The sequence below is a fragment of the Pedobacter glucosidilyticus DSM 23534 genome (assembly GCF_000425145.1).
Lineage (GTDB): Bacteria > Bacteroidota > Bacteroidia > Sphingobacteriales > Sphingobacteriaceae > Pseudopedobacter > Pseudopedobacter glucosidilyticus.
On the sequence record NZ_AULF01000006.1, the window covers coordinates 173,014 to 230,684 of the forward strand.

At 33.5% G+C, this 57,671-nt stretch carries 53 protein-coding genes; 17 read left to right on the forward strand and 36 right to left on the reverse strand.

Features of this window, described 5'->3' with window-relative positions; translation table 11 throughout:
* Positions 1 to 298 precede the first annotated feature (298 nt).
* A complete protein-coding gene (ffh, locus tag H510_RS0102225) occupies positions 299 to 1,645 on the forward strand; it encodes a signal recognition particle protein (RefSeq protein ID WP_026902820.1) in 1,347 nt (448 codons plus the stop codon).
* Positions 1,646 to 1,744: 99 nt separating this feature from the next.
* Entirely contained in the window at positions 1,745 to 1,930 is a 186-nt protein-coding gene (locus H510_RS0102230) for a hypothetical protein (protein ID WP_026902821.1), read from the forward strand.
* 696 nt (positions 1,931 to 2,626) lie between these two features.
* Here H510_RS0102230 and H510_RS0102240 read toward each other — a convergent pair.
* The 6 genes from H510_RS0102240 to pdhA all read right to left on the reverse strand — a co-directional run bounded on the left by H510_RS0102240 (position 2,627) and on the right by pdhA (position 9,176).
* Entirely contained in the window at positions 2,627 to 3,130 is a 504-nt protein-coding gene (locus tag H510_RS0102240; protein WP_026902823.1) for a hypothetical protein, read from the reverse strand.
* A gap of 445 nt (positions 3,131 to 3,575) precedes the next feature.
* Positions 3,576 to 4,586 (reverse strand): inorganic phosphate transporter, encoded by a 1,011-nt coding sequence (locus H510_RS0102245; RefSeq protein WP_026902824.1) that lies wholly within the window; start codon positions 4,584 to 4,586, stop codon positions 3,576 to 3,578.
* A gap of 28 nt (positions 4,587 to 4,614) precedes the next feature.
* The gene (locus H510_RS0102250; RefSeq protein ID WP_026902825.1) at positions 4,615 to 5,253 is read right to left on the reverse strand and encodes a DUF47 domain-containing protein; all 639 of its coding nucleotides are present in this window, start codon (positions 5,251 to 5,253) and stop codon (positions 4,615 to 4,617) included.
* 85 nt (positions 5,254 to 5,338) lie between these two features.
* Positions 5,339 to 6,385 carry a sensor histidine kinase gene (locus H510_RS0102255; RefSeq protein ID WP_026902826.1) on the reverse strand — a complete coding sequence of 349 codons (1,047 nt, stop codon included), beginning with the start codon at positions 6,383 to 6,385 and terminating at the stop codon, positions 5,339 to 5,341.
* 110 nt (positions 6,386 to 6,495) lie between these two features.
* The gene (locus H510_RS0102260) at positions 6,496 to 8,103 is read right to left on the reverse strand and encodes a pyruvate dehydrogenase complex dihydrolipoamide acetyltransferase (protein WP_026902827.1); all 1,608 of its coding nucleotides are present in this window, start codon (positions 8,101 to 8,103) and stop codon (positions 6,496 to 6,498) included.
* Positions 8,104 to 8,180: 77 nt separating this feature from the next.
* Positions 8,181 to 9,176 carry a pyruvate dehydrogenase (acetyl-transferring) E1 component subunit alpha gene (pdhA, locus tag H510_RS0102265; RefSeq protein ID WP_026902828.1) on the reverse strand — a complete coding sequence of 332 codons (996 nt, stop codon included), beginning with the start codon at positions 9,174 to 9,176 and terminating at the stop codon, positions 8,181 to 8,183.
* A gap of 232 nt (positions 9,177 to 9,408) precedes the next feature.
* Here pdhA and H510_RS0102270 point away from each other — a divergent pair, with 232 nt between their 5' ends.
* Complete coding sequence (locus H510_RS0102270) at positions 9,409 to 9,972, forward strand: C40 family peptidase (protein WP_026902829.1); 564 nt, start codon at positions 9,409 to 9,411, stop codon at positions 9,970 to 9,972.
* 53 nt (positions 9,973 to 10,025) lie between these two features.
* A complete protein-coding gene (locus H510_RS0102275; RefSeq protein ID WP_026902830.1) occupies positions 10,026 to 11,078 on the forward strand; it encodes an endonuclease/exonuclease/phosphatase family protein in 1,053 nt (350 codons plus the stop codon).
* Here the strand turns inward: H510_RS0102275 and H510_RS0102280 are convergent, their stop codons facing one another.
* From H510_RS0102280 to H510_RS0102305, 5 genes are all read right to left on the reverse strand, one after another.
* Positions 11,079 to 11,267, reverse strand: a complete 189-nt coding sequence (locus H510_RS0102280) for a hypothetical protein (RefSeq protein ID WP_026902831.1) — start codon at positions 11,265 to 11,267, stop codon at positions 11,079 to 11,081.
* 39 nt (positions 11,268 to 11,306) lie between these two features.
* Entirely contained in the window at positions 11,307 to 15,059 is a 3,753-nt protein-coding gene (locus H510_RS0102285) for a DUF3857 domain-containing protein (protein ID WP_026902832.1), read from the reverse strand.
* Between the two features lie 61 nt (positions 15,060 to 15,120).
* Complete coding sequence (locus tag H510_RS0102290) at positions 15,121 to 16,671, reverse strand: Rne/Rng family ribonuclease (protein WP_026902833.1); 1,551 nt, start codon at positions 16,669 to 16,671, stop codon at positions 15,121 to 15,123.
* Positions 16,672 to 16,915: 244 nt separating this feature from the next.
* Positions 16,916 to 17,767 (reverse strand): tetratricopeptide repeat protein, encoded by an 852-nt coding sequence (locus tag H510_RS0102300; RefSeq protein ID WP_051291009.1) that lies wholly within the window; start codon positions 17,765 to 17,767, stop codon positions 16,916 to 16,918.
* A gap of 5 nt (positions 17,768 to 17,772) precedes the next feature.
* Positions 17,773 to 18,072, reverse strand: coding sequence for an HU family DNA-binding protein (locus H510_RS0102305; protein ID WP_026902835.1), 300 nt, complete (start codon positions 18,070 to 18,072; stop codon positions 17,773 to 17,775).
* Positions 18,073 to 18,246: 174 nt separating this feature from the next.
* On the opposite strand from H510_RS0102305, the gene mutY reads away from it, so the two are divergent.
* Positions 18,247 to 19,296 (forward strand): A/G-specific adenine glycosylase, encoded by a 1,050-nt coding sequence (gene mutY, locus H510_RS0102310; RefSeq protein WP_026902836.1) that lies wholly within the window; start codon positions 18,247 to 18,249, stop codon positions 19,294 to 19,296.
* 19 nt (positions 19,297 to 19,315) lie between these two features.
* On the forward strand, positions 19,316 to 19,756 hold the full coding sequence (locus tag H510_RS0102315; protein WP_026902837.1) for a single-stranded DNA-binding protein: 441 nt from the start codon (positions 19,316 to 19,318) through the stop codon (positions 19,754 to 19,756).
* Between the two features lie 94 nt (positions 19,757 to 19,850).
* Here H510_RS0102315 and H510_RS0102320 read toward each other — a convergent pair whose 3' ends face one another.
* The 14 genes from H510_RS0102320 to H510_RS18090 all read right to left on the reverse strand — a co-directional run bounded on the left by H510_RS0102320 (position 19,851) and on the right by H510_RS18090 (position 36,120).
* Positions 19,851 to 21,242 (reverse strand): Sau3AI family type II restriction endonuclease, encoded by a 1,392-nt coding sequence (locus tag H510_RS0102320; protein ID WP_026902838.1) that lies wholly within the window; start codon positions 21,240 to 21,242, stop codon positions 19,851 to 19,853.
* Positions 21,235 to 22,404: a PDDEXK family nuclease gene (locus H510_RS19810; protein ID WP_026902839.1), complete on the reverse strand. Its 1,170-nt coding sequence runs from the start codon at positions 22,402 to 22,404 to the stop codon at positions 21,235 to 21,237. Before H510_RS19810 ends, H510_RS0102320 begins: the two co-directional genes overlap by 8 nt.
* A complete protein-coding gene (dcm, locus tag H510_RS0102330) occupies positions 22,380 to 23,687 on the reverse strand; it encodes a DNA (cytosine-5-)-methyltransferase (RefSeq protein ID WP_026902840.1) in 1,308 nt (435 codons plus the stop codon). Before dcm ends, H510_RS19810 begins: the two co-directional genes overlap by 25 nt.
* Positions 23,677 to 24,003, reverse strand: coding sequence for a helix-turn-helix domain-containing protein (locus H510_RS0102335; RefSeq protein WP_026902841.1), 327 nt, complete (start codon positions 24,001 to 24,003; stop codon positions 23,677 to 23,679). Before H510_RS0102335 ends, dcm begins: the two co-directional genes overlap by 11 nt.
* Before the next feature lie 255 nt (positions 24,004 to 24,258).
* A complete protein-coding gene (locus H510_RS0102340) occupies positions 24,259 to 26,451 on the reverse strand; it encodes a S9 family peptidase (protein ID WP_051291010.1) in 2,193 nt (730 codons plus the stop codon).
* A gap of 12 nt (positions 26,452 to 26,463) precedes the next feature.
* Positions 26,464 to 27,411: a M20/M25/M40 family metallo-hydrolase gene (locus H510_RS0102345; protein WP_026902843.1), complete on the reverse strand. Its 948-nt coding sequence runs from the start codon at positions 27,409 to 27,411 to the stop codon at positions 26,464 to 26,466.
* Complete coding sequence (locus H510_RS0102350; RefSeq protein WP_026902844.1) at positions 27,411 to 29,240, reverse strand: M61 family metallopeptidase; 1,830 nt, start codon at positions 29,238 to 29,240, stop codon at positions 27,411 to 27,413. The genes H510_RS0102345 and H510_RS0102350 overlap by 1 nt, the downstream gene beginning before the upstream one ends.
* 286 nt (positions 29,241 to 29,526) lie before the next feature.
* A complete protein-coding gene (gene pgl, locus H510_RS0102355) occupies positions 29,527 to 30,246 on the reverse strand; it encodes a 6-phosphogluconolactonase (protein WP_026902845.1) in 720 nt (239 codons plus the stop codon).
* Positions 30,246 to 31,772, reverse strand: coding sequence for a glucose-6-phosphate dehydrogenase (gene zwf, locus H510_RS0102360; RefSeq protein WP_026902846.1), 1,527 nt, complete (start codon positions 31,770 to 31,772; stop codon positions 30,246 to 30,248). The genes pgl and zwf overlap by 1 nt, the downstream gene beginning before the upstream one ends.
* Positions 31,773 to 31,820: 48 nt before the next feature.
* Positions 31,821 to 32,552: an ROK family protein gene (locus H510_RS0102365; protein WP_026902847.1), complete on the reverse strand. Its 732-nt coding sequence runs from the start codon at positions 32,550 to 32,552 to the stop codon at positions 31,821 to 31,823.
* A gap of 137 nt (positions 32,553 to 32,689) precedes the next feature.
* Positions 32,690 to 33,472 (reverse strand): indole-3-glycerol phosphate synthase TrpC, encoded by a 783-nt coding sequence (trpC, locus tag H510_RS0102370; RefSeq protein WP_026902848.1) that lies wholly within the window; start codon positions 33,470 to 33,472, stop codon positions 32,690 to 32,692.
* Between the two features lie 5 nt (positions 33,473 to 33,477).
* On the reverse strand, positions 33,478 to 34,044 hold the full coding sequence (locus H510_RS0102375) for an anthranilate synthase component II (RefSeq protein ID WP_026902849.1): 567 nt from the start codon (positions 34,042 to 34,044) through the stop codon (positions 33,478 to 33,480).
* Positions 34,045 to 34,047: 3 nt separating this feature from the next.
* Entirely contained in the window at positions 34,048 to 35,460 is a 1,413-nt protein-coding gene (locus H510_RS0102380; RefSeq protein WP_026902850.1) for an anthranilate synthase component I family protein, read from the reverse strand.
* Between the two features lie 231 nt (positions 35,461 to 35,691).
* Positions 35,692 to 36,120: a hypothetical protein gene (locus H510_RS18090; RefSeq protein WP_036691626.1), complete on the reverse strand. Its 429-nt coding sequence runs from the start codon at positions 36,118 to 36,120 to the stop codon at positions 35,692 to 35,694.
* A 103-nt stretch (positions 36,121 to 36,223) separates the two neighbouring features.
* On the opposite strand from H510_RS18090, the gene H510_RS0102395 reads away from it, so the two are divergent.
* The 3 genes from H510_RS0102395 to H510_RS0102405 are packed head-to-tail and all read left to right on the forward strand — an operon-like array spanning position 36,224 to position 38,262.
* A complete protein-coding gene (locus tag H510_RS0102395) occupies positions 36,224 to 36,769 on the forward strand; it encodes an NUDIX domain-containing protein (protein ID WP_026902851.1) in 546 nt (181 codons plus the stop codon).
* The gene (locus H510_RS0102400; protein ID WP_081659167.1) at positions 36,769 to 37,470 is read left to right on the forward strand and encodes a family 16 glycosylhydrolase; all 702 of its coding nucleotides are present in this window, start codon (positions 36,769 to 36,771) and stop codon (positions 37,468 to 37,470) included. The genes H510_RS0102395 and H510_RS0102400 overlap by 1 nt, the downstream gene beginning before the upstream one ends.
* A gap of 54 nt (positions 37,471 to 37,524) precedes the next feature.
* The gene (locus tag H510_RS0102405; protein ID WP_026902853.1) at positions 37,525 to 38,262 is read left to right on the forward strand and encodes a lysophospholipid acyltransferase family protein; all 738 of its coding nucleotides are present in this window, start codon (positions 37,525 to 37,527) and stop codon (positions 38,260 to 38,262) included.
* A gap of 321 nt (positions 38,263 to 38,583) precedes the next feature.
* Here H510_RS0102405 and H510_RS0102410 read toward each other — a convergent pair whose 3' ends face one another.
* The 7 genes from H510_RS0102410 to H510_RS0102440 all read right to left on the reverse strand — a co-directional run bounded on the left by H510_RS0102410 (position 38,584) and on the right by H510_RS0102440 (position 45,089).
* On the reverse strand, positions 38,584 to 39,177 hold the full coding sequence (locus H510_RS0102410) for a 5-formyltetrahydrofolate cyclo-ligase (protein ID WP_036691628.1): 594 nt from the start codon (positions 39,175 to 39,177) through the stop codon (positions 38,584 to 38,586).
* Between the two features lie 96 nt (positions 39,178 to 39,273).
* Positions 39,274 to 39,837, reverse strand: coding sequence for an elongation factor P (gene efp / locus H510_RS0102415; protein ID WP_026902855.1), 564 nt, complete (start codon positions 39,835 to 39,837; stop codon positions 39,274 to 39,276).
* An 83-nt stretch (positions 39,838 to 39,920) separates the two neighbouring features.
* The gene (locus H510_RS0102420) at positions 39,921 to 40,544 is read right to left on the reverse strand and encodes an ABC transporter ATP-binding protein (protein WP_026902856.1); all 624 of its coding nucleotides are present in this window, start codon (positions 40,542 to 40,544) and stop codon (positions 39,921 to 39,923) included.
* A gap of 9 nt (positions 40,545 to 40,553) precedes the next feature.
* Positions 40,554 to 41,336 (reverse strand): acyl-ACP--UDP-N-acetylglucosamine O-acyltransferase, encoded by a 783-nt coding sequence (gene lpxA / locus H510_RS0102425; protein WP_026902857.1) that lies wholly within the window; start codon positions 41,334 to 41,336, stop codon positions 40,554 to 40,556.
* Positions 41,333 to 42,745, reverse strand: coding sequence for a bifunctional UDP-3-O-[3-hydroxymyristoyl] N-acetylglucosamine deacetylase/3-hydroxyacyl-ACP dehydratase (locus H510_RS0102430; protein ID WP_026902858.1), 1,413 nt, complete (start codon positions 42,743 to 42,745; stop codon positions 41,333 to 41,335). Before H510_RS0102430 ends, lpxA begins: the two co-directional genes overlap by 4 nt.
* A gap of 9 nt (positions 42,746 to 42,754) precedes the next feature.
* A complete protein-coding gene (gene lpxD / locus H510_RS0102435; RefSeq protein ID WP_026902859.1) occupies positions 42,755 to 43,804 on the reverse strand; it encodes a UDP-3-O-(3-hydroxymyristoyl)glucosamine N-acyltransferase in 1,050 nt (349 codons plus the stop codon).
* Positions 43,805 to 43,868: 64 nt separating this feature from the next.
* A complete protein-coding gene (locus tag H510_RS0102440) occupies positions 43,869 to 45,089 on the reverse strand; it encodes an HD domain-containing protein (protein ID WP_026902860.1) in 1,221 nt (406 codons plus the stop codon).
* Positions 45,090 to 45,197: 108 nt separating this feature from the next.
* Here H510_RS0102440 and porX point away from each other — a divergent pair, with 108 nt between their 5' ends.
* The 4 genes from porX to H510_RS0102460 are packed head-to-tail and all read left to right on the forward strand — an operon-like array spanning position 45,198 to position 49,409.
* Positions 45,198 to 46,751 carry a T9SS response regulator signal transducer PorX gene (gene porX, locus H510_RS0102445; RefSeq protein ID WP_026902861.1) on the forward strand — a complete coding sequence of 518 codons (1,554 nt, stop codon included), beginning with the start codon at positions 45,198 to 45,200 and terminating at the stop codon, positions 46,749 to 46,751.
* Positions 46,752 to 46,772: 21 nt separating this feature from the next.
* On the forward strand, positions 46,773 to 47,192 hold the full coding sequence (gene tsaE / locus H510_RS0102450; RefSeq protein ID WP_026902862.1) for a tRNA (adenosine(37)-N6)-threonylcarbamoyltransferase complex ATPase subunit type 1 TsaE: 420 nt from the start codon (positions 46,773 to 46,775) through the stop codon (positions 47,190 to 47,192).
* Position 47,193: 1 nt separating this feature from the next.
* The gene (locus tag H510_RS0102455) at positions 47,194 to 48,420 is read left to right on the forward strand and encodes an alanine dehydrogenase (protein ID WP_026902863.1); all 1,227 of its coding nucleotides are present in this window, start codon (positions 47,194 to 47,196) and stop codon (positions 48,418 to 48,420) included.
* Positions 48,421 to 48,461: 41 nt separating this feature from the next.
* Positions 48,462 to 49,409: a YihY/virulence factor BrkB family protein gene (locus H510_RS0102460; RefSeq protein WP_026902864.1), complete on the forward strand. Its 948-nt coding sequence runs from the start codon at positions 48,462 to 48,464 to the stop codon at positions 49,407 to 49,409.
* Here H510_RS0102460 and H510_RS18095 read toward each other — a convergent pair.
* Both H510_RS18095 and H510_RS18100 read right to left on the reverse strand, forming a co-directional pair.
* Positions 49,406 to 49,930 carry a histidine phosphatase family protein gene (locus tag H510_RS18095; RefSeq protein ID WP_051291011.1) on the reverse strand — a complete coding sequence of 175 codons (525 nt, stop codon included), beginning with the start codon at positions 49,928 to 49,930 and terminating at the stop codon, positions 49,406 to 49,408. The genes H510_RS0102460 and H510_RS18095 overlap by 4 nt on opposite strands.
* A gap of 1 nt (position 49,931) precedes the next feature.
* Positions 49,932 to 51,263: a D-alanyl-D-alanine carboxypeptidase gene (locus tag H510_RS18100; RefSeq protein WP_051291012.1), complete on the reverse strand. Its 1,332-nt coding sequence runs from the start codon at positions 51,261 to 51,263 to the stop codon at positions 49,932 to 49,934.
* A 93-nt stretch (positions 51,264 to 51,356) separates the two neighbouring features.
* Here H510_RS18100 and H510_RS0102475 point away from each other — a divergent pair, with 93 nt between their 5' ends.
* On the forward strand, positions 51,357 to 52,595 hold the full coding sequence (locus H510_RS0102475; protein WP_026902865.1) for an aspartyl protease family protein: 1,239 nt from the start codon (positions 51,357 to 51,359) through the stop codon (positions 52,593 to 52,595).
* Here H510_RS0102475 and H510_RS0102480 read toward each other — a convergent pair.
* Positions 52,592 to 53,713 (reverse strand): PAS domain-containing sensor histidine kinase, encoded by a 1,122-nt coding sequence (locus tag H510_RS0102480; RefSeq protein WP_081659169.1) that lies wholly within the window; start codon positions 53,711 to 53,713, stop codon positions 52,592 to 52,594. The two genes, H510_RS0102475 and H510_RS0102480, sit on opposite strands and share 4 nt — an antisense overlap.
* A gap of 197 nt (positions 53,714 to 53,910) precedes the next feature.
* On the opposite strand from H510_RS0102480, the gene H510_RS0102485 reads away from it, so the two are divergent.
* The 3 genes from H510_RS0102485 (at position 53,911) to H510_RS0102495 (ending at position 56,778) form a co-directional block, all read left to right on the forward strand.
* Entirely contained in the window at positions 53,911 to 54,345 is a 435-nt protein-coding gene (locus tag H510_RS0102485) for a nuclear transport factor 2 family protein (RefSeq protein ID WP_026902867.1), read from the forward strand.
* Positions 54,346 to 54,445: 100 nt separating this feature from the next.
* Entirely contained in the window at positions 54,446 to 54,550 is a 105-nt protein-coding gene (locus H510_RS20725; RefSeq protein WP_155977779.1) for a class I SAM-dependent methyltransferase, read from the forward strand.
* A 239-nt stretch (positions 54,551 to 54,789) separates the two neighbouring features.
* Positions 54,790 to 56,778 (forward strand): PAS domain S-box protein, encoded by a 1,989-nt coding sequence (locus H510_RS0102495; RefSeq protein WP_026902868.1) that lies wholly within the window; start codon positions 54,790 to 54,792, stop codon positions 56,776 to 56,778.
* A gap of 11 nt (positions 56,779 to 56,789) precedes the next feature.
* On the opposite strand, the gene dapF is transcribed toward H510_RS0102495, so the two are convergent.
* Positions 56,790 to 57,578 carry a diaminopimelate epimerase gene (gene dapF, locus H510_RS0102500; RefSeq protein ID WP_026902869.1) on the reverse strand — a complete coding sequence of 263 codons (789 nt, stop codon included), beginning with the start codon at positions 57,576 to 57,578 and terminating at the stop codon, positions 56,790 to 56,792.
* Positions 57,579 to 57,671: the final 93 nt, after the last annotated feature.

A 57,671-nucleotide genomic window follows, 5' to 3' on the forward strand; every position in this document is an offset into this window, starting at 1 on the left:
TTTTTTGAAACGGATTTTGTCGATTTATAATCGTAAAAATAATAAAAAAAGGTCTTTGCCAAGCACCTTTTGCAATATTTTTAACAAATTTTAACATTAATTTTAGTTAAGTTTAACTTAGCTTCTTTGTCTTATCCAACTATTGATGAACACTTATAAGACGATGAAACAATCAAGTTTGTTACAAATATTTTAAAAATAATTTTCTTTTTTATGCAACATAAAAGATTGTAAAATCAAACAGCTTTTTATCCTCAAAATGATAACTTTGTAATCCAAAAATTAAAAAAGGTTAGCAATGTTTGACAATCTACAGGAGAAGCTGGAAGGCGCTTTCAAAGTCTTAAAAGGACAAGGAAGCATTACCGAAATTAACGTGGCAGAAACCATGAAAGAGATAAGAAAAGCTCTTTTAGATGCCGATGTTAACTATAAAACTGCAAAATCATTTACGGATGAGGTTAAACAAAAAGCCTTAGGGCAAAATGTATTAACGGCTATTTCGCCTGGCCAGTTACTAACCAAAATCATGAATGATGAACTGACTAACCTCATGGGTGGTCAGGTTACAGAGCTTGATTTAAAAACAAATCCAACGGTAATCTTAATTGCCGGACTAAACGGTGCGGGTAAAACTACCTTTACCGGAAAGCTTGCGAATTTCCTTAAAACACAAAAAAATAAAAAACCATTATTGGTTGCCGGCGATGTTTACAGGCCAGCCGCTATAGACCAATTAGAAGTGTTAGCAGGACAGGTTAATGCTGAGGTTTATACCAATCGTGAATCTAAAGACCCAGTAGCTATTGCCTTAGAAGGTATTGCACATGGTAAGAAAAACGGCAATAATGTAATCATCATAGATACGGCTGGTCGTTTAACTTTAGACGATGCCTTGATGGATGAAATTGCTGAAGTTAAAAAAGCAACCAACCCGCAAGAAATACTTTTTGTAGTTGATGCCATGACCGGGCAAGATGCCGTAAACACCGCTAAGGTATTTAATGAGCGTTTAGATTTTACCGGCGTTGTATTAACTAAATTAGATGGTGATACCCGTGGTGGAGCGGCACTTTCTATCAAATCTGTCGTAAACAAACCTATTAAATTTGTTGGTACAGGCGAGAAGATGGATGCCTTGGATGTTTTCTATCCAGATAGGATGGCGTCTCGTATCCTAGGTATGGGAGATGTGGTATCTTTAGTAGAAAGAGCACAACAGCAGTTTGATGAGAAAGAGGCGGCAGCACTACAAAAGAAAATCAGAAAAAATAAATTTGATTTTAATGATTTCTTAGGCCAAATACAACAAATCAAAAAAATGGGTAACATTAAAGATTTGATGGGCATGATACCAGGCGTTGGCAAAATGATGAAAAATGTGGATATAGATGATAATGCTTTTAAAGGTATAGAATCTATTATTACTTCTATGACACCTTACGAACGTGAAAACCCAGATGCGATTAACCAAAGCAGAAGAATAAGAATTGCAAAAGGTTCTGGTAATGATATTACTGAGGTAAATAAATTAATTAAGCAGTTTGAGGATATGCGTAAGGTTATGAAACAATTCTCAGATCCATCGGCTATGTCTAAAATGCAAAAAATGATGAAGAATATGCCTGGTGGCATGGGTAGGTAAATACTGATTAAAGTAAAAAGTACTGAGTAGCAGGTAAAAAGATAACTTTAAGCCACTCCCTTAGCTATCCTAAATCTTTAAGGTAAATATCGATTTGACATGAAAAATAAAATTGGCTTTAACTTCTTTTTTGCAATGATTGCTTTTACATTAGGATTAGCATTATATCGTGAGTTTGATTTTAATACTTTTACATTTAGAAAAACAGCATTAGGTATACTTTACTTACTGGTATTTATAGTATCTATTTATCTGACATTTAAGAAGAAAAAAAAAACCGAATGAAGGCTATATTGTGCACAATAGCTTGTTTTTTCACTTTCATTTAGGATTTGGCTTTACTATCATTCTGATTGGCTACTTTAAAATCTATCGCTAGATTATATTTGCTATCAACTGTTGCCTGTACATTATAAGCAACCTCTGTAATATTGTTTCGGGTATTCAACTGCCGACTGTCTGGGTCTGAGGTTGAAATCTGTACTGTCTTTTCAGAACAAGACAAGGAATCTCCTCCCAGACTTGTTCGAGTCTTCTTCGGGAAAACACCCCTATTTCCCGAACAAGTCTCGAAGAGGTCTCGAACAAGTGTGCAAAAAGACTGGCAAAAGCCAGCAAATGGCGGCAACTGACGGCAAAAGCCGGCAAAATAGGCTCTGGCTATTGACATGAATTTCGCAAAACACCACCTTTAGCGCAAATAAAAAATAGATAGCATTACAAAAGAAAATTTGGCACCATGGTTAAATCTCTAAAATGAAAGGATATATACTCTATTATGCATTATTATATTCAAAACTAAATGACGCCCAAATGGCGCAAAGTATGTAGCCTAAGCCTATGTATTGGATACTTGTGCCTTGTAATTTCTTTCATTTAGCGCAATATGTCAAAGTTTCTGCTTTATAAGGCACAAGAAGCCTTTGTCCGCTTACCTTACGCCTCATTGAGCCATTGAGGGGCAATGTGCATTTATAAATTTTAAAAACTAACACGCAAATATTTTAAGTTTTTTTCATTTGGTTTAATAATAGAAAATTTTCTATTCTTTAGTTCATGTTCGAGGATGTGTAAAATAATTTCTTTAGAAATACTACTAATTTCACTGCCTTTTACGTCAGTATAGTTGAACCCAACTTTATCTCCATCAACAAAAATTATATAATCTTGAACATTTATCTTGTCTTTAAATTTACTATATGTTTCAAATTGAGTGATGAGTACTTCTTTCACTTCACTGTTGCCGTCTAGTTTGTATACCAATGTAGCTTCTCCGTTTGTAAGTTTATGAGGACTTATAATAGGAAATTCATCGTAATTTAATACTTTTATGGAAAGGGCTTCTCTCATCAATTCACGATATAAGCTAACAAGCTTTTTCTTTTGATAATAAATAGTCGAAGTATTAAAAGCGCATTGACCCCAACTTAAGCTTATGTTAAAAGTTAGTAAAATAGTAATTATAAGAAATTTAGATAGTTTCATTACATTATGCTTTTCAAAATATTAATGATGATGATTTGTATTTTCAATAAGTTCGATTAACCTAAAGTAAACAAATAATTTAAAATACAAAACTTTATTAATACAAGTCCACGTATAGCCCACCTATACCCCACCTTTTATCCACGTTTTATCCACGTCTCCTTCGGTACTTCTCCGAGGCTTCTTCGTAACACCTTCGGAAAAACAGGGCCATTTCCCGAAGAAGTCTCGAACATGGTAGGGAGGCGGAAAGCAGAAGGCTGAAAGCAGAAGGGAGAAAGCCTAAAGCAGAAGGCGGAAGGCTTAATCAATCAATCTTGTGAGCGGAAGGCTCTAATCATCATGATATGAATAACAGTATCAAAGAAGCACAACAGCTAAGGTCATAAAAAAAGGAAGTAAGTTTAAGCCTACTTCCTTTTCTAATATTTAGAAAATATACTTATTAAAACACATAATGGATAATGGCATATACCAAGCCTGCTAAAGTTGCAGAAACTGGAATGGTTAAAACCCAAGCCCATATTAAACTGTAAGTAACTCCCCATTTTACGGCAGAGAAACTTTTGGTAATACCGACACCAATAATAGAACCTGTAATAGTATGGGTAGTAGATACCGGGATACCAAAATGCTCGGTAATACCTAAAGTTAAAGCACCAGCAGTTTCGGCACTTACACCTTCTAAAGCATTAACTTTGGTGATTTTTGTTCCCATAGTTTTCACAATTTTCCATCCACCACTCATGGTACCTAAAGCTATAGCTGCATAACATACAATAGGAATCCATTCTGGCATGGTGTCTCCGTTTTGCAAAACGCTGCTGGCAACTAAAGATACATAAATGATACCCATAACCTTTTGAGCATCATTACCACCATGAGCAAAACTTAACGCTGCTGAAGATGCTAATTGGAGCCTTTTAAACCATCTTTCTGCGGTTGCAGGTCGGGCATAACGGGCTATATTGATGATAATTAAAGTAATGATGATGGATATAGTAGCACCTATAAGGGGTGCTAACACAATGAAAGAAACTGTTTTTAATATAGGAGAGATGTTAATGGCTTGTAATATACCATCGCCTAAAATTAAAGAGTGTGCTATACCAGCCCCAGCAAAACCACCTATAAGGGTATGAGATGAACTAGATGGAATACCGTAAAACCAAGTTAACAAATTCCACCCAATTGCGGCAGTAAGGCCAGCTAAAATTACCTCTAGCGTGATATAGTCTTCTACAACTGTTTTAGCTATGGTATTGGCTACTTTATGATCTGTAAAGTAAAAATATGCAGCAAAATTAAAGGTTGCTGCCCAAAGCACAGCCTGAAAAGGCGTTAATACTTTGGTTGAAACTATAGTAGCAATAGAGTTTGCTGCATCATGAAAACCATTGATGTAGTCAAAAACGACAGCCATTATAATAACAATAACAAGAAGTGTAGTTACCATTAAGGGATTTGTTTAAGAATAAATAAACTTATGCGTTTTTAACCAATATAGATTCTAGTACATTAGCTACATCCTCGCACATATCTGTTGCGGTTTCTAATGCTGATAAAACCTCTTTGTATTTAATGATGGTTTTAGCATCATCTTCGTAATCAAAAAGATCTCCTACTGCTTTATCAAAAACGTAATCTGCTTGATTTTCTATGCTGTTGATTCTTACGCAAGAATCAGTAATAACACGAATGTTTTTTAAATTCTTAAGCTCTTTAACAGCCTTTTCAACATCTATACAACCTTGTTTTACCAAATCAGCCAGCTTTTTGATAGGCTCTGTCATTTCAGTAACGTTGTACAGCAACATTCTGTTAGCAGAACCGTGTATGTAATCAGCAATATCGTCTAAAGCAGAAGCTAAGGCATGGATATCTTCTCTATCAAAAGGGGTAATAAAGGTTTTGCTGAGCTCTAAATAAATTTGATGGGTAATTTCATCACCCTTATGCTCTAAATTTTCTATACTTTTATAATAAGGCTCTCTGGATGCTTCTGGAGAGTTTACAAGGCCTTCCAGTTGATTAGCCATTTCTATAAGGTTTGCACTTGCTTTTTCGAAAAGAGGGAAAAACTTTCTGTCTTTAGGAATGAAATAAGAAAAAATATTGTTCATTTCTTGTATTGTAGCTTTAGTCTACAAAGCTAACATCCCAATGTTAAGTAATTGTTAATTTTTTGGTTTCCCCTTAACACCAGATTTATGGAAAAACAAGTAAAGAATCTTTTCCTTTTTCTAAAGTAAAACCAAAAGTAGAACCTAAACCGGTGGTACTTCTTACATGTATTGTTTGATGGTGTGCTTCAACAATGTGTTTAACAATTGCCAAACCTAAACCCGAACCTCCAATTTGTCTTGACCGACTTGAATCTGTTCTGTAAAATCGTTCAAATAAACGTGGCAGGTATTTTTCTTCTATACCTATACCATCATCAGTAATTTCTATGAGTATTTGCTCATGCATCTCAAATATGGTGATAGAAGTACTTCCATACTCTTTGCCATATTTAAAAGAATTATCGATGAGATTTACCAATACTTGCCTAATCTTTTCCCTATCCGCGTTTACATAGGTTGGCTGTTGATATTTTTCTTTAAAAATCAGGCTGATATGATATTTCTGTGCTTTTAGCTCTAAAGATTCCATCACTTCCTTGATGAGGGTAGTAATATCAAATTTTTGATAATTGATAGGAATATCTCCACTCTCTAGTTTAGATATTTCATTTAAATCTTTGATTAAAAAACTAAGTCTTTCTACATTTTTGGATACTTTATTCAAAAATTGCTTAGACAATTCAGGGTCTTCCAAAGCACCATCCTGTAAAGCATCAACATAGCCCTCTATAGCAAATAAAGGGGTTTTAAACTCATGGGATATATTAGATAAAAATTCTCGCCTAAATTTCTCCTGTTTTTTTAAATCATCTATTTCTGTTTTCTTATCCCTTGCCCACTCTTTTACTTCTTGTTCTACATCATTGATAGGGTCCGGACTTACATATTCGCCTAAGGCATCTTTAAGGTCTTTTCCTAATTTTAAGTTATGTATAAGTTTATAGATGATTTTAATCTTGGAGTAAATGTATTTTTCTAAGAGCACATAAAATACCAGGTAACTTACACAGGTAGATATCCCCATACTGATAGCAAAGTAATACCAACTGTGCTGAAAGTAATAATTTACAATACCTATAGATACACCAACAGCTAGTGCATTTAAAAATACCAAAGTGCGCAATTTCATAACTACAAGATACTTAATTTAAAGAGGTTATATGTTAAATTATGGTAAAGATAAAAAGAAAGCCCTATCCAGTTGAGACTGAATAGGGCTTTAAGATGATTGTTAAAATATTATGCCAATAACCTAATAGGCGCTTCTAATAAACCTTTTAAAGTTTGTAAGAAAGCGGCTCCGGTAGCTCCGTCAATTACCCTATGGTCGCAACCTAGGGTTAATTTCATCACATTTCCTGGAACAACAGCGCCATTTTTAACTACAGGAACTTGTTGTATAGCTCCAACAGATAAAATAGCTCCGTCTGGAGAGTTAATGATAGATGTAAATTCATCTATACCAAACATTCCTAAGTTAGAAACGGTGAAAGTAGAACCTTCCCAGTCTGATGGTTGTAATTTTTTGGCTTTTGCTTTTTGTGCATAGTCTTTAACCTCTGCTGATATTTGAGATAAGCTTTTACCATCAGCAAAACGCACTACTGGTACCAATAAACCATCTTCTACAGCCATAGCTACACCAATATTGGTATGCTCGTTAAAACGGATTTTGTCTCCTCTGAAAGAAGAATTTACAGCAGGGTGTTGTTTTAGCGCTACTGCTACCGCCTTAATAACGATATCATTAAAAGATACTTTTACTGGCGCTACGGTATTGATTTGCGTACGAGCAGCCATAGCACCGTCCATATCAATACTGATGGTTAAGTAGAAGTGAGGTGCTGTAAATAAAGATTCGCCTAAACGTTTCGCAATTACTTTACGCATTTGCGACATTGGTTTTTCAGTAAATTTCTCTTCGCCAACAAAAGTAGGGATAACCACTTGTGGTGCAGAAGCTTCTTTTGAAGCTCCTTCTGATTTTGCAGCTGGTTTATAATCTTCTACATCTTTTTTAACGATACGTCCGCCTTCTGCGCTTCCTTTAATTTCTGATAAGCTAATACCCTTTTCTTGAGCTAATTTTTTTGCTAGAGGAGAAGCTTTAACTCTGCTATCATCTGATGATGATGCTTCTTCTTTAACAGGAGCAGAAGTTGTAGCCTCAGCAGCAGCTTGAGCTGGCTCAGCAGATTTTTCTTTTTTGGCAGCCCCGCCTTTACCTGCTTTTAGTAAAGGTTGTATATCTGTACCTTCTTTGCCAACAATAGCAATAATATCATTAACCTGGGCAGCTTTACCTTCTTCTACACCAATATATAAAAGAGTACCTTCTTCATAACCCACTACTTCCATAGTAGCTTTATCAGTCTCTACATCAGCTAAAGAATCATCAGCTTTAACTTTGTCTCCAACTTTAAAGTTCCATTTATTGATAACGCCCTCTGTCATGGTATCACTCAATAGTGGCATACGGATAACAGCGGCTGGTATATCAGAAACATCAACATCTTCGTCTTCAGCTGTTACAGGGGCAGCGGCTTCTTCTTTTTGCTCTTCGGCTTTCGCAGTTCCTGAACCTTCTAATACTGATTTATAATCTTCACCAGCTTCACCAATGATTGCAATAAGAGCATCAACAGGAACGGCATTGCCTTCCTCAACACCAATATATAAAAGGGTACCTTCTTGGAAAGATTCAAAATCCATAGTTGCTTTATCAGTTTCAATTTCTGCAACTACATCACCTGCTTTTATTTTATCACCAACTTTCTTATGCCATTTAGCTAATACCCCTTCAGTCATGGTATCGCTCATTTTAGGCATTTTTATTGCTTCAGCCATTATATTTTAAGTATTAATACGGTTATTTAAAATAGAAACCGGATATAGGATAATCACCTACATCCGGTTATAAAATCTTAGTCTTTAATAAATGGATAGTTTTCCTGTGCGTAAACATCAGTAAACAATTCTGATGGGTCTGGCCAAGGAGACTCTTCAGCAAATTTTACTGCTTCATCTATTTGATTTTTAATTTTAGCGGCAACTTCATCAAACCAAGCTTGATCTGCCCATTTTTCTTTTTCAATTTTAGCCTTTACCACTTCAATAGGGTCTTTAGCTTTATATTCTTCAACCTCTTCTTTTGTTCTATATTTTTGAGGGTCAGACATCGAGTGACCTTTATATCTGTATGTTCTTATTTCTAAGAAAGTTGGTCCTTCACCTCTTCTTGCTCTTTGAACGGCTTCATCCATTGCGTTGTGTACCGCAACAGGGTCCATACCATCCACTGGAGCACATGGCATTTCATATCCAAGCCCAAGTTTATAGATGTCTGTAGTATTAGATGTTCTAGCTACAGAAGTCCCCATTGCATAACCGTTGTTCTCAACAACAAATATCACAGGTAATTTCCATAGCATAGCCATGTTAAATGTTTCGTTTAATGAGCCTTGGCGTACAGCACCATCGCCCATATAGCAAACATTTACATTATCAGTTCCCAAATATTTCTCTGCAAACGCAAGTCCGGCACCTAATGGAATTTGACCTCCAACAATACCATGACCTCCATAGAATTTATTTTCTTTATCGAAGAAGTGCATAGAACCACCTTTTCCTTTAGAACAGCCGGTTGCTTTACCATACATCTCTGCCATAGCTGCGTTTGGAGACATTCCTTTTGCAATTGGATGAGCATGATCTCTGTAAGCGGTTATTAAGCTATCATCTTTTTTGGTAGCAGACATGGTACCGGCTATTACAGCCTCTTGCCCAATGTATAAGTGGCAAAAACCTCTTATCTTTTGCTGCCCGTATAATTGCCCTGCTTTTTCTTCGAACCTTCTTAGTAGAAGCATTAATTCATACCAATAAAGGTATGTTTCTTTGGTTATCGCAACTGAACTCATTCGTTATTTATCTAATTAAATATGGGAAAGCAAATCTATTAATATATCAACAAATAAAAAACCTATAAGGTGGTAATTTTTACTATTTTACATATCTATTGTTAAAATTTGTTAAAAGTTTAGTATTATTGTTGCAAAGGCAGTAGATAAGGCTTACTTTTGTCACGCTGCAAAATAATATTTTGTAAAGGTCGTTAGAGACAAACGTTCAACCCTAAAAAAATATATTTGAATGAAGAAAATCATGATTTTAATACTTTTAGCCGCTTTTTCGCTAAATAGTAATGCCCAAAATTCTAAATCTACCTCTTCAAATAGCGCCTCCAAACAAGAAATTTCAGATCCAGATAACTTAGCAAGTCAGTTTTTCTCGCAAGTAATGGGTGTAGCTATATCTGCTACCTCAAACACTAAAATGTACCAATTTATTTATGATTGGTTGGGTACGCCTTACCGTTTAGGTGGAGATACTAAGAAGGGTGTAGATTGTTCTGGTTTTGCTTTCCAATTGTATGAGAAAACTTTTAATACCATTATTGGAAGTAATTCAAGAAATATTTTTAGTATGGTAAACCCTGTGAGTAAGGTAGAATTAAAAGAGGGCGATTTGGTGTTTTTTAAAATTAAAAGTAAATCTATTAGCCATGTTGGTGTGTATATTGGTGATAATAAATTTGCTCACGCATCTTCTAGTAAAGGTGTAATGATTAGTAATTTAAACGAGCCTTATTGGCAAAGGTACTTTTATAAAGGCGGAAGATTACTAGAATCAATAAAAGATAAAATGCAAAACTAAATATGATAATCCTGCCTAAACAGCAGGATTTTTTGTTTCTACACTTTTTAATCATGAAAACCCTTAACCTGATATTAGGATATTTATTTATTATTTTTTCTTTCATTCCTTTTATCAGACACGACTATTGGATATTTAGAGTATTTGAGTATCCTAGATTTCAAAAACTGCTGATAAGTTTATCCTTATTGTTTGTATTCATCATTTTATTTAATGATGATACACTTTCTGACTATACTTTTATTGGTTTATCTGCAATCAATAATCTGTACCTTTTTTATTTGATATGCCCCTTTACTTTAATCAGTAGAAAACAAATACAAAGTAATCCGAGGCGTAAAGAATCGCATATCAGCATACTTATTTTTAATGTTTTACAAGATAATACTGACTACAGCATTATTAGTCAGATACATAAATTAAACCCTGATGTTTTATGCTTTGTAGAAACTAACCAAAGGTGGACAGCCAAGCTAAAAGCTGAAACCAAGGAAGTGTATCCTTACGAAATATTGAGTCCGTTAGAAAACACTTATGGAATGATTTTCTTTTCTAAATTCCCATTAGAAGATGCTCAAGTTCATTTTATTGTTAAAAATGATATCCCATCTATAAGTGCAAAAATTATTTTAACTGACGGAAAGAAAATTCAGTTGTATTGTGTACATCCAGAACCGCCGGTACCACAAGAAAACCCGAGGTCTACGGCTAGGGATAAAGAATTACTCATTATTGGGAAGTGGGCTAAGGAGCAAAAATTACCTGTAATTGTGATGGGAGATTTAAATGATGTGGCCTGGAGTTATACCACAGAATTGTTTTGTAAAGTAGCTGAGCTTTTAGACCCAAGAAAAGGGAGGGGATTTTTTAATACTTTTAATGCTAAAAGCCATATTTTACGCTTTCCATTAGACCATATTTTCTGCTCTAAAGAATTTTTGGTAAATCAAATAAAGCGTTTGCCTTATGCTGGCTCAGATCATTTTCCTATGTATATAGATTTAGCACTTAAACCCGAATACAGTCAAATGAACGAGCCTGAAAAAGCTAACGCTGCCGAAAAAGAAATGGCAAAAGAGAAAATGAGTAAAGAAGTTAGTTCTTAGTTATTTAGAAGTATCAGCCGTTGTTCTTACAAGGCTTATACCTGTAAAGAAAAACATAACTCCTAATATACCAACTACAATTAAGCTTCTGGTATCTGCCGATTGCTGTATAACATTTACTGCTGTATAAATTAAGCCAATAATTCCTAGAATGGTTAATATAGTTCCGAAAGTTCTTTTAATATTCATGATGCTATTTTTACAGCATCATAAACAAAATATCTGCCACTATTTAATCGCTAATTGTTTACTATCGGCTAAAACAATCTTCTTGTAAGTATTCATGAAATTTTCTACTTCACCTGCTGTTATCATATCCTTGTTAACGGAAAATTTACGCTCAAATATCAATTTATTATTAACAAGTTTTGAAGTTAATGAATAGCTTAAATAAGCATTTTGATAGGAAACTGATGGTATATTTTCTATAATAGTTTTACCAACAGGTAGCTCTAGTGTAATAACTTCTGACTCGTTATCTAAATTATAAATATTTGTAAAGTCTATCGGAAATTTACGTTCACCTATAATATTAATATCAGAAGCTAATGTTTGATTAGACCAAGGAAGTGTAATTATTTGCATACCACCTATACTTTTAATATCATCCTTAATTGTGTATTCTATTGATGTAAATACACTATCTCTGTTTAAGGTGTTTTTCTCAATATTTTTGAATTTTAATACGCTTAACTCTGATGTAGGTTTAGCATTTCTTAACGCTTCTAGCATTTTCTTAGATTTATCTTTTTCGCTTAATTCAGCATAAGTTTCTCTTACAGCCGCTGCTTTAGATGAAACCTTACAATTATCTTCTTTAATAAGTAAGTCTGCATGATTAAGTTTTATATCTACTTTTCGAGTGATATTATTTTTCTGCCTACATTCTGGATTAAGATGTTTTATACCAGTTTCCTTATCAGAGTCGTCAATATCCAGAATTACAGATTGCAAACTTGAGTTATATAAACTTCCAAAAGGTAAATAAGAAGATGTTAATTCTAAATAATAAGGTTTATTATTTAGAATTATCTTAGCAATACAATGATTAAAATCTATAGAAGGAAGCATTAGGCTTTTAGTACCGTTATCTCTAGTGTTAACCAATACTAAATTTGCATTTAAACCTGCTTCTTTACACATCGTGACAAACAAAGTAGAAACATCTTTACAATCTCCTATTAACGTATTGAGGACGGTTGCTGGCTCTTGTGGTACTAAACCACTCTGGCGAAACGGCACTGAGCTATAAGTAATATTCTCTGTTATAAAATCATAAATTAGTTTTGCTTTATCATAGTCGTTTAACAGATTTTTTTGATTTGATAACAAGTTCTTAACTGTTTCTTTTACCTCATAATTAGGTCTTGCTTTGGCAGAAGCCATATCATAATACCAATTAGAAACAAAACGCCAATCTGGAATTGTAGTTAAATAAAGAATATTTGCTACATCTTCTATAGAAGGCATTTTATCTTCATATTTTAAGCCTTCTTGATCTTTATCTTCAAATACCAAAAGTTCGTAATCATCAATTTTAGTTCTTTTTGGTTCAATACTTTTTTGTGAGAACTTATATTGAAGAGGAATATCCTGAGCTACTAACAAACTGTATTTAGTTTTTTTGTAGGGATAATAATGTGAGAAGTAGTAAGTATCCCAAAATTTGTTTGCAAGTTGCCCTTGCGAATAGTTTTCTACACGATAATTAACATAAATAGCATCGCCTACTTCCAAATTTGTAAAAACAATATCTTGATCATTTATTTCGCCCGGTACTTTTTGACCACTAGCTTTAATAACAACGGCTTCTTCTATTAAATACCTTTGACGGCTATTGGCTGATACAGTATATTCTTTCCAATTCTCAACACCTTTAGAGTTAAGTATTTTAGCCATCATATAATATCTTTCTTCCGAGCCTCCGCTTGCATGTATAATGGTTTGTACTTCATCTATTAAAATAACACATTCGTCATCTGGATAATCACTTTGCTTAGGAGAATCTGCTAATATTTTAGAAATTTCTACTTTCTCGAAGTAATCAAACAAAGGCTTTTTCCCTTGCATTTCTCTCAGTTCTTTTATAGCGTCATAGTTGTTAGGATTCAATTCAAGTACTTTTTTGTATGCTGTTATAGCTTCATCTTTTTTACCTAAACTTTTATTTATCTTAGCTATATCTAAATGATAAACATCAGTATAAGGAGAAAGGTCTAAAACTTTACTTTCAAATTCTTTAGCTTTTGTATAGTTTTGAACTTGATAATATTGTCTTACAATGTCTAAATAAATGTCTTTAGAAATAGGGTTATTTAAACTTTCTTCGATTAAAACTTCGATACCTTTATCAAATGCACCTGTAGTTATGTATAAATTTGCCAAAAGTTTACTTGCATTGTAATTGTTAGCAGTTTTAAGATACTTTTTTATGACTGCAAATGCATTGCTATTATTTTTCTTTATCTCTTTTTCTACTAGAAATTTAAGCTCTACAAACTGATATTCATTAGGATAAAGTTGATAGCTTTTCTCTACTAAAGAAACTAGCTTTTCTATTTCATTTTTTAAAGAGTGATACCCAATTTTAAAAGCTAAATATGTTTGATGATTAGGCCCGTAAAAATCTTCTAATTTTTTCAAATACTCATCCATTTTAACAAAGTTTTTTTTACTTGCGTAAAACTCATAAGCTAAAGTTAATGCTACAGGATGCTCGGGGTCATTTGCTTTTATACTTTCTTGTGTACTTTCTAAACCCGTTCTATTATCTGTTCTATTAAATAGTTCGGTAAAAAGGATGTTAACATAAGTACTTGTAGGATAATCCCTCTTTAACTGCTCTAGGCTTTTTCTGGCTTCATAGGTTTTATCTTCTCTTAAGAAAGATAAAACTTGTAATATTTGATAAGAGACTCCTTTATTAAGATTTGAAGTAAAAAAATCATTTGACTTTGATTTTACCTCTTTGATATTGTATGGTACTGCTTTATTATAAATTTGACTATTAGAAGTGTGATTTAATGCCGAAAGTGGCTTACCTTTTTTATCTGTTAATCTGACTAAAAAATTTGAACGTCCTGCATAACTTTCTCCAATTTGTACCAGTATCCTATTAAACCCCTTGTTTAACTTTACCTCTCTTATATAGCTATCTAAATCATTGTTTCGCTCCTCTTCCTCACTAATGATGAGTAAATCATTTAACCAAACTTTTAGAGACCCAGACACGCCAACTCTTAATTGTACTTCTTGGTCTATTGGGCTTTCAACAAAAGTTTGCCCAAACACTATTGCAGACCCTGCAGAAAAGTAATTTGTAAAATCTATCCACTTATCTTTTCTAAAGTGTGTTGGTGTAAACCATTTTACTTTAGCCCCTCTTTTATCTTTAAAGATAAAATCAGGCTCTGGATGTAATAAAGCGTCATATTGCTTATCAAAACCACTAGTTGATATGTTTTCAAACTCTCCTAAAACCTGCCATTGGGTTAAACTACCAATCTTGGTAAACATCTCATCACTTTCTTTAAACATTCTAGTGCTTCTGAAATGATTTCCCAAAGAACTGTAAGCCATAGCAATCAAAGCACCATCTAAATCAGATTTTTGTGTGATAGATTGATAAAATTCGAGCTCACTTTGGTTCTTCTTACTCCCAGACTTATTAAGAATAGTACTAGACCAAAGTGCTGATAAATACGGTTCTGGATTAGGGTGTGATTTATAAAAATCATTAAAATAATTAAAAGAAAGGTTATCATCTTTATGATAAGAGGACACAAAAGCCAAACCTAATAAAGCTTCAGATTTAAAAGCTGGTAATTCCAGTGCCTTTTTAAAATAAGTATTTGCCTCAGAGGTATTATTACTTAAAAAGGCTTTCCATCCCTTTTCAATTTCATCTTGTGCAAATAATGTAGTAGTGTAAGTAGAGACTGTAAGTAATAAACAAACAGCCAAGAGAAATCTTTTATTCATAAATAAATTTTTATGAATATAAAAGATTTTTAAAAAAATATAAAATTAAATTAAAAGGAAATTACAGCTTAATTTCTTCTTCTTTACTACTTAGAAAATGAAATTCTGTTAAATGATAAGATGAAATTGCTTTTACTTTTACCCACTGATTATATTTAAAGAACCATTTTAATTGTTTAGAAAATAACCCTTTTTTAATAAAGGCTTCTAAATATGGGTGTACACAAAGGGTGATTCCCTTTTCAGCTTGTTCATTTAATATATAGTCTAAGTTACTTTCTATATCATCAAGCAAAACAATGCTGGCTTTAATTTCACCGGTACCATCGCAAGTTGGGCACTTTTCGCTGGTTACGATATTCATTTCTGGTCTTACCCTTTGGCGGGTTATTTGGACTAAACCAAATTTACTTGGAGGTAAAATGGTATGCTTAGCCCTATCGTGATTCATTTCTGCTTTCAAGAAATCAAACAGTTCTTTTCTGTTTGGTGCTTTGTGCATATCAATAAAATCTATCACCACAATGCCGCCCATATCTCTTAACCTCAGCTGTCTGGCAATTTCCTTTGCTGCTTCTTTATTAACTTGTAAAGCGTTTTCTTCCTGGTTTTCTGGATTGGCTGTTCTATTACCGCTATTTACATCTATAACGTGTAAGGCTTCTGTATGCTCTACTACTAAATAAGCACCACCGGCCAAATTTACTGTCTTACCAAAAGACCCTTTAATTTGTTTCTCGATACCAAAATGTTCGAAAATAGGCTCTTTACCTTTATAAAGTTTTACAATTTTCTCCATCTCTGGAGAAATCTCATGTACATAAGATTTCACTTCTTCGTAAATGACTGGGTCATTTACATGGACATGGGTAAAATCAGCATTTAGAATATCTCTAAGGATGGTTGATGCTCTACCCATTTCTCCCAAAATTCTTTTTGATGGCTCTGTAGCAGGAAGCTTTTTCATAAAAGATTCCCATTTAGATACCAAGTCTAAAATATCCTTTTGGATTTCTGCTACTCCTTTTTTCTCTGAAACTGTTCTGATGATAACCCCGAAGTTTTTAGGCTTTATACCTTCAACAATTTTCCTGAGTCTTGTACGCTCGGTATTACTTTTTATCTTTTTAGAGATAGAAATAACATCAGAAAAAGGCACCAGAACAACAAATCTTCCTGCAATAGAAAGGTCTGAGCTTAGGCGAGGGCCTTTGGTAGAGATAGGCTCTTTTGCAATTTGAACGGGTAAAAGTGTATTTTTAGTTAATACGGTAGATATTTTACCTGCCTTGTCTATATCGTTTTCTTTCTTAAAATTTGATAAAAGATAATCGTTAAAATTACCATTACGAGCCACCTTCGTTAATTTTAACAAAGTCTGCACCTGTGGACCAAGATCCAAATAATGCAAAAAGGCATCCTTCTCGTAACCGACATCAACAAAAGCAGCATTTAAACCAGGCATAATTTTTTTAATTCGGCCTAGATAAATATCGCCAACAGCATAGTTGTTGTTGACTTGCTCTTTGTTTAATTCTACGAGTTGTTTGTCTTGCAGTAATGCAATAGTTACTCCGTTTGGAGTAGAATTAATGATTAACTCCTTTACCAATAGCTAATTTTTAGAAAGCTCAAATATAGAGCTTTAATCTACAAAGGAAATTTTAGGAAATAGTGTTAAAAAAACAGAAAACACAAAGCTCTTTTATTTTAAAAAAGAGCATCGTGTTAAGCGTTCAAGAAATTATTTTTTCTTGTGTCTGTTTTTTCTTAAACGTTTTTTACGTTTATGAGTAGCCATTTTATGTCTTTTTCTTTTTTTACCGCTTGGCATAATCTTAAATTTTTATGTTTATTTAATTACTTAATTCTTTCACTTTCCTATCAACAAAGTTTGTTAAACCTGGGTCGGCAGCAAGCTCTTTACTTTTTTCGTAAGCAGCAATAGCTTCCTTTTTCATACCTAAGTTTTCATAACTGGTTGCCAAATAGAAGTAAGCTTCTGGTTTTGGATCAACGGCTATTACCGTTTTAAAACGATCTACCGCTTTATTAAACTGTCCAGATTTCATAGAAAACAGACCTAGATTTAGATTAGCACTTAAGTTCTTAGGGTCTTTTTGTACCACGGCAAGTAACATTTGTATTCCTTGCATTGGACTTTTACCTTCACTAACATAAGCCACACCTAAGCCGGTTTGAGCTTCTAAACTTTCTTTATTAAGCTCTAATGCTTTTGAATAAGCATTTTTTGCTTTTTCTATCAATCCAGGAATTGCAGTGGTATCACTATAACTCTGGTAACCTTCAGTAAATTTATCACCAGCTTTTAACCAGTTTTCTAAAGCCGGTTTCTGGGTGGCGATAGCCTCATAAGCAAAAGCTGCAGGTAAAGGCTGGTTTACATCCTCCCATTTCTGAGCCAGTTGCTTTTGTAATGCTAAGGCTTCGTCTTCAGAAGCACCTTTTAACTCTTTTTCAAGCTTCTCAATCTCTGCCGCTAAACTAGCATTAATGTTTTGTTTAGCTACAGCACTGATACTTTCTTGCGAAACCGAAGAAGCTGTAGAGCTACTTGTAGTAGCACCGCTTCCTTCCTGAACTTCAGAAGCATCCTCTTGTTTTACTAAGCCTTTAATATCAAGACTCAACAATATACCCATCAACACCACTACACTTCCAATCGCTATATACTGTTTAGTCTTCATAATTTTTAAGCTTTAACTGATGCTTTGTTGCCTGATTTTACTTTGTCTACAAATACTTTTGCAGGTTTAAAACTTGGCACAAAGTGCTCAGGGATAATTATTGCTGTATTTTTAGAAATATTTCTAGCTGTTTTTTCTGCTCTCTTTTTTACAACAAAACTTCCAAAACCTCTAACATAAACATTTTCTCCGCTTACCATCGAGTTCTTAACTACTTTAAAGAATGCCTCTACGGTTTCTTGCACATCAACTTTCTCAATTCCTGTCTTATTTGCAATTTCAGCAATAATCTCTGCCTTTGTCATGTCTATATGTTCTTTTTTATATTTAATTAATTCTTCCCAATATTTGGGGTTGCAAAAGTATTGCTTTTAGTTGAATAAAGGAAAATAATTAAGTAAAATTTTGAATCAACAAGCTATTATCCAACCTATAAGCTATTTTTTAACGTTTTTAAAGCATTAAACGTAATTTTGTGCATGAAATTTTCTGATGTCTTAATTCATTGGTATAGAACAAATAAGAGAGACTTGCCTTGGAGAGATACAAATGATGCTTATTTAATATGGCTTTCTGAGATTATTCTACAGCAAACAAGGGTAGAGCAGGGGATGCCTTATTATTTCAAATTTGCTGAACGTTTTCCAACTGTAAAAGACTTCGCAGACGCTTCTGAAGACGAAGTTCTTCGCCTGTGGCAAGGATTAGGTTATTACTCGAGAGGCAGAAATATGCTTAAAACTGCTATAAAAGTTATGGAAGAGCATGATGGTGTATTCCCATCTGATTATAATTCTTTGATTAAACTAACAGGTATAGGAGCTTATACGGCTGGTGCTATATCATCATTTTCTGCAAACGAAGCCCGGGCAGTAGTTGACGGAAATGTATATAGGCTGATTTCGAGACACTTTGGGGTAGAGACACCTATCAATACCCCAAAAGGAAATAAAGAGTTTCAGGAGTTAGCAAATGAGCTATTAAACCCCCATTTAGCTGGAGAACATAACCAAGCCATGATAGAGTTTGGTGCCTTACAATGTAAGCCCAAAAACCCTAATTGTAGCATTTGCCCTTTTATCACTTCTTGCTATGCTTATCAAAACAAAAAAATTAATGAATTACCTGTAAAGCTTAAAACCTTAAAAATTAAGCAGCGTTTTTTTGCTTATTTTGTTGTAAGGAGCGGAAATCACATCCTGTTTAAAAGAAGAGATAACAGTGATATATGGGCTGGTTTACATGATTTTCCGATGATAGAGTTTAACCAAGAACCTACACTTGCCGAGCTAAAATTACACCCAGATTATCAATCATGGTTTCCTAAAGACGCAAAAATAGAAGCTGTTTCTTTCCCGGTAAAGCATATTTTAACACATCAAAGAATATTTAGCACATTTATTGAAATAGATAGTGTTAATGATGAAATTGTAAAAGAGAAGGGATGGTTATGGCTGAATTTAAACGACTTAGACCAACACGCACAACCTAAATTAATTTTTGCTTTTTTAAAAAAATACTTAAATTGAAGAAAATTAATTAAGATTTATGTCAGGTATCAACAAGGTTATTTTAGTTGGCCACTTAGGGAAAGACCCAGAAGTTAGGCACTTAGAGGGAAATGTTACAGTGGCTAGTTTCCCTTTGGCTACATCAGAAACGTATAACAAAGACGGTAAAAGAATAGAACAAACCGAATGGCATAACATAGTAATGTGGCGAGGCTTGGCCGATGTTGCATCTAAATACCTACAAAAAGGTAAACTGGTTTATATTGAAGGTAAGCTTAGAACTCGGTCTTTTGAAGACAAAGAAGGACATAAAAAATACACCACAGAAGTTGTAGCAGAAAATTTTACCATGCTTGGTAGAAAAAGTGATTTTGAAAATGGTACTAACGGAACAACAGCTCAGGCAGATAAAACTGAAAACCCTGCCTCAGCATCTAATTTTAGTTTAGATCCTGTGGATGATGATTTGCCTTTCTAAAACTTTTTCATATAACATAAAAAAGCCCTTAAAGACATTTTTTAAGGGCTTTTTGTTAAAAATATTCCTTTTAATTCAATAAGTCGTAGTAAAACTATTTTAAATAAATTTCATCTCTTATATAAGTGTTGTTAAGCCAAAAACAATGCTTTGTATACTCCTTTGCTTTTGTTAATTTGTCTAATGTCGGTAAAGGATAAGTGTCTGCCGCATTTGTAGCGTGTGGTCTAACGTGAGAAACTGAATTAAAGGTCTTATTTGGAAAGTTTGTGTAACGTGTCTTCCCGATTACTTCTTTTACGATTTTACCTTTTGAAACTACCTCTTTTGTTTTTGCCCAAACTTTTTCCGCTTCAAGAATGTCAGAATATGGCATATTCCAAAACCTAACTTTTCTCAGAATCAAATGCTCATTTTCAAATTGAAAAAACACGAACAAAAATTTGTGTTCTAAAATGTCCTTAAAATTTGAATCGTCCCATTCCTGTTTTACTATTTCTTCATATTTGAAATTAGGAAACGAGATATCCTCTTTAGGCAAATTGTTTTCTTTGAGCCTTACTGTTTTAACAATGATTTCAGCCTTTTCAAATTCTTCAATTTCTTGGTCAAGTTCAATTCCTAAAATTGCTTTTGTAAGATTTGCATAAAAACTCTTTGCGGTTGTGTTTAGCTCAACTCCTGTTGATTTAAGTATTTGCTCAATTGTCTTACCGTAATAAGGTTTGAATTTTGAAATTACGATTTCCTCAATGGTCTGTTTTTTTGCAACCGCTACAGATGGAATTAATTTACCATAAACACCTGATGCTTCATTAGCAATTGATGCAATGATATGATTTACATAACCTTGTTTTAATGAGTAAGCTCTTTGTTTGGCTGGAATGTCACTGAAGGGTTGTTTCCGAACTGATGAAGCATTTGCTCCTTTTGTGCAAGCTCCCAAATAAAAAGTATCACCTTCTGAAAGTTCGTGTCCCTTTCCGTCAGCAATCTTTTGTTTGATTAACCCCCAATCCTTTTTTATTATTTCTAAGTCTGTGCTCGGAAAATTCCACTCGTCAACAAGTTTTATTAAGTAATCTAGAATGTCATAACCTGCTTGATGCAAATAAAAAATCAAAAGAATGTTTGAATTCTTTTTCCAGAAGTCGCTGTCCTCAAATTTTTGATTTACAACTTCTAAGTAATTAATAATGTTTAGCACTAATCGTTCTTTTGAACGATACTCTTTGTTCTTTAACTGCTTTAAAGGAGAAGTTTTGAGTTCCATTCCAATCTCAAAAAAGTCTGCTTCTGATTTAGAATTAGGATCATAACCAAAGTAAAACTTCTCAAGTATTTGGCCGAAGTTCCCTTTACCCGTGTAGTTATGCTCTAAAATTATTGGGTCGCAAATCTCTCTTAAAGTTTTTCCTTTAAGCAACTTAGCATAATCAATTACTGACTTTTTATCATTGGGATTATATTCTCTTTTTTTATCCATTTATTTCAGCTACAATTTCAAAATTCAATAAGTTAGTTTGTGCATTAAATGAATAACGTACTAATTTAACATCATTCCACGTTGCAGAAACAGAAGGACGGACTCCATAAATGAATTTCCTTTCAACAATATTTTCAAATTCTGCCAAAGCATCATTTGTAAATTCAAATCCTACAATAAATGCCTTTATCATACCATAGTCGCCAAACGCATATTCATTTTTCACCCAATCTACATATTTCATTAATTGCAATACATCTTGTGAGTTAACTGTATTTCTTTTGATTTCAATTACCAGGTAATTACTTAATGTTGGTTTTTGATTTTCAATATAGCGATAACCAAAAATATCCATTTTATCAATGTAATCAATTGGCTTGAATGGTGATGCGATTACTTGATGAGTCAAGTAATCCCAATTGCCAAAAATATTTGCTGTTTGCTGATGATTTGTTGTGAGTTGGAAAATTATTGCAGCTTCAACTGCCATTTCGTGTTTCAAGCTTCCATTTTCATTTACTATTGTGTTTAAAAATGGTGCAATCGATAACGAATATAAGTTGTTATTTGCAGTTCTTTCATTGATTAAATTGTGAAATTCCTGAAAGCTGGTTTCAAAAGTATTTTCGTTGTTTGGATTATCAATAGCGTCAATATTTCTTCTAAGCAATATATTTTTGAAAGCTTGATTTTCTTCATCTGAAAATTTAATAAAACTTAATTTCCAAAATGCCCTTAATATTTTAAAGCTATTTGGTGAGGAAGAAAGTATTTCATCCATATCAATTCCATTTCTAAAAAAAACTGGATATGGAATAAATGTGCAAATGAAACGCAAATTAATACTTTCAGCACCAATGTCTAATAATAATTGATTCTGAATTTCATCATAGTTTTGGACTGTAGGCAAATTTGCATTTGGATAATTTAAAAATTTACAATCTCCATTTATATTTCTCAAAGTTCCAATGCCATAAATTTTTCTATCGATAAAAAAATATACATTGTCTCCTTCTCTCATAGAGCAATAATCGGCAAAAGTTCCCTCGTGATGAATTCGCCAAACATTATTCGGAGCTGATAATCTAGTTGAATAAATTCCCTTATTGATTGAATCGATTAGGGACTCTTCGCTATCTAAACTGAAAAGGAACCCTGCCATTCTTTTGTTGCTTGTTTAATTTTTTCTTTTAATGATAATCCAATTTTTTCAATTACTCCGACTACTAAAGCATTACCCATAAAGAATGCTCTTTTAGTATCTGATACTCCTTCAAGTTTTGTATGGTCGTCTGGAAACATATTTAAACGCTCAAGTTCAACTGGTGATAGTCTTCTGAAACCTTTAGGTGTCTGGATTACGTGTTTAAATCTTGATGGAGATTTTCCTCCTTCACCGGTTATTATTGTTCTTGAAGGTTTGTCTAACGGATCTGGAAAAATCATTCCTCCCTCACTATAATGATATTCGAAACCTTGTGCATTTTTTCGCATTTCCTTCTTTGGACCTTTTAAGTAAATCCATTTGTCAAGTTCGTTTTTGTCAATATAAAATTCTGATGTTACTTCACCGTTTTGGATAAGGTCTTTCAAAATCGTGAACTTTCCCTCGTAGTTTGGTTGTGTCTTTAGAGTTGTAACTAAACCACCTATCATTAAACCTGTGTTTTCAAAAATTCCTGTTGTTCCGTTTTTGTTGAAGTTTTCAGAAATTAAAACAATGTCACCTTTAAGTTCAAATTGTGCTGGAAACAAAGAATTTTCAGAGGTTACGGGGAACGCTTCTGCTAAAGTTCCTTCCTCTAAAATCCATTCAATAGGAGTAACTTCTTTTATACTTTCGTAAACATTTGTCCCTTGTAAGTATGCCAAAATAAAAACCCTTCTTCTTCTTTGTGGCATACCAAAATCTGCTGCGTTTATTACTCTCCACTCAACGGCATAGCCCAATTCATTTAAACTTTGTAAGATAATTGCAAAGTCTCTTCCTCTTTGTCCCGATGGAGAAATTAGAAGTCGATCTACATTTTCAAGAAAAAGATATTTTGGTTTATTCTGTTTTTCTGAAATTATTTTGTGAATGCTCCACCACAGAACACCTTTTTTGCCGATAAGTCCTTTTGAGTTTTTTAAGGTTGTTGCAACGGAATAGTCTTGACAAGGAAACCCACCAACCAACAAATCGTGGTCAGGAATTTTTGAGACATCAACTTGAGCAATGTCTTCATTAGAATGTCCGTTCTTTCCAAAACGATTTTCATAAACTAAAGAAGCGTGTTGAGTTTTTGTCGATGGTTCCCATTGGTTGCTCCAAACTACTTTAAAAGGTGATTCGAAAGATTTTTTATATCCTGATGACGCAGATTTTCCGTTCCATCCTTCTAGTCCAAGACGAAAGCCTCCAACTCCTGCAAATAATTCTACGACTTTAATTTCATTTTCCATTGTGAACAGTTTTTAGGTATTTCACTTTTTCCTCAGCAACTTTTAGGATACTTAAATCAGCTTCTTCGTCAAGAATTTTGTAAGCGATAACATCACTTAAAAAATCATTCTGCAATTCTTTCTCGTCTACTTTAAAAAAGTCAGCAACCTGCCTAATAATTTGCTTTGTAGGTTGTCTTTCATTGCGTTCAATCTTTGCGAGAAGTGAAGTGTCAATACTAATTTGTTCTGAAACAGATTTTAAAGTCAAGCCTGCTTCTTCTCTTAGATGTCTAAGATGCTCTCCAAATGATTTTGTCTTCTTAATTGTTGCCATATTGGTCAAATATTGTCCAAAAATAAGGAGAATAATTTTATGGACAAAAAAAGTCCAAAAATTTTTAATAATGCTTGAATTATGCCATAGACTTTCGTATACCTCAAAAAATAAATATGTTTATGCTGTCAATTCTCTTTAAGAGAAAGAGATTCTAACATTATAAATTATTAGTACTTTATCATGTTAGGATTTTTTTAAGATAATTAATAAATTTATTAAAAGTCGTAACCATGTGTTAAGGTCTTTGATTTACTATTTTCCTCCCGGAGGGCAATATTCTTTCAAGAATTTAGTAAAAGTACTTGCTAAGTGTTTTGTTGTTCCCTCGCCTTCAGAAATACTATGACTTCTGTTAGGATAGCTCATCATCTGGAAGGTTTTATTGTGTTTGATTAATTCGTTAATCATCTGTTCTGCGTTGTTATAATGCACATTATCATCTCCGGTACCATGTATCAACAATAAATTCCCTTGGAGCTTGCTAGCATGTGCCAATGGCGAGCCTTTTACGAAAAACTCTTTATCTTCTGGCAATAAGCCCATGTAGCGCTCTTGATAAATATTATCATAATTAAGCTGATTATCTACGGCAGCTATAGAAATACCCGTTTTATAAATTTCAGGATATTGGAACAAAAGATTTAAGGTAGAAGAGCCGCCACCGCTCCAACCCCAAACCGCTATACGGTCTTTATCTACATAAGGCCATTTTAAAATCTCTTTAGCCGCCATAGCTTGGTCTCTGATGTTTAAAATACCAATATTTCTATAAATAGATTTTCTCCATTCTCTGCCTTTTGGAGCTGGTGCGCCACGTCCTTCTACAGACATATAGATATAACCATCATTAGCCATATTACCAGCATATAATCTGTTAAAACCTATTCCAAACCTGTTTACCACGGTTTGCGATGCTGGCTCGCCGTAAACATAAAATACAACTGGATATTTCTTTGAAGCATCAAAATTAGTTGGTTTTACCATCCAGCCATCCATTTCTATACCATCCTCTGTTTTTACTTTAAAAAACTCTACCTGTGGCAATTTCATAGATTTAAACCTTGCCGAAGTTTCTTTTTCTGATAGTACTTTGTGTTCTGGTAAACTCACTACTTGTGAAACAGGGTAGTTTGCCGTACTAGAAAAACTATGTAAAGCTAATTTTCCGTTTGGTGATATATCATAATCGTGGGTGCCTACTTGGTTTGCCGGACTAACCCTAACAGCTTTACTGCTGCCATCAATTTTAACACGATATAAATAAGTTTCTGTGGCATTATCTGGCGAAGCTGTAAAGTAAATCAGTCCGTTTCTTTCATCAATTAAACTGATATTGATGATGTCATAATCTCCTTTGGTAATTATTTTTTCTTTACCATCTAAATCAATACTGTAGATATGACGCCAGCCGTCTTTCTCGCTCACCCAAATGTATTCTTTACCTTCTTTTATCCAATCCCAACCTGTAGGGTCATCATCATTCCACCTAGATTTTATGTCTATCCAAGCCGTTTCCTTTTCTTCGTAAATGGTTTTTACTTTACCATCTATAGCATTACAAAGCATTACTTTACTGATGTTTTGCCTACGATTTAATTGTTGGATAATAAGCTGATTGTTATTATTAGCCCATTCCATACGTGGGATATAATGTTGTACAGCATCGCCGGGTACAGCCATCCATTTTGTTGGTCCACCACCAGATGATACTACACCAATTCGGCATCTGCTTGGGTCTTCTCCCACTACCGGATATTCTACCGGAATGGTAAATGGATACAAAGAATCGGTATTATTAATCATCAGATAGTCTTTAGTTTTACGAGCATCTAATTGCCAGTAAGCGATAGATTGCCCATTAGGCGACCATCTAAAACCATCTCTACAACCAAATTCTTCTTCATAAACCCAATCAAAAGTACCGTTTATGAGTTTGTTAACCCCATCAGTAGTTAAAGCTTTGTTTCTTCCGCTAGTTAATTCCTCCACATAAATATTATTTTTACTAACATAAGCTACACGAGTACCATCTGGAGAGAATTTGGCGAACATTAAAGATGATACAGGTTTGTCTTTACCCAACTGCTGTAGCTTTTTGCTTTGTGTATCATACACCCAGTAATCGCCACGGGTATCATAACGCCATACTTTTACGGTGTTGGTATGCAGTAATAACTTCTTTTTATCATCACTTAAACTAAATCTTTTAACGTCTAAAGGTTTGCCATTTGGCGGAGTTAAAGCCGCTGTGCTTAAGATAATGGTTTCGTTTTTAGGATTTCTGACATCTATTTCTACGATACCTTTATCATTAATTTCATAATAAGTAAAACCATCTTGCGACCACTGTGTGCCGGGGCCAAATTGTGCTTTTACACTTAAAAAGCTGATGAATAATAAAACAGCTAAAACTATTTTACCCATTTTCTGAATATTATTTTTCATGATAATCTGTTTTTATCTTTTTAGTGATACTCTGCTTGGGGTATCGTCTCCTTTAATAATTGATGTTGCGCTTAGGATGATAGCCTGAATTGTTTCTGTGACGTTTTCAATATCCAGTGTTTCTATTTCATCATAGACAGTATGGTAGAAATTATCTTTATCTATTTGTACAGTAGAAATGGTATGTGCTGGCACACCTAATCTGGCTAAAGTTGCATTATCAGAACGGTAAAATAGGTTTTGTTCTGGATATGGATCAGGATGAAAAGTAAACTGGCTACCCTTTAAATTTTTTTGTAAGATTTGCCCAAAATCAGAATAATTAAAGCCTGTAATAAAAGCGTTTTTCTTTCCAAATTTTGATTCTTTACCTATCATTTCTATGTTAAACATAGCCTTTACCTTATCAGGATTTAATTGTCTGGAGAAAAACTGAGAGCCGTATCCACCTATTTCTTCTGCTGTAAAAGCTACAAAAATCAAGGTTCTTTCGTTATCCTTTTTTTGCGCAAAATATTTAGCTAGTTCTAAAACTGCTGCTACGCCAGAGGCATCATCATCTGCACCGTTAGCGATAGAATCTTTACCCACAGGTTTTATAAGACCAATATGATCATAATGGGCAGAAAAAATAACATATTCATCTTTTAAAGATTTACCCGGCAACACACCTACAACATTGTATAAATCTAGTTTTTGATATTTGAAATTTTGAAAATAGTAGTTTAAGCCATTAAAGGGTTGTAAGCCTGCCTGCTCAAACTGATAAGCGATGTAATTTGCTGCTTTGGCAATGTCTTCTTTTACCAAGGCGTTTCTGCCACGCATTTCATCCGCGGAAAGCGTTTTAATATGTGCCTCTACATCTTTTACATTTAATTTAATATGGGGTAGAGGCTGTGCTTGGCAAGCTGAGAAGGTAATCCCTAAAGAAACTGTATAAATAATATTTTTTATCATTATTCTGTTGATTTTGATTTAAGCCATTTCTCTCTAAAAGCAAGAATCTCTGAAGTTATTTCCATACCCAGCTTTTCGTAAGTGTTTAAGCCTAAAGCGGGATTATAAGTTAAGGTAAGTAAAGTATTTTTAACTTTTCCATCTCTCTCGTAAGTGATAGAGATTTGCTCGCCAGGTTTTTTGGTAGCCAAAAAAGCTTCAAAGTCTTCTACTTTAGAAAAGTTTGTACTATCGGCATTTAAAATATAATCGCCAGCTTCTAAACCTGCATCATAAATAGGAGTGTTAAATAAAGCTGGCGAAAGCAATTTAAGTTTCCCGTTTTCTGAGTTAAATCTTAGATTCCCTACATAAGCAGAAAATGGCTTGGTACGATTTAAGTCATATCCGGCTTTAGCCAATAAACTTCTATAATTGGGTTTTTGTATGCCATAGATATAATTAGTAAAGAAAGTTTTAGCAAAATCATCACTGGTAAGTGCTGCTAAAGTTTCTTGTAAATCTGCAACCGTATAGGGGATTTCTGTTTTGCCATGCTTTTGCCAAAGCAGTTTCATATAGTCATCTAAAGAAAGGTTAAATTGGCTTTGTAAGGTTAAATCTAAGGCTAAAGCGATGATGTTTCCGTACAGATAATAAGAGCTATAGATGTTGTGATTATTGGTTGGGTCTATAGCCACTCCAGCATCTACAAAAACAGCTCTTCTGCTTATTTCTATGGGCGAATAGCGGTTTGCCCCTGGCGAGTTGAGTACGTTGTTTAAGAAATAGCCTTGTGTTGCCATAAATTCATCAATACTCGTAACTCCGGCTCTTGCCTGTAATAATTCGCCATAATATTGTGTAAAGCCTTCTGCAAACCATAACTCATCGCTCATATTGGCTTTTTCGTAATTAAAAGGTTCTAAAGTTTTAGGTCTGATACGTTCTACATTCCAAGCATGGAAAAACTCGTGTGAGATAGTGCTTAGAACATCATTAAGGCTACTCTCTAGATTTACTGCTTGCTGCGGAATAACGGTTGAGTTGCGGTGCTCCATCCCGTCTGAGGCATTACTAGGTAAAACATCAATTAGGAAAGTATACTCTTTAAAATCAAATTGTGGCAACTCGCCAAAAACAGCCTCTGCTTCTTTCACAATTTTTTTAGTTTTTGATGTTAAATTTTGTAAAGTAGAATCGGCGGCAGCACCATGGTAAACAATTTTAATTTTTTGGACGCTACCATCTTTATTTAAAACATCAAAACTTTTTACTGTAGCTGCTGATATTTCTATGGGGCTATCCATAAAATACTGTAAATTTTTAGCTTTATAAATGCCACTATCAGCAGGCAACTGTGTATAAACTTGCCATTGCTTATCAGGTAATAGAATTTTTAAGTCTATTGGTCTTTCTTGCAATGCCGGTACAAACATGAAAGAAGCTGGAATATTTAGATGTGCATGACGATGATCTATACCAGCATAAGTACCATCCACTCGGTTACCAAATAAAGTATAGGTGATTTTAACGCTACCTTGATATCCGGAAATCTGGAAAGCATCGCCTTCAATTTGTTTAATTTTCAACTGTTTCCCATCTGCCTGATAGGCCAAAACATCGTAAATATTTTTACCAAACTCGTGGGTGGCATACCTACCTGGAGAAGACCTTGCCATCTTTACTATAAAACTATCTTGTGGCGGGTTAGGTATTACTAAACTGATTTGAGCTTCGTGATGTACCGCATTATTTAAGGAAACGGTATAGGAAATTGGGACTTCTTGCGCCCATATAACCAAACTATTTAAAGTTAGTGCAGTTAAAAGAAATAATTTTTTCACCATTTTATTATAAAGTGGGTTGAAATTAATGAAAAATTGAAGTTTTTAGCTTCTTGTAAAAAAATTGTTATTGAGTTGTGCTAATAAGGTTTAAGCTATTCATAATCATAGGTAAAACCTCTAATTTTTGCAGAAATTATTAAAATTGGACTTCTAATGATGATAGAATGATTTTACAAATCAGATTCTGAGATCCAAAGACCTTAAGCGTGATTACCAAACATCATTAGCTAAAAAACAAAAAAGGGATGCACTAAACATCCCTCTTCATAAAATTTAGCTATTAATATTAACCTAATTTTGCAGCAGCAGCCTCATCTATAAACCACTGTAAATCTCCGTTTACAGGATTTATCAATTGTGCTGGATATTTTGTAATGTCTCTCTCGCCTTTTAAAACTGCCTTTATAGCATCCGCCTTAGCGTTACCAAAAGTTAAAAAAGCAATATTTTTAGCTTTGTTTATCAGAGGTGCTGTCATGGTGATTCTGTAAACTGCTTTATCTTGCAGGTAAACATCTTTTACCAATTCTTCATCTATCCAAAGCACAGAAGTACCAGGAAATAAAGAGGCAGTATGCGCATCATCACCTAAGCCTAATAAAATTAAATCAAAAACAGGTTCATCTTTAAAATGCTGCGAGATGCATTTCTCATAATTTAAAGCCGCACTGGCAGGGTCTAAACCTGTATCTACTTTAAAAATTTGGCTTTCGCCGATGCTTAAAGGGGCAAATAAAGCTTTATAAGCCATTAAATAATTACTATCTGGATGGTCATGAGCTACGTAACGCTCATCGCCAAAAAAGAAATAAACTTTTTCCCAAGCAATCTTATTTTTTAAAGCATCGCTAGCTAAAAGCTCAAACAATTTCTTTGGCGAGCTGCCGCCAGAAAGGGAAACATTAAAGCTCCCATTTTGCTGAATAGCCTCATTTGCTACTGTGATGAAATAATCTGCTATGGCAACAATAGCCTCATCAGCATCTTTAAATATATTCAGTTTCATTACTTTTTATCTTTTTTGTTTTTTACGGGCATGGTAAACCAGTGGAAACCATCTTTAGCTATTAAAGCTTCTGCAATTTCTGGGCCCCAACTGTCTGCTGCATAATTAGGGAAATTGATACTTTTTCTAGACTCCCAATTTTCTACCACAGGCATTAACAATTCCCAAGCAGCCTCAATTTGGTCGGCTCTCATGAAAAGTGTTTGGTCGCCTTCCATCACGTCTAATAATAAAGTTTCATAAGCTTCAGGAGATTCTGCCGGATAAGTACCATCATAATTAAACACCATATCTACTGGGTTTAAAATCATATCTAAACCTGGCCTTTTAGCTTGTACCTGCAGCCTAATACTCATTTCAGGTTGAATACTAATGATTAACCTGTTTTGTTGCCAACTTTCTGATGCCTCAATTGGGAAAATTGGATGCGGAACATCTTTAAATTGTATACTAATAACCGATGCTTTTTGGTGCATACGCTTACCTGTTCTTACATAAAAGGGTACATTTTGCCAGCGCCAGTTATCAATAAAGAATTTTAAAGCTGCAAAAGTTTCGGTATTAGAATTAGGGTCTACGCCTTTTTCTTCGCGGTAGCCTACCACTTCTTCTCCTGCTACCCATCCGCCAGCATACTGTCCTCTTACGGTATTATGTTTAACCTCTTCGTGACCAAATTTTCTAATGGCTCTTAACACATCAACTCTACGGTTACGAACTTCATCAGCATTAAAGCTTACTGGTGGTTCCATAGCTACCAAGCATAAAACTTGTAAAATATGGTTTTGTACCATGTCTTTTAAAGCACCAGAACCATCGTAATAGCCACCGCGGTCTTCTACACCAATATCTTCTGTTACCGAGATTTGAACGTGTTCTATATAATTTCTATTCCAGATAGGCTCAAACAAAGCATTCGCAAACCTAAAAGCCATCATATTCTGAACTGTTTCTTTACCCAAATAGTGGTCTATACGGTAAATCTGGGTTTCATCAAATAAAGATTGTAACAGTCTGTTTAGCTCTTTGGCTGATTCTAAATCGTGTCCAAAAGGTTTTTCTATAACTATTCTATTTCTTTGTTCTTTATTATCAATATTAATCGTGGCAACACCTTTAGAAATTATTGGAAAAAACTGTGGTGCTACAGATAAATAATGAATAACGTTAGAGTCTTCTCCCCAATTTTGGTCTTTTTCTTTGATAATTGCTTCTAAATCTTGATAGGTTTTATCCTTTTTAACATCAGATTGTAGGTATTGTATACAAGAAGAAAATATCTTCCATTTTGCAGCATCCGCTTTTCCGCTTCTAGAAAACTTATTGATACCGTCTAACAAAATTTCTCTAAATTTTTGATCGTTATACTCGGTTCTTCCTAAGCCTATAATGATAAACTTTTCTGGCATATAACCATCTAAGTATAAATTATATAGTGCGGGAATAAGTTTTCTAGCGGCTAAGTCTCCGGTTCCACCAAAAATAGTAAATACAGTGGGTTTGGGTTTAAGATTATTGGTTTTCATCTCTTTATTATAGGTTGGTTTTGCCTATTTGTTTAGTTTACTTTTTATTTAGGGATTTACAGACTGCACACAAAAATCATCATCTTTTTGCCACATGAAAGCGCCTCCTTTTATTCCGTCTCTGTTACGAGCAATTTTTATATGATCGTCTAATTTGAAAGTTATTTTTTTAGCATTTCCACCGCTAAGGTAAAGTTTATCGTAATTAATTACAGTTTTAAATGTCTTTAAAACATCTTTTACGTTTTTGTTCCATTCTTCCAAACCATCTTCAATTAAGGCATCGTCACCAATAAACTTATCATAGGTAAGGTTTTTTCTAACTGGCAGATGCGCTAATTCTAAATGTGGAAGCAGGCTTCCATCCATAAACAAAGCTGTACCAAAACCGGTACCTAAGGTTATAACCATTTCTAAGCCTTCGCCAGAAATTAAACCAAAGCCCTGCATATCAGCATCATTAAGTAACCTTACTGGTTTATGTAGTTCTTTTGCAATTAGGAGAGCCAAATTACAACCCGCCCATAATGAAGTGCCTAAGTTAGGTGCTGTAACAATAACTCCTTTTTTCACATAACCTGGAAAACCAACTGATATTTTATCAAAAGAAGGAAAATCAGCTATCAGCTTTTTAATGGCTTTGATAACATTTTCTGGACTTGCCTTTTCTGGAGTAGGAACTTTTTGGTATTCTACTAACATCTCTCCAGAGGTATTTAAGACAGTTGCTTTAATACTTGTTCCGCCAATATCAATAGCTAAAATTTGTTCGTTTTTCATAGAATTATTATGATTGTTTGATCACTTTATTTGCATTTAATAATTCTGCTGCTAAGCTAAACATTATTCGATTATATAGAAGTCGATTGCTTAAATGCTAAAGTATATGACATTTACAACACAAAACGGACCACTAGCTATAGCTGTTGAACAAAATCTTGCATGGCTTTACCTGGGCTGGCCGTTTTCATAAAATTCTCGCCAATTAAAAACCCATTAAAGCCTGCTTTTTTTAATATTTTGATAGTTTCTGGACTATCTATAGCGCTTTCAGAAACCTTTAAAAACTCTGATGGAATAGTTTGCGCCAATTGTAATGAGGTATCTATAGAAACTGTAAAATCTTTTAAATTTCTGTTGTTTACCCCAACAACATCTATATATGGGTTTAAGCTGAAATCAAGCTCTTCTTGGCTATGCACTTCTAAAAGTGTGCTTAAACCTAAAGATTTAGCCAATTTTGCAAAAGAAATTAACTCTTCTTTGGTTAAACAAGCGGCTATCAGTAAAATAATATCAGCACCAATAGCTTTGGCTTCAATAATCTGATATTCATCTACCATAAAATCTTTACGCAAAATAGGGATGTTGTTTACCGCTCTTGCAGCCATTAAATCATCCTCATGCCCCATAAAAAAATCATGATCTGTTAACACAGATAAAGCCGATGCACCTGCCTGATTATAACCCATAGTAACTTCTTCTACCGTAACTTGGTTATTAATGATTCCTTTAGATGGCGATTTCCTTTTAAACTCGGCAATAATACCTGTACGTTCTGGATGCGTTAAGAAGTCTTTTAAACTGTAAGTTTCACGTGAAAAAGCTGCTTGCTTTTCTAAATTGGTGATACTGATTTTGGCTTTACAAGCAGCAACTTCTTCTTTTTTGCGTAAAACAATTTTATCTAAAATGTTCATTTATTTTATGAATGAGATAACCAATTATTAATCATTTCTTTTCCATACTCGGTTAAAACCGATTCTGGATGAAACTGAACCCCTCTAACATCTAAAGTTTTGTGCTTAAGCGCCATGGCAACACCATGCTCATCTACCGCAGTAATTTCTAAATCGGCAGGTAAATTTTCTGATTTTACCGCCCAAGAATGGTATCTACCAACTTTAAACTGCTTTGGTAAACCTTCAAAAGTAGGGTCTTCTGCTTTAACAAAAATTTGGGTTGCTGTACCATGTACAGGCTTACTTAGGTTATACAACTCGCCACCAAAAACTTCGGCTATAGCCTGCTGACCTAAACAAACACCCATAATACTTTTTTTGGCTGCATAATTTTTGATAACCTCTAAAAGCAAACCAGCCTCTGACGGTATGCCTGGTCCTGGCGATAATAAAATTTTATCAAACTGTTCTACATCTACTAGTTTAAACTTATCATTTCTCCAAACGGTAGCATCATGCCCCAACTCATGAAGTAAATGCACCAAATTATAGGTAAACGAGTCGTAATTATCAATAACAAGAATCTTCATAACTTAAATTTCTTTAGCCATAAAAATGGCTTTTCTTAACGCTGCAATTTTATTATTTACTTCATTCAACTCACTCTCTGCATCAGAATCTGCAACAATGCCTGCGCCTGCTTGGTAGTGTAATTGGTTGTCTTTACTTAAGAAAGACCTAATCATGATGGCATGGTTAAAATCTCCGTTAAAGCCTAAGAAACCAATGGCTCCGCTATAAAAACTACGTTTTATATTTTCATTTTCATCGATGATTTCCATGGCTCTGTATTTAGGTGCACCGCTAAGCGTACCTGCCGGGAAAGTATCAGCCACAATTTTGAAAGAGTTTACGCCTTCTTTTAAAGTACCACTAACTTTAGAAACCAAATGAATCAAATGCGAATAAAATTGAGCTTCTTTATAAGCCTTAACCTCTACATTTTCGCAATGTCTACTTAAATCATTACGGGCCAAATCTACCAACATCACATGCTCTGCAGACTCTTTCGGGTCGTTCATGAGTTTCTCTGCAATGGCTTTATCTTCCACATCATTACCAGATCTTTTAAAAGTTCCGGCAATTGGGAAAATGCTTGCTACACGGTTTTTAATGGTTAATTGCGCTTCTGGCGATGACCCAAAAATTTTAAAACTTCCGTAATCAAAATAGAAGAGGTAAGGAGACGGGTTGATAGATCTTAAAGCTCTGTAAACGTTAAATTCATCACCCCTAAATGGCGTTTGAAAAGCTCTTGAAGGTACAATTTGAAAAACATCACCTCTGTAAATGTGCTTTTTCATTTTCTCTACCAAAGCTTTAAACTCCTCATCCTTTAGGTTTGATGTTTCCTCACCATCAACATAAAACTTATACTCTGGGAAATTTTTGTTTTTAATAAGGTATTCTATCTTTTCTAAACCAGTGCTTTCTTTATCAAAATCTGTTTCGTTTTTGATGATATAAAGCTCGTTTTTGAAATGGTCTATCGCGATAATATACCTGTAAACGTGGTATTGCATGGTTGGGATAGAACGGTCTTTTCTGGTATCAGCTTTAAGCTGGATATCTTCAAAATAAGTAACCGCTTCATGCGTAAAATAGCCAAATAAACCATCGGTTATAAACTTTAGGCTAGCATCTGCATTGCTTTCAAAGCTATTTCTGAAAGCGCTAACCTCATCAACCAAATTAAAGGTGCCTTTTTCTTTTCTGATGAATTTATCATCTGGAAAAGTTGACGTAAAAACATCATTTTCTAGTTTGATACCAGCTATAGGGTCGCAACAAACGTAGCTCATGCTATTTTCTTTGCTATGGTAATCAGAGCTCTCTAGCAGTAAGGTGTTTGGGAAAACATCTCTTAGCCTTAAGTAGATACTAACAGGCGTTGTAGTATCTGCCAGTAGTTTATGATGAATAATGTTGATTTTATATTTTTCCATTTTTATGCTTTTACCTGATGAAACAAAAAAACCCGACAGTTTAGCGTCAGGTTTTGATATTTGTTTAGGTTTGGGTTGAAATTCAATTTTTCTTCAAATACAATAACCGATGCTACATATTACTGTACCACCACCACTTTAAAGTATTTGTTTTTATAATCATTGTGCAGCAAAAATATAAAGAAATTTGAATTACAAAATTTTTTCTTCAAAAAACTGATTTACCCAAACTTACATATTCCACCAAGGGTTTCTATCTTTCATGGTAAAGATAGCCGCTAAAATAATCAGCAAGGCAATAGAGTAGAAAACTCCAATAGCTTTATGTTTTGCTTTAGCCTCAATAGCTTTTTTAGATTTAGAGTGCCCAACTGTAATTAAAACAATAGCAATAATCATCATGCTGATGTGTTCTACATTCCAGTATCTGGTTACAGGATTACTCATTTGAGAGAAATCTACGCTTGGGCTCATGAAATACAATACCAAACCTAAAACCAATTGTATGTGTGCCGATATCAAAGTAAATAAATTGATTTTTCTATTTCCCTCTGTATAGGGCTTGCTGCCAGCTGTTAAAGATTGAACGATTGCAACTAAAATTAAAATTAAGACAACATATCTTAACAAAGAGTGGGTGTGTACTAATCCGGTATACATATTTAATTGTTTTAACTACCAAATATAAGAGAATAAACCTGTTAATTGTTTTTAAATTTACTGCTAAAATAAAATCAGCTACCTTTACAAATAAGACATTTTTATGGAAGAAAATCCTTGGCAAATATTAGAGAGCAAAGCTATTTACGATAATCCTTGGATTAAGATTACCGAACATCAAGTAATTAACCCAACTGGAGGGAAAGGCATTTATGGCGAAGTACATTTTAAAAATTATGCTATCGGGATTATTGCCTTAGATGAGGATGATCAAATATGGTTGGTAGGCCAATACAGGTTTCCGTTAAAAGCTTACAGTTGGGAAATACCAGAAGGTGGCGGACCATTAGATGTCAATCCACTAGCCTCAGCAAAAAGAGAACTGCTAGAAGAAACTGGTTTGGTTGCACAACACTGGGAAGAACTTTTACGTATGCACCTTTCTAATTCTGTTTCCGATGAATTGGCCATTATTTATTTAGCTCGAGATTTTGAACAGTTTGAAGCCCAACCTGAAGAAACAGAAGAACTTTTAGTAAAGAAAGTTCATTTTGAAGAAGCTTACCAAATGGTTTTACGTGGCGAGATTACAGATTCTATGAGTGTTGCAGCCATTTTAAGACTAAAATTGATTAAAGCCAAATTGTAATGCAAAACCTGTTTCTTTTGTGTGTATGTATGATTTTATGCTCTTGTGGCCTACAAAAAAGCAGTCAGCGAGTACTCTTAAAAGAAGATTTTTCAAATCTGGATACTAACAAAATCTGGCTAATTAAAAGCCATACTTTCGCTAATAATTTAGCTGTTTTTAATCCGGATAATATCCAAAATAAAAATATTTTAGAGCTAGTGCTTAGCCGGGCAGATAGCAGCAAAACTTCTTCTAAAAGCTACGAAGGAGCAGAAATTAGAACTCGTCGTAAATACAAATACGGCAATTTTAAAGTTCAATTAAAAGCTCCAAAAGGTAGCGGTATCGTTTCTGGCTTTTTTTTGTACTTTCCGCATAGCTCAAAATTTAAAGAGATAGATTTTGAATTTTTGGGTAAAGATACTTGTAAAGTTTACCTCAACCATTGGATAAATAAGCAAGATAATGGTAAAGCGTTAGATATTCCTTTTGCTTTCCAGAATGGATTTCATGAATACCACTTAGAATGGAGAAAAAATTTTATTGCTTGGTATGTGGATGGAAAAGAGCTTTATAGAACTCAGAATTATATCCCTAAAAGAAGCATGCACCTAGTTTTTAACATTTGGATAAGCAAGCATGAAAACTGGGTGGGTAAGTTAGACGAAAACGCTTTACCAGCTATTTTCCAAATAAAACAGGTTGAAATAAGTAAATAAAGCGTTTTTCTTAATTTAAATTAATCCTCTAAATTTGATTTTTGATAAAATAAGATGAATAAATTATTTGGCTATTTGCTAAGCCCTATCCATTACTTTGTTTTTTTCTTAGCACTAGTAATTTTTCAACCTATACAATGGTTAAGTTTAAAATTGGGTGGTTATGGTGCTCACAAAAAATCTGTTGATATTTTAAATTTCTTTTTGGTGACCTCTTATTATTTGTTGGGAATAAGAGTGAGTTTTTATAACCCTCAAAATCTCCCTACAAACAGGCCTATTATTTTTGTAGCCAACCACCAAAGTATGTATGATATACCTCCTTTAATTTGGTTCTTAAGAAAGTATCATGCAAAGTTTATCTCTAAAATAGAACTCACTAGAGGCATTCCTTCTATATCATTTAACTTAAAATATGGTGGGGGCGCCAATATAGATAGGAAAGACTCTAAACAATCTATCATTGAAATAGCTAGACTTGGCGAAAGGATGAAAAAAAATACTTGGGGAGCAGTTATTTTCCCAGAAGGCACCAGAAGTAAAAACGGAAAAATGAAAGATTTTCAAATTGGTGGTATAGCCACACTTTTAAAAAAAGCACCTGATGCTTTAATTGTACCTATTGCTATAGAAAATTCTTGGAAGGTTGTACAAAACGGATCTTTCCCTTTAAATGCTTTTGAGTACCTAAAATTTAAGGTTCTTAACCCTATAGAACCTAAAGAAGCACCTCTTGAAGAAATTATACTTAAAGCACAAGGCGTTATTAAACAGATTGTTGAGAAAAAATAATTTTTAAAAGGGTTTTAAACGAAAAAAGTCTTCAAACGGGGAGAATGAAGACCTTTATACTAACCAATTATAAACCTGTTACAAATATAGGTTTATTATCATTATCTCAAACAACGTTAACATTATTTAACATTTTGATAATACAGTAATAATAATGTTGCATAAATAAAAAAGCCCTCGTCCGGTTGGAGAGGGCAATTAGGCTATAGTTGGATAGTTTAATATTTAAATATACGTATTTTTATAAAAGTTGCAATATTTTATTAAAAAAAGTTACAAAAATTATGAAATTATCATTTTAAATTTTTTAAAAAGTATTTATTATAACTTTTTATTGCTAAAAATATAATGTCTTTCTGGCGTGATGCATTGATTTAAGGGAATATCAAACTCATCTGCTACGAGATTTTCTTTTAAAGGAGGAAATAAAGATAGTCCTATTTTCAAAGCATCTTTCTTACAGGTACTTAAAAACCTATCATAAAAACCACCTCCATAGCCAATTCTATTTCCATCTTCATCAAAAGCTAAAAGCGGGACAAAAACAACATCAATTAAATCACTTTGAATAAGATGCCCATAAACAGGTTCTGGTATCTGATATTCATTTTTGCGCAAAACAGTTTGATAATGATCAAAAACTACATTTTCTAGTTTTGACTCTTTAAAATTAGTTCTCGGGATAACAATTTTTAGATTGGGGTATTGATATTTAAAAAAGGAAAGTATCTCAAAAGTATCAACCTCGTTATTTTCTTTAATAGGGAGGAAGATATGTACATATTGATAAGCAGCCCAGTTTATGGTTTTAACATGTTCTAAAATTTGATCATTTAAATCCCAAAATTCTGCTTTGCTGAGGTTTAAACGCTTTAACCTCATTTGACTTCGAATTTCCTTTTTCAAATTCTGCATGGCTATTTAAAGCTCTAATATAAAGATTACAAATAAAAAACGGCCTCTGTTTCAAAGAACCGAGACCGTAATCAACCTAAACCTAAATATGAAATCTTAATTTTTTACTCTTTCTATATAACTTCCTGTTGCAGTATCAACCTTAACTTTATCACCTTGGTTAATAAATAAAGGCACTCTAATTTCTACTCCGGTTTCAACTGTAGCTAATTTAGTTGCGTTTGTTGATGTATCACCTTTAACCGCCGGCTCTGTATAAGTAATTTCTAACTCTACCGAATGTGGTGCTTGTGCCATAATAGGCTCCTCGCTTTCAAAAGCGATGATAACATTCATACCTTCTTTTAAGAAACGGGCAGCATCACCAAATAAGAATTTAGGAATATTAAATTGCTCATAAGTACGGTTATCCATCACCACAAAGAAATCAGCATCATCATATAAATACTGATAGTCATTAGTTTCAACACGGCAAATTTCAACCTCTTCATCAGTACGGAAACGATACTCAACCAATTTACCGGTTTTTACGTTTCTCATTCTTGCCTGATAAAATGCTCTTAAGTTACCTGGTGTACGATGAATAAATTCTTCAACAGTCACTAAATCACCGTTAAATCTTAAGATATTACCGTTTTTAATTTCTGATGCTTTTGCCATGTTGTAATGTTTATTTTGGGGTGTGCAAAGGTATAATTAAATATTGTATATAGCAACAATAATGCTGTGTTTATGTTTAAGCTTTATGATTTGTAATTTGCTAAGTATAAATGGTTTTCAGAGAAAGAATACTCTTGCGGCTGGTTAGAACCTATCAATATTAAACGATTTTGTGAGTATTTTTTAATCATTTCCAGATACCAATTGCTTCCTTGCTCGTCTAAATTGGCAGTTGGTTCATCTAAAATTAAAATAGGTGTATCAGATAAAAATGCTAATGCCAATTTTACCCTTTGTTTCATCCCCGAAGAAAAATATTTTACAGCTTTATTTTTATTAGCCGCCATATTTAAGATGGCTATAACATCATCATCAGATTGATGTAAGAACCGCTTTTTGAAAGAGAAATGGAATTTTATAATTTCCTGAAGTGTAAAATCTTCTATCAATTCTAAATAGGGTGCAGCTATACTGATATGCTCGAAAATATTTTCTACCTCTATCGGGTTTCCTTCACCATCTTTATAACTAATGATGCCAGCACTAGGAGCTAAAGATCCAGAAATGATTTGCAATAAAGTTGATTTTCCAGAACCGTTAATTCCTAACAAAGCATAAGCATTACCAGAAGAAAAGGTATAGTTGATTTCTTTAAAAATCCACTCGCGGTTAAAGCGCCTGCTTACTTGGTTAAGAATAATCTCCATAAAGAGATTTTAAGAATTTCCGAAGCCTTTCATGACCCCTCTATTAGAGTTTCTGATGAAATTAATAATCTCATCACGCTCTTCTGTTGGTTTGAAATCAGCCTCTATAATGTCTAAAGCTTTGGTTACATTATTATGCTTAACAAAAAGTACACGATAAATTTCTTGTATTTCGTTAATTTTTTCTGATGTAAACCCTCTTCTTCTTAAGCCAACGGAGTTGATACCTGTATAAGAAAGTGGTTCGCGAGCAACTTTTACATACGGCGGTATATCTTTACGTACCAAAGAGCCTCCAGTAACAAAAGCATGAGAACCAACTTTACAGAATTGATGTATAGCAACCATGCCAGCAAGCACTACATTATCACCAATGGTGATATGCCCAGCAAGGGTTGTATTATTAGAGAAAATACAATTATCTCCAACTTCGCAATCATGCGCCACGTGGCAATAAGCCATTAATAAGCAGTTTTTACCCACTTTTGTTTCCCATTTATCATTAGTGCCTCGGTTAATGGTAACATATTCTCTTATAGTGGTATTATCACCTATAATGGCTAAGGTTTCTTCGCCAGCATATTTTAAATCTTGCGGAATAGCAGAAATAACGGCACCGGGAAAGATTTTACAATTTTTACCAATTCTAGCACCATCCATAATGGTAACATTAGAACCTATCCAGGTTCCCTCGCCAATTTCTACGTCTTTGTGTATAACCGCAAAAGGGTCTATAACTACGCTGTTAGCAATTTTTGCTTGTGGGTGTATGTAAGCTAATGGTTGTATCATGAAGCTGTATTGGTTTCTCTAACTTTACTAATTTGCGCCATCATTTCGGCTTCTACCACAACGGTTTCACCTACCATACCAATACCTTTCATTTGTGCAATGCCTCTTCTAATAGGTTCCATTAAATCACATCTAAAAACTATGGTGTCTCCTGGTAAAACTTGTGCTCTAAATCTTACTTTGTCTATTTTTAAGAAATAAGTAAGGTAATTTTGGGGGTCTTCTACTGTACTTAAGACTAATATACCTCCTGTTTGCGCCATGGCTTCTATTTGAACTACTCCGGGTAAAACAGGTGCTCCAGGGAAGTGCCCTTTAAAGAACTCTTCATTCATGGTTACGTTTTTAACCCCCACAACATAAGTTTTGGTAAGTTCTAATATCTTATCGATAAATAAAAACGGTTGTCTGTGTGGCAAAATCTCCATGATTTTAGTAATATCATAAAGCGGTTTTGCTTGTGGATCATACACATGCTGCGTTTTTTTCTTTTTTTCTTTTTTGATGGCTGCCTTTATCTTCTTTGCAAAAGCTACGTTTGCAGCATGGCCCGGACGAGCAGCCATAATATGCCCTTTGATAGGTGTACCTATTAAAGCTAAATCGCCTATCATATCTAATAGTTTATGTCGGGCAGGTTCGTTTTGGTAACGCAATTCTATATTGTTTAGAATGCCTTCTCGGGCTACTTTTATCTCATCACGATTAAAAGCTGCTGCTAATTCTTTAAGCTCGTTATCTTCTATTTCGTGGTCTACAATAACAATAGCATTGTTAATATCACCACCCTTAATAAGGTTATGCTTTAAAAGCATTTTAAGCTCGTGTAAAAAAACAAAAGTTCTGCAAGAAGCTATTTCATCATTAAACTCGCCTATACTTGAAATGGTTGCGTGTTGACTACCTAATACGGGAGAGTTATAATCTACCATACAGGTAAATCTATAATCATCCAAAGGCATAGCTACCATTTCTACTTTTCTATCATCCTCAGAATAATGGATGTTATGAGGAATATGGTAATACTCTCTATCTGCGTCTTGCTCTAAAAAACCTACCGATTCTAATGCTTTTACAAATGCTATGGAGCTGCCATCTAAGATAGGAACTTCTATACCGTCTAATTCTATCATCACATTATCTACATCACAACCCACTAAAGACGCTAAAACATGTTCTGTAGTGCTTACGCTGGCTCCGTTTTGTGATAATGTGGTGCTTCTTGCTGTATCGGTAACATTATCAACATCTGCATCTATGATAGGTTGGCCGGGTAAATCAACTCTTTTAAATTTGTATCCATGATTTTCAGGAGCTGGTTTAAAAGTTAAGGTAACTTTTGCACCAGTATGTAATCCTACTCCGCTTACGCTAATATCTGATTTAATAGTTCTTTGCCTAAGATTCATACTGTAGTGTTATTTATTAATGGTATTATCTTGAAGTTCTTTAAGCATACGCTGTAAGTCTTCAATTTTTTTCTCCATTTCTGGGAGCCTTTGGATAATTACCTGAGACCGCATATAATTTTGATAGGTGGTTGCTGGCGCACCTCCCCATTTTTTATTCTCTTCTTCTATGGATTTATTGATACCTGATTTTGCTTGTATTTGCGTACCCTTAGCTAAGCTGATATGCCCTACAACACCCACTTGCCCACCAATAATACAGTTTTCGCCAACTTTTGTACTGCCAGAAACTCCCGTTTGCGAAGCAATGACGGTGTTTGAACCTATTTCTGCATTATGTGCAATTTGTATCAGGTTATCTAATTTAACGCCTTTACGGATGATGGTAGAGCCCATAGTTGCCCTATCTATACAAGTATTAGCACCAACTTCTACCCAATCTTCAATAATAACATTACCAATTTGACTTATTTTATGGTAAGAACCATCTGCTTGTGGAGCAAAACCAAAGCCATCACTACCTATTACGGCATTACTATGGATGATAACATTATTTCCTATGATACAATCGTGGTAAACTTTTACCCCAGAAAATAAAGTAGAAAAAGCACCTACTTCTACATTATCTCCTAAAAAAGAATGAGGATATATTTTTGCTCCATCACCAACTTTTGCATTGGCACCAATATAAGTGAAGGCACCAATAAACACATCTTTCCCGATAACAGCATCTGGGTGAATAAAAGATGGCTCTTCAATACCTACTTTATTTAATTTAAGAGTATTGTATTTCTCCAGTAAAACAGAGAAACTGCTGTAAGCATCATTAACCCTGATAACAGTTGTATTAACTGGTTGGGTTAACTCTAAATCTTTATTTATAATTACCACAGAAGCTTGGGTAGTATAAAGGTGAGATTCATACTTAGGATTAGCTAAAAAAGAAAGACTACCTTCATTGGCTTCTTCAATTTTTGCTAACTTAAAAACTATTGCGTCTGGATTACCTTCTATGGTTCCATTAAGCAATAAACTAACCTCTTTTGCGGTAAATTGCATTTGGCAAAATTAACTGATAATATGAAATGAACAAATTGTTAGGTTAAAATACAAGCTAACAAAGTTATACTTTTAAATAACAAAGGAAATTTTTTGTAACCACTTTTGATAAAGCCTCTAGGTTAGAATTATCAGAAACCGCCGCTATATCTTCTATAAGCCCACTTTTTAACAAAACTTTTATACTACCATTTCCTATTTTATAAGCCATATTGTTGATGGTATCACTAAAAATAAAATACTCAGACTCTTCATCACTGATAGCCAATTTTTCTATTATATGAGCTTTTATGGTAGCAACTCTAGCTTCATCTGGCAAAGCATTATCTATTTCTACTTTATAAAGGTTTCTTTGGATAAGATTTTTACAAAGGGTACTTAAAATAAAATCATCATGATTTTGCCATACTTTCACTGCTGCCATCATATCATGGTCGTCTAATTTTGCGAAGTAAGAAAGATGCTCACTATCTTCTGTAAATTCATGGGCTAGGATATCATGATATAAAAAATGACTTAAAGCTGGTGTTGCAAAAAGGTTTACATTTTCCTTAGCCAATGCCCTTGCTCTTTTTAAAATTTTAACTAATAATTGCTCGGCCGCAACCACCGTTTTATGTAGGTAAACCTGCCAATACATCAGCCTACGAGCTATTAAAAACTTCTCTATTGAATAAATACCTTTTTCTTCTACCACTAAAGAGCCATCCTTTACATTCAGAAGCTTTATAATACGGTCTGAGCTTACCATACCCTCAGTTACGCCACTAAAAAAACTATCGCGGTTTAAATAATCTAAACGGTCTAAATCTAATTGCCCTGAAATAAGTTGTGATAAAAACTTTTTAAGATAACTATTATTGAAAATAGCCAAAGCCATATCCAACTTACCATGAAACTCTTGGTTTAAACGAGACATAAATAAGCGGCTTATGCGCTCGTGAGAAACATTTGGGACCAAAGAATGCTCTAAAGCGTGTGAGAAAGGCCCATGACCAATATCATGAAGTAAAATAGCGATACAAGCAGCTTCTGCTTCTTCTGGTGTAATTTCATGCCCTTTCGTTTGTAAATGCTCTATTGCCAATTGCATTAAGTGCATAGCCCCTAAAGCATGGTGAAAGCGTGTATGTAAAGCTCCTGGATATACCAAATGTGTCATCCCTAATTGCTTGATATATCTCAAGCGCTGGAAATAAGGATGCGCTATCAAATCAAAAATTAAATCTGTTTTGATGCTGATAAAACCGTAAACCGGATCGTTGATAATTTTATTCTTATTCAAAGGAAATTATATAAGGCACAAATTTTGTTATTTTTATTGATGCTGTATGCATTAATATACAATATTTACAGCATTTTTATATTTTAACTGATAATAGAAAATAAAGATATGCAAACAGCCAATATTTTATGGGCAGATGATGAAATAGATCTTTTAAAACCACACATTTTATTTCTTAACGAGAAAGGATACCATATTGATACTGCGACTAACGGAAATGACGCTTTAGAAATTTTTAAATCAAAAGATTTTGATTTGGTTTTTTTAGATGAGAATATGCCTGGTTTAACTGGCTTAGAGACTTTAACCTCTATTAAAAGTATTAATCCAGATATTCCGGTAGTGATGATTACCAAAAGCGAAGAAGAATACTTGATGGAAGACGCCATTGGTGCAACCATAGATGATTATTTAATCAAGCCTGTAAATCCTAAACAAATACTATTAACTATTAAAAAGTTGATTGATAATAAGCGTTTGATTAGCGAAAAAACATCTATGGCTTACCAACAAGATTTTAGAACACTTGGTATGACCTTGAATGATAATTTAAACTATCAGGAGTGGATTGATGTATACAAAAAAATACTGTTTTGGGAGCTTAAACTAGAAAAATTAGAAGATGCCGGTATGCATGAAATTTTAACCATGCAAAAGGCAGAAGCAAACGCCCAGTTTTGCAAGTTTGTGGAAAAAAATTATGCTACATGGATAAATGACCAAGATAACGGACCAACATTTTCGCATCAGTTATTTAAGAAAAAGGTTTTTCCGGCTTTAAGCGAACATATTCCAACCTTTTTTATTGTGATAGATAACCTACGTTACGACCAATGGAAGGTGATTAACCCATTAATTACTGAGTATTTTAGGTTAGAAGAAGAAGATAGCTATTTCAGTATCCTGCCAACAGCAACACAATATGCCAGAAATGCCATTTTTTCTGGACTTTTACCGCTAGATATGGAAAAACGTTTTCCAAACTTATGGCAAAATGATGAAGATGAAGGCGGTAAAAATCTACATGAAGAAGAGTTTTTACAAGACCAAATTAAACGCTTACTCCGTAAAGATATTAAATTCTCTTACCATAAAATATTAAATCAAGACCAAGGAAAAGACTTAAACGATTCTTTGTCTAACCTGCTGGATAATGATTTAAACGCTATTGTTTACAATTTTGTGGATATGCTATCGCATGCCAGAACAGATATGCAAATGATTAAAGAATTGGCTAATGATGATGCTGCTTACCGCTCTTTAACATTAAGCTGGTTTGAGCACTCGCCATTATTAGATCTTTTGAAAAAACTTTCGCAGAAGAAAGTGAAAGTAATGATTACCACTGACCATGGTACCATAAGGGTAAAACATCCCAGCAAAGTTATTGGCGATAGAAATACCAATACCAACTTACGCTACAAACAAGGCAAAAACTTAAACTATAACAGCAAAGAAGTGTATCATGTAAAAAACCCGCATGAGATACAATTACCAAAATTGCATGTAAGTTCTAGCTTTATTTTCGCTAAAGAAGACAGTTATTTTGTATATCAAAACAATTATAACCAATTTGTTAACTTTTATAATGAAACGTTCCAACACGGTGGCATTTCTTTAGAAGAAATGATAATTCCGTTTGTAACATATAAGAATAAATAAATTATCGCTTATTTTTACGATATGCAAATAAGCGTTAAGAGTTTATCAGAACTTACAGAAGCAGCAAAACAAATTATAGAAGCTGCCGGCGAAGAGAAAATTTTTACTTTTTATGGGGATATGGGAGCCGGTAAAACAACTTTGATAAACCATTTATGCAAGCATTTGGGCGTAGTAGAACATACTTCTAGCCCTACTTTTTCTATTGTAAACGAGTATAAAGGAAGCCATAATACCATTTATCATTTTGATTTTTATCGTATTAAAAATGAAAGTGAAGCTTTTGATTTAGGTTATGAAGACTACTTTTACTCTGGACAATATTGCATGATAGAATGGCCAGAAAAAATAGCCGATTTAATTCCGTACCATCACGTAAGAATTAAAATTTATCCTGTTACAGAAACAGAAAGATTAATAGATATCCAGAAAATCTCCTGATATGAGTTCAACCCTGATGAGCGGTTTTTCTGAAGTGGCCAAACAGGCCCTTTACCAGCCTCAAGAGGCTATGGCCGAAATTAAAAGTAAAAAAAACCAACTCTTTATTGGTATTCCTAAAGAAACCTCTTTCCAAGAAAACAGGATAGCTTTAACGCCATTATCAGTAGCCCTACTGGTTAATAATGGTCATAAAGTAGTTATTGAAGCTGGTGCAGGTTTGGCCGCAAATTTTTCTGATAAAGATTATTGCGAACAAGGTGCCCATATTGTTTATGATACCAAAGAGGTTTACCGGGCAGATATTATTTTAAAAATTGCACCACCAACAAAAAGCGATATCGAAATGATGAAGCATTCGCAGATTATTTTTTCTGCATTGCAAATGGCTACCATCAACAAAGAAGATATACAGGCTTTAATGGCAAAAAAAATTACGGCTTTAGCTTTTGAGTATATCAGAGATGATGGAAATGTTTTAAGCGTAGTGCGGGCTATGAGCGAGATTGTAGGTGCAACCTCTATTTTAATAGCTGCCGAATATCTAAGTAATGTTTATGGTGGCAAAGGTTTAATGCTAGGTGGTGTAACGGGAGTGCCGCCTACAGAAATTGTGATTTTAGGAGCTGGTACCGTTGGCGAATATGCTGCCCGTACCGCTATTGGCTTAGGTGCCGAGGTTAAGGTTTTTGATTCTTCTTTATACCGATTGAGACGACTTCAAAACAATATTGGAAGTAGGGTTTTTACATCCGTTATACAACCTATTGTTTTGGAAAAAGCTATCAGAACTTGTGATGTAGCCATTGGTGCTATAAGAGCATCACATGGCAGAAGCCCATGTATAGTGAGCGAAGAAACAGTAGCTAAAATGAAACCTAATTCTGTTATTATAGACGTAAGTATTGATCAAGGTGGTTGTTTTGAGACATCAGAAGTTACCAATCATAAAAACCCTGTGTTTAGAAAATACGATGTGATACATTATTGTGTGCCTAATATAGCATCAAGAGTAAGTAGAACAGCAACTTATGCACTTACCAACATTTTTACGCCAATTTTAATAGATATTGGAGATTTAGGTGGTATCAATAACCTCATTTGGGAAAAACACGGAATCAGAAATGCTGTATACATCTTCCAAGGTTCTATGACTAATAAAGATTTAGCAGAGCGTTTTAATTTACCTGTTAAGGATTTAGATTTACTGCTTGTTTCTAATCGATAAAAAAGGGGCTTATTTTTTGTAATCATTTAAAAAAATGATAAATGATGATGAAAATTACTATTAAAGCTAAATTTATTTTTAAAATCATTATCAAAAGTTTTAATGCTTTTATGGCTGATAAAGGCTTAAAACTTAGTGCATCTTTATCTTATTATACCATATTTTCTTTAGGCCCTATGCTGGTTGTTTTACTTTCAGTAGCTGGCTTTTTTTACCAGGAGAAACAGGTTTTACAAGATAAAGTATTTGAAGAAATTCAAGGTTTTATTGGTAACCAAGCCGCTTTACAAGTTCAATCCCTTTTAAAAAATCTTGCCCTCTCAGGAGATAGTTTAGTTGCCATTATTATTGGTGTTATTACTTTACTAATAGGTGCTACCGGTATTTTTATAGAAATACAAGATTCTATCAATCAAATATGGAAAGTAAAAGCTGTACCAAAAAAAGGCTGGCTTAAATTATTAAAAGACAGATTTTTATCGCTATCTATGGTGGGTAGCTTGGGCTTTTTACTCATTGTTTCACTAATTATTAATGGTATGGTGTCTGCTGTAAGTGCCGTTTTAAGTAACCATTTACCACAGGACATTTTATTTTTATTTGATATTGTTAATCTGATGATTACTTTTCTAGTACTTGTTTTCCTGTTTAGCATTATTTATAAAGTTTTGCCAGATGCAGAAATTCCTTGGAGAGGCGTAAGAACAGGAGCTATTTTTACATCCTTACTTTTTATGTTAGGCGAATACTTGATAAGACTTTATATAGGATATACAGCTGTAGGCTCTGTTTATGGTGCGGCTGGTACTTTGGTAGTTATTGCTGTTTGGGTTTACTATTCGGCAGCAATTTTATTTTTTGGTGCCGAGTTTACCAAAGTTTATGCTGAAGAAAAGGGCGAAAGGATAAAACCATCATCACATGCTGTTTATATTAAAATGATAGAGGAAGAACAGCATGTAAAGTACATCCCTAAAGAGGAAAATTAAATACTACTGCTATGATGTACTTTACCAAAATGTTTGATTTGCGATTTTACCTTATCTCCTTTAATTTTTAGTTGAATAATGAAATCGTAATCTTCTTCTTGTAATTCTTTTAAAGATAATTTTGCACCCAAAGCTTTGGCTATTTTAATAACGGTATTGCTATGGCCAACAATTAATATCCTTTTACCTACCAATTCTTGCTTAACTCTTTTGGTTAAAAAAGCTGTATCATGTGCCTCGTAAAACTCGATACCCAAATCTAAATGTTTAGCTAAAGGTGCTGCAGTTTCTTGGTTTCTTTTATAAGGAGTTGTAAAAATATGCCCGATTTTTTCTTTTGCCAGATAAGTTTTTAAATCTTCTGCTCTTTGTTTACCTAATTGGTTTAAAGATGGGTCTTGATTCTTCCTATCTTGGGTTTGCTTTTCTGCATGTCTAACCAAATAAACTGTGGTGCTATGTTGTGCAAAAGCTTGCTGCAACATTAATAAGCAACTTATAAAAAACAAAAACCTTTTCATGTTAGTAGTTTTGATGTATAAAAGTTAAAAGTTGCTCAACATTGATACGTACGGCTGATACTGGCGCAATAAAATTGTTATTGAGATATGAGAAAGCGTATTTTTTACCTGATTTGCCCACCAAATACCCAACTAAATTATAATTATTAGATAAACTGCCTGATTTTGCATAAACAAAGCTATTAGAGCTGGTTTTAAACATATTTTTTAATGTTCCGCTTTTGTTACCGGCAGCTAATAAATCAAAAAGTTTATCATCATTATTTACTTGTTGTCTTAACTTTTCAAGAAGAGTAATGCCAAAGCTTGGGCTTATTAAATTAAGTCTGGATAGGCCAGAACCATCAACCCAATGATAGCTGTTTTTGTCAACATCATTAAAAAGTTCTTGTTGTGCTTTTTGGATGATAAGACTCGCATCCATATTTAGTTGTTGTTGCGTAGCATAATTTAATAGCAGTTGTTCTGCCAAAAAATTATCGCTGTTTTGCAACATTTTTTTATAAACCATATCTGCTTGGGTATTATAAATGATTTTAGCATTAGCAGGCACTGGTCTCCACGGTAAAGTACTAACAGAAGATGTGATTAAACCTGTAGCTAACAAAGTATCGGTTAACAAGCTTTCTTTTATATTACTATTAAAGCTGATAGGAATAAGCTGTTTATATCCCGGATTTAATTGCTCTGGAACAAAAATATTATTATTAAACGCGTTTCTTTTGATGCTTTTTAAAGATTTATGAACGCTCTTTTCGCTGTAATAAAGTGAAGCTAAGTCTGGCGACATGCTAAATGTTCCATCGGTATTTTGGCTACATGTAACCGTATTTTTATACATCGGGAAGTCGGTAATTTCTGCTTGGTAGCTTTCGTTATAATCATCCCAAAACCACCCTTTACCAAATTTTTCGCCTTTGTAACGGCCACTTACCAGATAAATATTTTTCCCTGAGTTTTTTAGAAAATCAAAAGCCGGTTGATCTTTAAAATCGGTATTAAGGAAAGTAGGGTCGGCCATGGGCCAAATAATCAAAGAATCGCCTTTGATGATATATTGGTAACTTGGTACAGAGTCTGCCATGAAATGCAGTCCGGTATAAAAATTAAGCAATTTAATGGTAGATGCTGCTATAAAAGGTTTATCGGCGTTAAGCTCATAAACAACTTGATTTTTTTCTAAATCTTTTAGTAAGAAGCCAATATGATGGTTTTTCTGGGCAAGTAAATCAAATTGATGATCTATTTGTTGTTTAATAGTGGTTACAGATTTTTTAGCTGTACAAGCTGTTATGAAAGCGTATAGAAAAAAAATATATATAAATCTTATCATATTTTTAAGAAGATTTAGAGATAAAATACATCGCATATTAAAGGCTCAACATCTGTTATCATTAGTTTTTAATTACTAAATTGCTTATTACTGATGATATCCATTTTAAACGTAAGGCTTTTAGTAATATTTATACTTGCTTTTTTCTCATTTATCGAGCCAAATTTTGCTGATGAGGCATTTGGTTTCAAAGGTAAAAGAAAAAAGGAACAACTGTTCTTTATTAAAGCTGGGGGCTTAATTGTTGTTAAAACTTATATCAACCAAAAAGGACCATTTAACTTTATATTAGACTCTGGTGTGGGTTTAATGGTGATAACAGATCCTGTTTTAAAAGACTCGCTTCGGCTTAAATCGTTCAGAAAAATAAAAATATCTGGTTTAGGAGAAATAGAAGAGCTATCTGCTTATTTAGCTCCTTCTTTAAAAGTTAATATAGGCAACACAGAGGCTAAAAGTTTGGGCGCAGCAATCCTAGAAAAAGATTTGCTTAATTTATCGCAACATGCTGGTGTACCCATACATGGTTTAATTGGTTATGATTTTTTTAATAGTTTTATCATTAAAATATATTACCAAGCTAAATATCTAATTATACAACAAAAGACATTTAAGCCTAAGCTTAAAAATGGTTATAAAATACCCATAACCATAGAGCAAAATAAGCCTTACTGCCAAGCAAAAGCCCAACTTTTAGATACTATTTACCCTTTAAAATTAATTATTGATAGTGGTGCAGGGCATACATTAGCTTTAGAATCATTAAACGGTTATAGTTTTCCCATTCCAAATAAGCATTTAAAAACTATTTTAGGAGTAGGTTTAGGTGGCAAAATTAATGGTTCTATTGCTCGTGTAAACATATTTAATTTGGAGGGTTTAATCTTTCAAAACCTGCTTACCTCATTTCCACATTATAATGATGTGGCGGCCAAAATTTTAACTGTACCTCGTAGCGGAAGTATTGGTAATAGGTTTTTAAAGCAGTTTAATGTTATTTTTAATTATCATGAAGGCTATATCTATCTCAAGAAAATAAGCAAAAATTTTCCAGATTTAGAGCATGATATGAGCGGAATGGACATTGTTGCCGCTGGCGATGCTTACAACCGTTATATCATTAACAGAATTGATGAAAACTCGCCAGCCTCTGATGCTGAACTTTTGGTAGGCGATGAAATTATTGCTATTAATTTTAAACCCACCAGCATCATGACTTTAGATGAAATTACCGAAGTATTAAGATCTAGAAATGGGCGTGGCGTATTATTAGATGTGGTAAGAGATAAAGAACATCACCGAAAAATAATAGAGCTTAAAAGAAGAATTTAATTGCCTAAGTGTATTTTAAAAGTGGTGCCTCTATTAATCTCGCTATGTACAGTTATTTTTGCACCCATCTCTAAAACATGTGTGTGTACCAAATATAAACCTATTCCCTTTGCATCAGGATGGTTATGAAAGGTTTGATGAATTCTAAAAATCTTATCTTTTACTTTATCAGCATCAAACCCAATTCCATTATCCTGAATGATGATTTGTTTTATTTGATTTTCTACTTGCGTATAAATATTTATTTGCGGGTAACCATCTGTTTTAGCATATTTTATAGCATTGGTAATAAGGTTTAAAAAAATGCTTTCTAAATAGGTTTTATTAAAATAAACGTTAGAAAAAGCCGAAAAATTTATCAGAACTTTTGCATGTGCTTGATTTAATAAATGTTGTACTGAATCTAACACTTTGGATAAAACATCATCAAGCATAAGCGTTTCTTTACTAACAAAAAGACCCTCTTTTGATTTTAAGTCTTCCACATAATTATCAAAAGTGGTTTTTAATTGATAGGTAGATGATTGTAAGATTTGAACAAATTGTTTGGTTTCATTATCCGTAATTTTTTCTGTATCCAAAAGTTCAAACAAAGCAATTAAATTATTAATTGGTGAGCGTAAATCATGCGAAGTAGCTCTGGCAAAGTGCTTTAAATCATGATTTGCTTTAGCAATCTCATTTAATAAAATATTTTTTTCTTCTTCTAATTTCTTTTTGGTAGTTACATTTTTTGCAATGGCGTAAATGTGGTTTTTATCACTAGCTAAAATAGATGTCCAGGAAAGCCAAATTATTTTTCCGGTTTTGGTAATATACCTATTTTCAAAATTTAATAACCTTTGACCATCTTTTAGCTTATCTCTTTCTGTTTTAGTAATTAACTTATCATCCGAATGAATAAAGCTTTGTATAGGATGTTGTAATAACTCTTCTTCTGTAAACTCTAATAAGTTAGCCACAGCCGGATTTATTCTTTTGAAATAGCCATCAAAACCGGCAATACAAAGTAAATCTGGTGTGCAATTAAAAAAAGTTTCTAATTGAAGAAATTTCTCAAACTGCTTACGACTAATTTCAACAATACTTTCCTGTAACCGAGCATTTACATCGTCCATTATTAAAAGTGTTAACTTAAATTTTAATAAATATAATTTATAGCAGGTGTTTTAAGCAAAAATTTTTAAAAATTATCCTCAGTTACTTTTAAAAGTAGTGGTTTTTAAAAAAAATTTCATTTTAACTGTAACATTCCTCTCTAAGCCACAGTCTTAGAAATATAAAACTTAAAAATTAACCTTAAAAAAATTAAATCATGAAAACTAAAAACTTTTTAACCGCAATTGTTTGTTTTGTTCTTTTGAGTGTATCAAGCACTGTAATGGCAGATGAGAAAAACATCGATAAAAAAAGCATGAGCTTTAGTATCGGAACTTATATCGAAGTATTAAAATCTGGCTATCATGCAGATTATGCTTCTATAATTGCTTATGACGCTAAATTTAACATCAATAGAAATGGCAATACGGTTACACATTATAAAGCAGATGAGTTAAAATTTAACAATAATAAAAATAATGCTGCTACTCAAAATTGTAAGATTAGTTATAAAATAATTACTGCAAGTGATAATTATGCCCTAGTAACGGTAAGTATGCACTATGAAAATTTTACCAGAGAAAACATTGTTAGCTTATCAAAAATTAAAGACTCTTGGAAAATTACAGAAGTAAATTCTGTATTCAAATAATAATAGTAATAAAAAAGATGTGTGTAAATCCTAGGCTTACAAAAGAGTCTGGGATTTTTTGTTTTTATAATACTTACATGATGATTATGAATACATTGCGATGGAAATATCTCAAAAATACCATCTTGAAGAAACAGAAAATATGGCTAAAAAAGCTGGTTTTAAACCTGTTAAACACTTTTTGATGATAAAAAATGGTTTGTAGATAGTGTTTGGGAATGTATTTAAAATCATCATAAGTTAATGTTAAAATAATATTTAGCCTTTACATTTACATCAGTTTAGGTCCTGATACCTTCAGTATCACAAAATTTGTTTAGGTTTAAGAGTCGTTCATCCAGTTTAGAGCGACTCTTTTTTTTTATTATCCTTTAGCCTTAATAAGTTATAAGTAAAATAATTATTAGTACCTTTTGCTATTCTTTTAAAAAGTTTGAAAACAGCATGAATAGCCAAAAAAAAATAACACTATATTATTTTATCTTAGGTATTTCATGGATATATTTTAGTGATAGGGCACTAGATTATTTTTTTAAAGACCATGTTCTATGCGATAACAATTGGGCCAATACCATTAAAGGCTTATTGTTTGTTACCATAACCAGCTTATTACTTTATAAACTTATCAACAAATATTTTGATAAGCTAAGCAAGTCTGAAAAGGATTATCGTAATATGTTTGATGCCAATCCTAACCCCATGTATATCTACGACTTAAAAAGTTTAAGATTTATAGAGGTTAACAAAGCTGCAATAAAAAATTATGGTTATAGCAAACAAGAATTTTTATCAAAAACAGTTTTAGATATAAGACCAGATACTGAAAAAGAAAGATTGTTAAGTGATATTTTATCATCTCCAAAAAGAATTTCATACGATGAGCCTTGGATACACATTTTAAAAAATGGCGAACAAATAAAGGTTAATGTACATGCGTATGAGATTAATTACAAAGGAAAATCAGCCCGTTTGGTTTTAGCTGTAGATATTACCGAGCAATTAAAAATCAAAGAGGAACTTAAACATCATCAGCAACAACTTGAAATCCAAAATAATAAGCTGTTACAAAGTTTAGAAGTAATAGAGTATAATAAGAATAAACTTTTTAACACACAAAAGATAGCGCAAATTGCGGGCTGGGAGTTTAATTTAGAAACGGAACGCTTAGAACCCAGCACAGGGTTTTTTGAATTACTTAACATCCAAAACTTAGAAAATGTTTCTCCGCTTAATATTTTAAAAAATAGTGTCATTAAAGAAGACCTAAATAAATTAGAGCACTTTTTACGCTCTTTTAAAATGGGCTTTACCATTAATGAATGTACTTTAAGATTTAAAAAAGAAAACGAGTTAAGATATATTTTATTTGCTGGAACTTTAAAAGACCCTAAAAAGCAAAAATTTACAGTAGAAGGTTATATAAAAGATGTTAGCGAAATAACCCTTAAAGACCAACTTATCCATAAAACACTTGAACGTTTTGAGCAACTCGCATTATTAACCAATGATGCTCTCTATGAATGGGACATTAAAAACGCCCGCATTAGATTAACAGGCAACATAAATTCTATTATGGGTTATGGTGTAAAAGAAGCTAATCACCCAGAGTCTTGGTGGGTAGAGCGTATGCACCCATCTGATTTTATTGAAAACGATACCATTTTTAGAGAAGCCGTAGAACAAAAGTATCAAACAATTAAAAGAAAGTACAGGTTTAAGACTATTAATGGAGATTTTAAACTTATTTACGACCAATCAATTTTAAAATATAATTCAGCAGGTATTTTAGAAAAGGTTATAGGCTCTATACAAGATATAGAAGAAATTACTTTTGTAAATAGAAAAAATAAACGCCTAGAAGAAATTGTACGCAAAGTAAAAAGCCTTATTGTTATTACAGATGTTGAAGGAAAAATAGAATGGGTAAATGCTGCATTTATAGAACTTACCGGATATCAAGAAAGTGAAATTTTAGGCAAAAGACCTTGGGATTTTATTCTCTATCCCGAAGAAAGTCAAGAAGCAGTAGATAAATTAAATAAGGCATTAAAAAATAAAGAATTCTTTAACGTTGAAGTAGCCAATTTTTCTAAAACAGGCAGAAAATATTGGTTGCAAATAGATGGAGGACCAATTTTTGACGACCAAAATAATCATATTGGTTATATAGCTATTGAAAGTGAGATTACAGAAAGAAAAATTAGAGAAGCAAAAATTAAGGAGCAAAATGAAATTCTTAAAAAAACAGCTTGGTTTAATGCTCATCAAGTTAGAAAACCTTTAGCATCTGTTCTCGGTATTATAGAATTGCTACAATATGAAAACTCAGAGTCTGTAAATAAGCATCTTTTAAAATTGCTGGAAAAATGCAGTCAAGAATTAGACTTAGCTATTAAAAACGCCATACATATTACAGAATTTAAAGAAGATTAAATTTGAGAGTATCAAAGCTTTATTAAGCCTTTAAAAACTTGCTTTGCAGGGCCTTCTAAAAATATGTTACGATAATGCACTCCATCATAATCAAATTTGATGGTTAAATCTCCACCTAATACTTTGATGGGTGTTGAGATATGGCCGCTTAAACCTTTGTGTTTAGCCATAGCTAATGCAACAGCTGTAACACCAGTTCCACAAGCATAAGTTTCATCCTCCACACCTCTTTCATAAGTTCTTACAAACAAGTGGTCTTGTTTATCCTCAACAAAATTTACATTAATGCCCTCTTTGTGGTAAGTTTCGTTGTAGCGGATGTTTCTACCTTCCTCAAAAACATTTTTTTTAGATATGTCTGATGTTTCTAAACGTACAAAATGCGGAGATCCTGTGTTTATAACATAATCATCTCCATCCATTTTTATGACATCAACATCAATCATTTGTAAGCTTACCCAATCTCCTTCTTCTGAAATTTTTGCATAATGAGGCCCATCAACTGCCAAAAAATCAGTCTCTTGATTAATAATTTCTAAAAATTTAGCAAATGCAACAATGCATCTACCACCGTTACCACACATACTACTTGGCTGGCCATCGGCATTATAATAAACCATCTCAAAATCATAACCCTCCTTTTCTTCAAGGAACATAATACCATCTGCACCAACACCAAACCTTCTATCGCATATTTTAGCTAATAATGCCGGATGATGATGATTAAAGCCCATTTTTCTGTTATCTACCATAACAAAATCATTTCCGGCACCTTGGTATTTATAAAAATTTAATTCCATGATTACACAAACATCGGCAAATAATAAATGTTGTGCAAACAATAGCTCACAACCAAAATATTGTTAATTTTTATAATTTATATTTAAAGTTTT

Excerpts from the sequence above, each read along its gene's own strand:
- H510_RS0102340 (WP_051291010.1), bottom strand. The coding sequence starts at position 26,451 with ATGAAAAATAATATTCAGAAAATGGGTAAAATAGTTTTAGCTGTTTTA.
- dapF (WP_026902869.1), bottom strand. The coding sequence starts at position 57,578 with ATGGAATTAAATTTTTATAAATACCAAGGTGCCGGAAATGATTTTGTT.
- tsaE (WP_026902862.1), top strand. The coding sequence starts at position 46,773 with ATGCAAATAAGCGTTAAGAGTTTATCAGAACTTACAGAAGCAGCAAAA.
- pdhA (WP_026902828.1), bottom strand. The coding sequence starts at position 9,176 with ATGAGTTCAGTTGCGATAACCAAAGAAACATACCTTTATTGGTATGAA.
- trpC (WP_026902848.1), bottom strand. The coding sequence starts at position 33,472 with ATGAACATTTTAGATAAAATTGTTTTACGCAAAAAAGAAGAAGTTGCT.
- H510_RS0102260 (WP_026902827.1), bottom strand. The coding sequence starts at position 8,103 with ATGGCTGAAGCAATAAAAATGCCTAAAATGAGCGATACCATGACTGAA.
- H510_RS0102400 (WP_081659167.1), top strand. The coding sequence starts at position 36,769 with ATGCAAAACCTGTTTCTTTTGTGTGTATGTATGATTTTATGCTCTTGT.
- H510_RS0102305 (WP_026902835.1), bottom strand. The coding sequence starts at position 18,072 with ATGACAAAGGCAGAGATTATTGCTGAAATTGCAAATAAGACAGGAATT.
- H510_RS0102395 (WP_026902851.1), top strand. The coding sequence starts at position 36,224 with ATGGAAGAAAATCCTTGGCAAATATTAGAGAGCAAAGCTATTTACGAT.
- H510_RS0102460 (WP_026902864.1), top strand. The coding sequence starts at position 48,462 with ATGATGATGAAAATTACTATTAAAGCTAAATTTATTTTTAAAATCATT.
- H510_RS0102240 (WP_026902823.1), bottom strand. The coding sequence starts at position 3,130 with ATGAAACTATCTAAATTTCTTATAATTACTATTTTACTAACTTTTAAC.
- H510_RS0102375 (WP_026902849.1), bottom strand. The coding sequence starts at position 34,044 with ATGAAGATTCTTGTTATTGATAATTACGACTCGTTTACCTATAATTTG.
- H510_RS0102270 (WP_026902829.1), top strand. The coding sequence starts at position 9,409 with ATGAAGAAAATCATGATTTTAATACTTTTAGCCGCTTTTTCGCTAAAT.
- H510_RS18100 (WP_051291012.1), bottom strand. The coding sequence starts at position 51,263 with ATGATAAGATTTATATATATTTTTTTTCTATACGCTTTCATAACAGCT.
- H510_RS0102300 (WP_051291009.1), bottom strand. The coding sequence starts at position 17,767 with ATGAAGACTAAACAGTATATAGCGATTGGAAGTGTAGTGGTGTTGATG.
- H510_RS0102320 (WP_026902838.1), bottom strand. The coding sequence starts at position 21,242 with ATGGATAAAAAAAGAGAATATAATCCCAATGATAAAAAGTCAGTAATT.
- zwf (WP_026902846.1), bottom strand. The coding sequence starts at position 31,772 with ATGAAAACCAATAATCTTAAACCCAAACCCACTGTATTTACTATTTTT.
- H510_RS0102345 (WP_026902843.1), bottom strand. The coding sequence starts at position 27,411 with ATGATAAAAAATATTATTTATACAGTTTCTTTAGGGATTACCTTCTCA.
- lpxD (WP_026902859.1), bottom strand. The coding sequence starts at position 43,804 with ATGCAATTTACCGCAAAAGAGGTTAGTTTATTGCTTAATGGAACCATA.
- H510_RS0102380 (WP_026902850.1), bottom strand. The coding sequence starts at position 35,460 with ATGGAAAAATATAAAATCAACATTATTCATCATAAACTACTGGCAGAT.
- H510_RS0102245 (WP_026902824.1), bottom strand. The coding sequence starts at position 4,586 with ATGGTAACTACACTTCTTGTTATTGTTATTATAATGGCTGTCGTTTTT.
- H510_RS20725 (WP_155977779.1), top strand. The coding sequence starts at position 54,446 with ATGGAAATATCTCAAAAATACCATCTTGAAGAAACAGAAAATATGGCT.
- H510_RS0102365 (WP_026902847.1), bottom strand. The coding sequence starts at position 32,552 with ATGAAAAACGAACAAATTTTAGCTATTGATATTGGCGGAACAAGTATT.
- H510_RS0102335 (WP_026902841.1), bottom strand. The coding sequence starts at position 24,003 with ATGGCAACAATTAAGAAGACAAAATCATTTGGAGAGCATCTTAGACAT.
- efp (WP_026902855.1), bottom strand. The coding sequence starts at position 39,837 with ATGGCAAAAGCATCAGAAATTAAAAACGGTAATATCTTAAGATTTAAC.
- H510_RS0102315 (WP_026902837.1), top strand. The coding sequence starts at position 19,316 with ATGTCAGGTATCAACAAGGTTATTTTAGTTGGCCACTTAGGGAAAGAC.
- H510_RS0102285 (WP_026902832.1), bottom strand. The coding sequence starts at position 15,059 with ATGAATAAAAGATTTCTCTTGGCTGTTTGTTTATTACTTACAGTCTCT.
- H510_RS0102430 (WP_026902858.1), bottom strand. The coding sequence starts at position 42,745 with ATGAATCTTAGGCAAAGAACTATTAAATCAGATATTAGCGTAAGCGGA.
- H510_RS0102420 (WP_026902856.1), bottom strand. The coding sequence starts at position 40,544 with ATGGAGATTATTCTTAACCAAGTAAGCAGGCGCTTTAACCGCGAGTGG.
- H510_RS19810 (WP_026902839.1), bottom strand. The coding sequence starts at position 22,404 with ATGGCAGGGTTCCTTTTCAGTTTAGATAGCGAAGAGTCCCTAATCGAT.
- H510_RS0102405 (WP_026902853.1), top strand. The coding sequence starts at position 37,525 with ATGAATAAATTATTTGGCTATTTGCTAAGCCCTATCCATTACTTTGTT.
- H510_RS0102410 (WP_036691628.1), bottom strand. The coding sequence starts at position 39,177 with ATGCAGAATTTGAAAAAGGAAATTCGAAGTCAAATGAGGTTAAAGCGT.
- mutY (WP_026902836.1), top strand. The coding sequence starts at position 18,247 with ATGAAATTTTCTGATGTCTTAATTCATTGGTATAGAACAAATAAGAGA.
- H510_RS0102275 (WP_026902830.1), top strand. The coding sequence starts at position 10,026 with ATGAAAACCCTTAACCTGATATTAGGATATTTATTTATTATTTTTTCT.
- H510_RS0102485 (WP_026902867.1), top strand. The coding sequence starts at position 53,911 with ATGAAAACTAAAAACTTTTTAACCGCAATTGTTTGTTTTGTTCTTTTG.
- H510_RS18095 (WP_051291011.1), bottom strand. The coding sequence starts at position 49,930 with ATGAAAAGGTTTTTGTTTTTTATAAGTTGCTTATTAATGTTGCAGCAA.
- pgl (WP_026902845.1), bottom strand. The coding sequence starts at position 30,246 with ATGAAACTGAATATATTTAAAGATGCTGATGAGGCTATTGTTGCCATA.
- lpxA (WP_026902857.1), bottom strand. The coding sequence starts at position 41,336 with ATGATACAACCATTAGCTTACATACACCCACAAGCAAAAATTGCTAAC.
- H510_RS0102495 (WP_026902868.1), top strand. The coding sequence starts at position 54,790 with ATGAATAGCCAAAAAAAAATAACACTATATTATTTTATCTTAGGTATT.
- H510_RS0102280 (WP_026902831.1), bottom strand. The coding sequence starts at position 11,267 with ATGAATATTAAAAGAACTTTCGGAACTATATTAACCATTCTAGGAATT.
- H510_RS0102230 (WP_026902821.1), top strand. The coding sequence starts at position 1,745 with ATGAAAAATAAAATTGGCTTTAACTTCTTTTTTGCAATGATTGCTTTT.
- H510_RS0102250 (WP_026902825.1), bottom strand. The coding sequence starts at position 5,253 with ATGAACAATATTTTTTCTTATTTCATTCCTAAAGACAGAAAGTTTTTC.
- H510_RS0102255 (WP_026902826.1), bottom strand. The coding sequence starts at position 6,385 with ATGAAATTGCGCACTTTGGTATTTTTAAATGCACTAGCTGTTGGTGTA.
- dcm (WP_026902840.1), bottom strand. The coding sequence starts at position 23,687 with ATGGAAAATGAAATTAAAGTCGTAGAATTATTTGCAGGAGTTGGAGGC.
- H510_RS0102480 (WP_081659169.1), bottom strand. The coding sequence starts at position 53,713 with ATGGACGATGTAAATGCTCGGTTACAGGAAAGTATTGTTGAAATTAGT.
- H510_RS18090 (WP_036691626.1), bottom strand. The coding sequence starts at position 36,120 with ATGTATACCGGATTAGTACACACCCACTCTTTGTTAAGATATGTTGTC.
- H510_RS0102455 (WP_026902863.1), top strand. The coding sequence starts at position 47,194 with ATGAGTTCAACCCTGATGAGCGGTTTTTCTGAAGTGGCCAAACAGGCC.
- H510_RS0102350 (WP_026902844.1), bottom strand. The coding sequence starts at position 29,240 with ATGGTGAAAAAATTATTTCTTTTAACTGCACTAACTTTAAATAGTTTG.
- H510_RS0102475 (WP_026902865.1), top strand. The coding sequence starts at position 51,357 with ATGATATCCATTTTAAACGTAAGGCTTTTAGTAATATTTATACTTGCT.
- porX (WP_026902861.1), top strand. The coding sequence starts at position 45,198 with ATGCAAACAGCCAATATTTTATGGGCAGATGATGAAATAGATCTTTTA.
- ffh (WP_026902820.1), top strand. The coding sequence starts at position 299 with ATGTTTGACAATCTACAGGAGAAGCTGGAAGGCGCTTTCAAAGTCTTA.